This is a genomic window from Pseudarcicella hirudinis (assembly GCF_900115665.1).
Taxonomy (GTDB): Bacteria; Bacteroidota; Bacteroidia; order Cytophagales; family Spirosomataceae; genus Pseudarcicella; species Pseudarcicella hirudinis.
On the sequence record NZ_FOXH01000007.1, the window covers coordinates 1 to 57,671 of the forward strand.

Annotated in this window: 40 protein-coding genes and 1 tRNA gene (1 of these 41 running past the window's edge); 26 read left to right on the forward strand and 15 right to left on the reverse strand. The window is 37.1% G+C overall.

The window, feature by feature from the left end; genetic code table 11:
* The 4 genes from BM179_RS13305 to BM179_RS13320 form a co-directional block, all read right to left on the reverse strand.
* Nucleotides 1–4,913, reverse strand: a 4,913-nt coding sequence (locus BM179_RS13305; protein ID WP_143095223.1) for an Ig-like domain-containing protein, incomplete at its 3' end; no start/stop codon positions are given.
* Nucleotides 4,914–5,101: 188 nt separating this feature from the next.
* A complete protein-coding gene (locus BM179_RS13310; protein WP_143095224.1) occupies nucleotides 5,102–5,413 on the reverse strand; it encodes a hypothetical protein in 312 nt (103 codons plus the stop codon).
* 337 nt (nucleotides 5,414–5,750) lie between these two features.
* Nucleotides 5,751–6,248: a phage tail-like protein gene (locus BM179_RS13315; RefSeq protein WP_092017628.1), complete on the reverse strand. Its 498-nt coding sequence runs from the start codon at nucleotides 6,246–6,248 to the stop codon at nucleotides 5,751–5,753.
* A 1,921-nt stretch (nucleotides 6,249–8,169) separates the two neighbouring features.
* Nucleotides 8,170–8,673, reverse strand: a complete 504-nt coding sequence (locus BM179_RS13320; protein WP_092017630.1) for a hypothetical protein — start codon at nucleotides 8,671–8,673, stop codon at nucleotides 8,170–8,172.
* Nucleotides 8,674–9,161: 488 nt separating this feature from the next.
* Between BM179_RS13320 and BM179_RS25080 the strand changes: the two genes are divergently transcribed.
* On the forward strand, nucleotides 9,162–9,350 hold the full coding sequence (locus BM179_RS25080; protein WP_143095225.1) for a hypothetical protein: 189 nt from the start codon (nucleotides 9,162–9,164) through the stop codon (nucleotides 9,348–9,350).
* Nucleotides 9,351–9,594: 244 nt separating this feature from the next.
* On the opposite strand, the gene BM179_RS25345 is transcribed toward BM179_RS25080, so the two are convergent.
* Nucleotides 9,595–10,110, reverse strand: coding sequence for a helix-turn-helix domain-containing protein (locus tag BM179_RS25345; RefSeq protein ID WP_177219400.1), 516 nt, complete (start codon nucleotides 10,108–10,110; stop codon nucleotides 9,595–9,597).
* A gap of 478 nt (nucleotides 10,111–10,588) precedes the next feature.
* Here BM179_RS25345 and BM179_RS13335 point away from each other — a divergent pair, with 478 nt between their 5' ends.
* Both BM179_RS13335 and BM179_RS13340 read left to right on the forward strand, forming a co-directional pair.
* The gene (locus BM179_RS13335) at nucleotides 10,589–11,278 is read left to right on the forward strand and encodes a LytR/AlgR family response regulator transcription factor (protein ID WP_092017636.1); all 690 of its coding nucleotides are present in this window, start codon (nucleotides 10,589–10,591) and stop codon (nucleotides 11,276–11,278) included.
* 102 nt (nucleotides 11,279–11,380) lie between these two features.
* Nucleotides 11,381–13,303, forward strand: a complete 1,923-nt coding sequence (locus BM179_RS13340) for a tetratricopeptide repeat-containing sensor histidine kinase (RefSeq protein ID WP_092017638.1) — start codon at nucleotides 11,381–11,383, stop codon at nucleotides 13,301–13,303.
* A gap of 85 nt (nucleotides 13,304–13,388) precedes the next feature.
* Here BM179_RS13340 and BM179_RS13345 read toward each other — a convergent pair whose 3' ends face one another.
* Both BM179_RS13345 and BM179_RS13350 read right to left on the reverse strand, forming a co-directional pair.
* Entirely contained in the window at nucleotides 13,389–14,285 is an 897-nt protein-coding gene (locus BM179_RS13345; RefSeq protein ID WP_092017640.1) for a hypothetical protein, read from the reverse strand.
* 175 nt (nucleotides 14,286–14,460) lie between these two features.
* Complete coding sequence (locus tag BM179_RS13350; protein ID WP_092017642.1) at nucleotides 14,461–14,928, reverse strand: hypothetical protein; 468 nt, start codon at nucleotides 14,926–14,928, stop codon at nucleotides 14,461–14,463.
* A 1,076-nt stretch (nucleotides 14,929–16,004) separates the two neighbouring features.
* On the opposite strand from BM179_RS13350, the gene BM179_RS13360 reads away from it, so the two are divergent.
* Complete coding sequence (locus BM179_RS13360) at nucleotides 16,005–17,213, forward strand: site-specific integrase (protein ID WP_092017646.1); 1,209 nt, start codon at nucleotides 16,005–16,007, stop codon at nucleotides 17,211–17,213.
* Nucleotides 17,214–17,435: 222 nt separating this feature from the next.
* On the opposite strand, the gene BM179_RS13365 is transcribed toward BM179_RS13360, so the two are convergent.
* Nucleotides 17,436–18,884 (reverse strand): sigma 54-interacting transcriptional regulator, encoded by a 1,449-nt coding sequence (locus BM179_RS13365; protein WP_092017647.1) that lies wholly within the window; start codon nucleotides 18,882–18,884, stop codon nucleotides 17,436–17,438.
* A gap of 129 nt (nucleotides 18,885–19,013) precedes the next feature.
* Here BM179_RS13365 and BM179_RS13370 point away from each other — a divergent pair, with 129 nt between their 5' ends.
* The 11 genes from BM179_RS13370 (at nucleotide 19,014) to BM179_RS13425 (ending at nucleotide 32,066) form a co-directional block, all read left to right on the forward strand.
* The gene (locus BM179_RS13370) at nucleotides 19,014–20,228 is read left to right on the forward strand and encodes a DUF2130 domain-containing protein (protein ID WP_092017648.1); all 1,215 of its coding nucleotides are present in this window, start codon (nucleotides 19,014–19,016) and stop codon (nucleotides 20,226–20,228) included.
* Between the two features lie 95 nt (nucleotides 20,229–20,323).
* Nucleotides 20,324–21,451 (forward strand): restriction endonuclease subunit S, encoded by a 1,128-nt coding sequence (locus BM179_RS13375; RefSeq protein ID WP_092017649.1) that lies wholly within the window; start codon nucleotides 20,324–20,326, stop codon nucleotides 21,449–21,451.
* 29 nt (nucleotides 21,452–21,480) lie between these two features.
* Entirely contained in the window at nucleotides 21,481–22,827 is a 1,347-nt protein-coding gene (locus tag BM179_RS13380) for an ATP-binding protein (RefSeq protein ID WP_092017650.1), read from the forward strand.
* A 37-nt stretch (nucleotides 22,828–22,864) separates the two neighbouring features.
* Nucleotides 22,865–24,334: a type I restriction-modification system subunit M gene (locus BM179_RS13385; protein ID WP_092017651.1), complete on the forward strand. Its 1,470-nt coding sequence runs from the start codon at nucleotides 22,865–22,867 to the stop codon at nucleotides 24,332–24,334.
* 111 nt (nucleotides 24,335–24,445) lie between these two features.
* Nucleotides 24,446–27,850 (forward strand): DEAD/DEAH box helicase family protein, encoded by a 3,405-nt coding sequence (locus BM179_RS13390; protein ID WP_092017652.1) that lies wholly within the window; start codon nucleotides 24,446–24,448, stop codon nucleotides 27,848–27,850.
* Nucleotides 27,851–27,900: 50 nt separating this feature from the next.
* Complete coding sequence (locus BM179_RS13395) at nucleotides 27,901–29,001, forward strand: hypothetical protein (protein WP_092017653.1); 1,101 nt, start codon at nucleotides 27,901–27,903, stop codon at nucleotides 28,999–29,001.
* A gap of 109 nt (nucleotides 29,002–29,110) precedes the next feature.
* A complete protein-coding gene (locus BM179_RS13400; protein WP_092017654.1) occupies nucleotides 29,111–29,443 on the forward strand; it encodes a helix-turn-helix domain-containing protein in 333 nt (110 codons plus the stop codon).
* Nucleotides 29,440–29,859, forward strand: a complete 420-nt coding sequence (locus tag BM179_RS13405) for a hypothetical protein (RefSeq protein WP_092017655.1) — start codon at nucleotides 29,440–29,442, stop codon at nucleotides 29,857–29,859. Before BM179_RS13400 ends, BM179_RS13405 begins: the two co-directional genes overlap by 4 nt.
* Complete coding sequence (locus BM179_RS13410) at nucleotides 29,849–30,979, forward strand: hypothetical protein (protein ID WP_143095226.1); 1,131 nt, start codon at nucleotides 29,849–29,851, stop codon at nucleotides 30,977–30,979. The genes BM179_RS13405 and BM179_RS13410 overlap by 11 nt, the downstream gene beginning before the upstream one ends.
* A gap of 391 nt (nucleotides 30,980–31,370) precedes the next feature.
* Nucleotides 31,371–31,790, forward strand: coding sequence for a hypothetical protein (locus tag BM179_RS13420; RefSeq protein WP_092017658.1), 420 nt, complete (start codon nucleotides 31,371–31,373; stop codon nucleotides 31,788–31,790).
* A 3-nt stretch (nucleotides 31,791–31,793) separates the two neighbouring features.
* Entirely contained in the window at nucleotides 31,794–32,066 is a 273-nt protein-coding gene (locus BM179_RS13425) for a hypothetical protein (protein WP_092017659.1), read from the forward strand.
* Nucleotides 32,067–32,191: 125 nt separating this feature from the next.
* Here BM179_RS13425 and BM179_RS13430 read toward each other — a convergent pair whose 3' ends face one another.
* Both BM179_RS13430 and BM179_RS13435 read right to left on the reverse strand, forming a co-directional pair.
* Nucleotides 32,192–36,478 carry a S1 domain-containing protein gene (locus BM179_RS13430; protein WP_092017660.1) on the reverse strand — a complete coding sequence of 1,429 codons (4,287 nt, stop codon included), beginning with the start codon at nucleotides 36,476–36,478 and terminating at the stop codon, nucleotides 32,192–32,194.
* A 594-nt stretch (nucleotides 36,479–37,072) separates the two neighbouring features.
* Nucleotides 37,073–37,146 (reverse strand) — tRNA-Asp (locus BM179_RS13435).
* Nucleotides 37,147–37,264: 118 nt separating this feature from the next.
* Between BM179_RS13435 and BM179_RS13440 the strand changes: the two genes are divergently transcribed.
* The 5 genes from BM179_RS13440 to BM179_RS13460 all read left to right on the forward strand — a co-directional run bounded on the left by BM179_RS13440 (nucleotide 37,265) and on the right by BM179_RS13460 (nucleotide 42,850).
* The gene (locus tag BM179_RS13440) at nucleotides 37,265–37,786 is read left to right on the forward strand and encodes a DinB family protein (RefSeq protein WP_092017661.1); all 522 of its coding nucleotides are present in this window, start codon (nucleotides 37,265–37,267) and stop codon (nucleotides 37,784–37,786) included.
* 67 nt (nucleotides 37,787–37,853) lie between these two features.
* Nucleotides 37,854–38,627 (forward strand): diaminopimelate epimerase, encoded by a 774-nt coding sequence (gene dapF / locus BM179_RS13445; protein ID WP_092017662.1) that lies wholly within the window; start codon nucleotides 37,854–37,856, stop codon nucleotides 38,625–38,627.
* A gap of 308 nt (nucleotides 38,628–38,935) precedes the next feature.
* Entirely contained in the window at nucleotides 38,936–39,880 is a 945-nt protein-coding gene (locus BM179_RS13450) for a 3-oxoacyl-ACP synthase III family protein (protein ID WP_092017663.1), read from the forward strand.
* A gap of 470 nt (nucleotides 39,881–40,350) precedes the next feature.
* Nucleotides 40,351–42,105, forward strand: coding sequence for a phospho-sugar mutase (locus tag BM179_RS13455; protein WP_092017664.1), 1,755 nt, complete (start codon nucleotides 40,351–40,353; stop codon nucleotides 42,103–42,105).
* 238 nt (nucleotides 42,106–42,343) lie between these two features.
* Nucleotides 42,344–42,850, forward strand: a complete 507-nt coding sequence (locus tag BM179_RS13460; RefSeq protein ID WP_092017665.1) for a hypothetical protein — start codon at nucleotides 42,344–42,346, stop codon at nucleotides 42,848–42,850.
* A gap of 59 nt (nucleotides 42,851–42,909) precedes the next feature.
* Here the strand turns inward: BM179_RS13460 and BM179_RS13465 are convergent, their stop codons facing one another.
* From BM179_RS13465 to BM179_RS13480, 4 genes are all read right to left on the reverse strand, one after another.
* On the reverse strand, nucleotides 42,910–44,511 hold the full coding sequence (locus BM179_RS13465) for a peptide chain release factor 3 (protein ID WP_092017666.1): 1,602 nt from the start codon (nucleotides 44,509–44,511) through the stop codon (nucleotides 42,910–42,912).
* Between the two features lie 205 nt (nucleotides 44,512–44,716).
* Nucleotides 44,717–46,198 (reverse strand): APC family permease, encoded by a 1,482-nt coding sequence (locus BM179_RS13470; RefSeq protein ID WP_092017667.1) that lies wholly within the window; start codon nucleotides 46,196–46,198, stop codon nucleotides 44,717–44,719.
* A gap of 149 nt (nucleotides 46,199–46,347) precedes the next feature.
* The gene (gene secDF, locus BM179_RS13475) at nucleotides 46,348–49,320 is read right to left on the reverse strand and encodes a protein translocase subunit SecDF (RefSeq protein WP_092017668.1); all 2,973 of its coding nucleotides are present in this window, start codon (nucleotides 49,318–49,320) and stop codon (nucleotides 46,348–46,350) included.
* A gap of 174 nt (nucleotides 49,321–49,494) precedes the next feature.
* Nucleotides 49,495–49,851, reverse strand: coding sequence for a hypothetical protein (locus BM179_RS13480; protein ID WP_092017669.1), 357 nt, complete (start codon nucleotides 49,849–49,851; stop codon nucleotides 49,495–49,497).
* Nucleotides 49,852–50,044: 193 nt separating this feature from the next.
* Here BM179_RS13480 and nadC point away from each other — a divergent pair, with 193 nt between their 5' ends.
* Together nadC and nadA are read left to right on the forward strand one after the other, a co-directional pair.
* Nucleotides 50,045–50,899: a carboxylating nicotinate-nucleotide diphosphorylase gene (nadC, locus tag BM179_RS13485; RefSeq protein WP_092017670.1), complete on the forward strand. Its 855-nt coding sequence runs from the start codon at nucleotides 50,045–50,047 to the stop codon at nucleotides 50,897–50,899.
* A gap of 53 nt (nucleotides 50,900–50,952) precedes the next feature.
* Nucleotides 50,953–51,939 carry a quinolinate synthase NadA gene (gene nadA, locus BM179_RS13490; RefSeq protein WP_092017839.1) on the forward strand — a complete coding sequence of 329 codons (987 nt, stop codon included), beginning with the start codon at nucleotides 50,953–50,955 and terminating at the stop codon, nucleotides 51,937–51,939.
* Nucleotides 51,940–52,011: 72 nt separating this feature from the next.
* Here nadA and BM179_RS13495 read toward each other — a convergent pair whose 3' ends face one another.
* A complete protein-coding gene (locus BM179_RS13495) occupies nucleotides 52,012–54,678 on the reverse strand; it encodes an MGH1-like glycoside hydrolase domain-containing protein (RefSeq protein ID WP_092017671.1) in 2,667 nt (888 codons plus the stop codon).
* Between the two features lie 247 nt (nucleotides 54,679–54,925).
* On the opposite strand from BM179_RS13495, the gene BM179_RS13500 reads away from it, so the two are divergent.
* The 4 genes from BM179_RS13500 to BM179_RS13515 form a co-directional block, all read left to right on the forward strand.
* The gene (locus tag BM179_RS13500; protein ID WP_092017672.1) at nucleotides 54,926–55,900 is read left to right on the forward strand and encodes a GSCFA domain-containing protein; all 975 of its coding nucleotides are present in this window, start codon (nucleotides 54,926–54,928) and stop codon (nucleotides 55,898–55,900) included.
* 115 nt (nucleotides 55,901–56,015) lie between these two features.
* Nucleotides 56,016–57,122 carry an Mrp/NBP35 family ATP-binding protein gene (locus BM179_RS13505; protein ID WP_092017673.1) on the forward strand — a complete coding sequence of 369 codons (1,107 nt, stop codon included), beginning with the start codon at nucleotides 56,016–56,018 and terminating at the stop codon, nucleotides 57,120–57,122.
* Between the two features lie 2 nt (nucleotides 57,123–57,124).
* The gene (locus BM179_RS13510; RefSeq protein WP_092017674.1) at nucleotides 57,125–57,376 is read left to right on the forward strand and encodes a NifU family protein; all 252 of its coding nucleotides are present in this window, start codon (nucleotides 57,125–57,127) and stop codon (nucleotides 57,374–57,376) included.
* A 253-nt stretch (nucleotides 57,377–57,629) separates the two neighbouring features.
* On the forward strand, nucleotides 57,630–57,671 hold the 5' portion of the coding sequence (locus BM179_RS13515) for a D-alanine--D-alanine ligase family protein (protein ID WP_092017675.1). Its footprint extends 1,773 nt past the window's final position; the window shows 42 of its 1,815 coding nt (coding positions 1–42); it begins with the start codon at nucleotides 57,630–57,632; its stop codon lies beyond the right edge, outside the window.

Sequence of the window (57,671 nt, forward strand, 5' to 3'; positions counted from 1 at the left end):
GGACTAAAACCTGTCAAACTCGTTGTCGTTTGAAGCGTATTCGTCGAGGCGTTCGCACAGGCTAAACTTTGATCTGCTCCCGCTACTGGCTTAGGTTTGATTATTACCGAAACTGTATCAGAACAACCATTCAGGGTATAAATAAACTTATACGTTCCGGCTGCACTCATGCCTGATACTGCTCCCGCATTCGTCACTGTCGCTGATGCCGGGTTGCCCGTCTGCGCTGACCATGTTCCGCCTGCAGGACTAAAGCCTGTTAAACTTGCTGTCGTGGCTGGAGCACAAATGCTTTGATCTGCTCCTGCTACTGGTTTAGGTTTGATAATTACCGAAACCGTATCTGAACAACCATTCAAGCTATAAATAAATTTGTATGTACCTACAGCACTCATACCACTTACTGCTCCCGCATTCGTTACTATGGCTGCTGCCGGGTTACCCGTCTGCGCTGACCATGTTCCTCCTGCTGGACTAAAACCTGTCAAACTTGCTGTCGTGGCTGGTGAACAAATATTCTGATCTGTTCCTGCTACTGGTTTAACGCAGGCTACATTGATGTCTTCGTAATCATGATCGTCTTCATCCTGCGTCGGATTATTCTTGTGATCTTCGTTAACTACATCATCTTTTGGCGTACCGTCGTTACTTGGGTTGCTATCAGGCGTTGAGTCGATATCATTAAGATTATTCGTATTATTCGCTCCACTGATCTCCGCAAAGTTTCGGATGTTGCCTGTAAAACCTGCATTCACCGTAAACTTAATCGGAACCATCACGCTATCTCCAGCTACCAGACTCGCTATCGGCGTATTCAACGTAGCATTGCTGCCAGCTGCTGTCCAGCTTGCATCTGCTAAGGTCAAGCCCGCCGGAATGTAATCTACCAGGCTTACGTTTGTAGCATCTACATTTCCTTGATTGTATACTTTGATGTTAAATGTTACTGTTGAACCAGGCAATACCGTCGGATTTTTAGCCCCATTTGGTAGTACCTTACGTAAGGCCAAATCAAAAACCCCTGCACAGGTAAACGTTGTATCTTTACTGGCAGAACATCCGTTTAGGGTAGCAGTAATAGTAGCGGTAGTTCCGGAAGGAATACCTGTTACATTATTTCCACTTACTGTACCGGATGAAGATGTAATGACAGCTCCGGCTGTAGCGGTAACTGAAACAGAATAAGTACGATTGGCAGCACACTGAGGCGTTCCTAATGTGATGGTCGGGCGTGGTTTTACGGTAACAGTCACCACCGCAGAATCTTTACTTACACATCCGGCCTCACCTTTACAATGTACAAAATATGTTGTAGTTGTAGAAGGAGCAACTTTATAACTAGCAAGGGAGTAATCAGTTGACCACTCATAACCGTAGTTTGATCCACAACCGGTAGCGGTAAGTACCACTGAATCTTTGGCACAAATGGTTACTGATGAATTCGCAATCACCGGAGTAGGGGGATTACAAACAGGTTTACAATGCTGATATATCTCTGTTTGATTCATACAACCAGCTGCCGAAGTCACTTTAATAGTTGTCAGCACATCACTGGGAATTCCCGATATTGTATTTCCTGCAACCGTACCCTTTGTACTGCTAAGCGTTGCGCCCGCAGGCATTGTTACTGTTGCAGAATATGTTTGCGTCTGAGCATCACATGTCCCTAAAGCAACTGTAAATTGAGGTAATGGATTAACCGTTATCTTTAGTTTAGATGTTGCACTACTACACTGCGCTGTACTACATATTGCATAAAAAGTAGTATCACTCTGAGGACTTATTTTGGTATTACTAAGTTCTATAGTCAGCGTACTGTCGCTAAACCACTTAAGCGTCCCTGCAGCACAATTGGCTGATAAGGTGGTGCTATCATTAAGACATATAGCAAGTGGTGAATTAACCGTTGGTTTCTGCACGCCGGGTGTTACGGTAATCACGGCGGGTGTACCTGCACTTTTACATTGATTAGTTACACATACTGCATAATAAGTAGTAGTAGCCGCAGGACTTACTGTTGTTGAGGTGACTTCTGTACTTAAACTACTATTACTATACCATTTCAGAGTGCCTGTTTTACACGTAGCCGTCAATGTGGCTGAAGTACCCGCACAAATTGTTGCTCCTGAAGCTACGGGAGCCTCCGGTCCTGCCGGGTCTTTTATGCTGACATTTACTTTATTTGAAGTACATGAACTCTGGGTAACACTTATATCTGTATAGTCCCCAGCTGTTAAATTTGATATTGTGTATGAAGAAGATGTCGGAGTAATACTAACGGCAGGCTGTGCTACACCATTTTTAGCATAATTCAAGGTATAGTTTACTCCTGCAGTAAGTCCGGTAATTATTATTTGTCCGTCTGTACCTGCACAGGTGCTGGTATTTACAGCTCTGGCTTGAATAAGGGTAACTCCCGGACCAAACAAGCTGGCTGTAAGCGCATTAGAAGAACACACTCCCTGTTTTACTACTATACCTGTATATGCTCCTGAGCCAAGAGAATTTATAGTGTAAGTGAAACCAGTGGCGGTAAATGTTCCTCCGGATACTGTCACACCATCTTTTACATAAAACAACTGATATTGCTGTCCGTTGATAAGTCCTTTAATGGTAATAGAACCGTTTGCCTGACCACAACCTGTTGGCTGAACGACAGCCCCCAGCATAATGTTCAGATTCCCCGGATCATCAAGGGTTGCTGAAAGACGGTTAGACTCACAGTTTTGATCTATTATGTGAATATTGGAATATACTCCTGATGTTAACGTACTAATCGTGTAATTACGGTCACTAGTAGCAGTATAAGTAAGTGGTGTTTGCTCTATACCATTCTTGCTATATAAAATAGTATACGTTTTACCTGGCGCCAGACCTGTTATAGTAATCGCTCCTGTGGAATCGCCACAGGCCCCCGGATAACTCAGAGCAAGAATATCAATACGAGGAGCCCCGACATCATACAAGGTCACGGTTGTCTCATTCGAAGAACAGGCCTGAGTATCTTTTAATTTTATGGTGTATGTCCCGGCAGTGAGTCCATCTATCATACGACCCACTGGTGAACCTACCGGGTTGTCGAAGGTGATGGGCGTCTGAGGCACTCCGTCCTTAGAATAATACATGGTATAGGTTTTCGGCGAACCAAGCCCCTGTACATAAATTTTCCCGTCGGTACCCTGACATACAGTAGGGTTATATGGATAAGCAGAAATATTAAAAGGTTGCGGACCATCCCCTAATACAACAGTCATCGTATTAGACACACAAAATCCATTTGTAAGTGTAATCACAAATGAACCTGCACCCGGATCATCCCATCTAAAACCTGTGCTGTCAGCTGAAAAAGAGAAGGGATGTTGGGCTACACCGTCTTTTTTATAACTTACGGTATAAAGACTGCCCGGGGTAAGACCGCTAATATCAATATACCCCGCTTCTCCACACACGGCAGGTGTATGAGCAATAGCCGTAAAAGTAGGTTTTGCTGTATTGAGTACCGTTAGCGATACGCCATAAAGTGGCCCAGAAGAACATCCTGACCCATTATTGGTTACATTGAAATTGTCATATGTAGCCTCTGACAGACCAACAAGTGTTATACAGCCCGAACCATCAGCGGTCAAAGTCTGAGGAGTCTGAGGTCTATTGTTTTTATTGAATTTTACAGTATATGATACATTCTGTATAAGATTACAAATCTTTATCGTTCCGTTTGGAGAAGTACAACTCGTGGCGTCAGTTTTAGTAAAATCAGATTGTGATAAAGATACACCTCCGGCTTTCATAGTAACAACCACTGACGATGTAGGGCTATGACATCCTTTTGAGTCGAAACACCTGGCATAATAGGTAGCGGTGGCTGATGGTTTAATTGTATTGCTGATTCTGGTAGATAAATTACTATCGCTATACCATTCGATACTTGAACCAGCTGAAGAACATGTACCTGGAAGAGTAATGGTTTCTCCCGGGCAGACAGACATAGGAGTGGTAACCGGCGCTGCTGCACGGGGATTGACCACAACCCTAAGACCTATAATATCACTTCCACAACCGTTAGATCCTACACATTGTGCATAATAGGCCGTGTTCGTTACTGTAGGGTTTACTGTAATACTATTTGAAGTACCAATAACGGAACCACCATCTTTCATCCACCGAATAGAACTCCCTGAACAGGATGATGAAAGTGTGACACTTTCGCCTGTACAGATTGTTTTCCATCCAGGATTAGGGGGAGCTGCAGGTTTGGGATTAACTGTAACGGTGACAGGTACCCGCGGAGTCTCACAAGGAACATTTGCATAGGGTGCATAGTAACTTCCAGAAGCCCCAAAAGTAGAATAACAAGTGGCATAATAAGTAGTGGTACTACCAGGAGCCACGGTTGGATTACCGTTTGCGAAGTTACCACCATTTGAATCAAACCAACGTAATGTACCTTTTAAACAACTACCCTGGAGTACAACACTTTGACCTTGACATATGGTCTTATTGGCTAAATTATCGGGGCTGATTACACAAATCCCCATATTCTGACGACCTGCACTACTCCCACACATGTCCACAGTTTCTCCCGCATGACCAGTATTAACATATGCAAGAAATGGACCGTAACAACCGTGATCCCCCCCGCAGTAAGTGGCATTAGCAAAATCATAATAAGAGCCATTGACGTCAGGACGCTTTTTGTGAGCGTCTATACAAAAGCCAATCGCATACTTGGGTATGCCAGTATTCTGCATCCATACAGCCTCATAATCATGTACTAACGGCTGGGGCCAACAACTTTGATTTTCTGCAATCTGACCTGGCCCCAATATGACTTGAAACCGCTGAGCCTGCGTTGTATTTGACAAAATAACTGCCAACACAAGCGTCAACAGCCACAAGTAAAGCTTTCTGTTCATAATAATTATTATTCTCTTTGATTTTGAGTAATGCTTAAAGATATTTCAGCTTGTCACTGCTCTGTCAAAATTGTTGCCTTCCCACTAAACACTCCGGTAGAACAATCGCTGAAACCATTCCTGATATTATAGGAATCATAAGTGCCTTTTGTAAAATCTGTTACCTTCACATCTCCGGCAATATCCGCCTAAGTAACCCATGCCTGCAGCGTTCCGTTAAAGTTATTGCTGATTATATCAGTAGGGTCTGTTACTGTACCAGGATCTCCGCCCATCCATGCTGTGGCTATAGATATTCCATTAGGAATTATACTACCTCTATTCAATATACGTAAACGTATACCTGAATCTACCGGGAAAGTAAAACCCCGATTATCCGTATCAACATAGCGCTTGACGTAGTCGTTTATATGATGGGCATTGTCTGCTCCGGAATAAGTAGAAGTAACTACGGCGCGGAAATACCCCTGCGGTACTGTGCGAGTCGTAGACCAAAGCATGGCCATTCTGAGCGATAAAGTGTCAGGGTTGACGCTTTCACCACTTGTCGGCACTTTATTACCTGTATTTCCAAAACCCAGTATAGATAGCAATAGCCAACATAATACCATGGACAGGCAGGAAACTAAGGTAACTCTATTTTCCTTTGTACTATTTTTGTACATAATTTTATTTATTTATGGATTATGAGGGTTATATCTTTTACTGCCCGAGGTATATATAAGTATTTACAACCATACATATGGCTGTCTATTATCTACAACTGTGCCTGTAAGTTATTGGGGCAGTTCCACTCAGGGTGTGTATATATTATTACCGCCCGTACCTCCGAATGTCTCAAGTACCAGTTTTAAGAACCCCGTTTTTTGCATCTGGCAGATTACCTGTTATGGCAATACTATCTGCCATAGCTTGCGCACTGGCAGATAGGCTGGAAAGAGTTCTCCCTTCTAAAGTGCACCTTCCGTTATAGTCATTCGTGCGGAAAGATTGTTTAAGATCACCGATTACCGGCAATGCTCCGGTTTCTGCATCATCAGTAGAGAATATTCCAACCCATTTACTGCCATCGCTGTAATAAAAGCCTGGAACAATATTTCCGGAATTAGCTGAACTATAAATCCTCATAACCTCTACATGAGAACCAAGCGGATCCGAAAAGATTGTAGAAGTACGATACACACTTGGCACCAAAAGACCATTGTTGGAGGCTTTTATCTCTGATGCATTCAGATTATCAGGATTGGTACCATTTTTCATCTGAGCATTTATAGTTCTAACAGAAATCCAAAACACTGCAAAAAAGCTAATAATATGTAAACTGTATTTTTTCATTGTGTTAGTTGGTATACAATATAAAGTTTACCCCCAAATTAGTTTCGACATAAACTCAATTACCCGATATCTCATACATTATCACTCACCCTTTGGATGCGCTTTTTCTGACTACAGACTATTTATATTCCACTGAGTCATGCAAAACACCGACCGGGAGTTCGACGAAACAAAATCTGACGTTTTACTAAGTACGTGTCTTCCCTTTCTCAAATCTGATAGGATTGAACACATAGAGCTAATACCGGACAAAATTCTTCCAGCAAGTCGCAGATAAACTGAGGCTTGAATTTTGAATTTCAAAAATGAGGTTATCTTAGTTTTGGGATACAAGAGTATAAAAAACTCTTATATAGCAAAATCAACCTGGGGATGTTAAGGTTTTTATCATATTTATTTTCTTTTTATGGATTATTTATAATGTTCCTGCAACCACATAGGCATATAGGACACATAGTTTTTTCATCTCATGCTTCTGCGATGCTGACCAGAGTATTATTTCAGCACATAGAAATCATAGTTTTAGTTATTCCTCTTATTTATACTCTCTCATACGCTGTAAGATTCCGGGTAAAAAAACAGAACCTCATTATGGAGTAGCCTGAATAAGTGATGATTTAAAGGAGAGTCAGAACAATCAGATTTTGTTTTGAAATGATTCGTCCATTTACCCCTAACACAAATCAATAATCCGGCCATAAATAGTACAAAAAAGACTAATTACTTAACAAAAAAGACAACCTTTACTGATATATAAAGGTAACCGTTTAGAAACCTAAAAAATCTCTTTAAAATTTTCATTTTCTGCCACTTTCAAATCAGCGATGATTCAAAAAGAAGGAAAATTTTGTCCTTTTATTGTTAGACAACTTATATACAACTAAATCAATAATCCGGCCACAAATAGTACAAAAAAGCCTAATAATTTAACAAAAAAGACAACATTTGCTTATATACGAAAGTACCCGTTCAGAAATCTAAAAAATCGCCCTAAAACTTTCATTTTCAGCCCTGTACAAATCAGTGATGATTCAAACAAAGGAAAAATTTTACCCTTTTTATTGTTAGGTAAATTATATCCAACACAAATCAATAATTCTGCCACAAACAGTGCAAAAAGGACTAATAATTTAACAAAAAAGACGACATTTGAAATACAATGGATTTAGGTTCTTTTGCTATAAAAATCTTCATCATTAATATTGCATAAGTAGCTAGCTACAATCTATCCAATGAAAATGTAAAAAGGCTATTCTCGTAGTCTTTTTGTTGATTACCGGAAAATATCTGTGATGCGGTAAGCACATAGAACCATTGCAACCTCATAGACGCATAGAAACAACCTGATAGTTAAGTGTAACACAGCCACGTAAATGAGGCTGAACTATCCTAAAAGATGTATTAACAGCAATTTTCCAACACATAAGTATAGATAACACAATAGCATAAAAAAGAGGATCATTTCTATCAAATGATTCATCAGATTCTGTATTTTCCTTCTCATTTTATTTAACTGACTAGATTTATACCTTACACACAATAAATATCATAATGCTCAAGAAGTCATACCCAGCATCGCTGAACAGCATATGAACAATTAAGAGAGTGTGTTAGAATAAATAAGGAAGATGTGGCAGCATCTTCCCGGAAGAATTAGAGCTGATTAAAGCTCTAACAAATAAGCATAACCTTGATCCGGTTATACCTGGCGGGTGTTTTAGTGATAGACTAAAACAAATATGAATAGTTTTTAATTACAAAGTTATGCTACTGGTTGTTTTTAGGCTTTTCTGTTAAAAGATTAGGCTGAATTGCTAACTTTTGCAACCACATAGGAACATAGTTCCTCATTATTCCTTACTTTGAACTCTGCATTGCTACCATATAGGAATATAGGACACATAGGAATCATTATAATGACCTAAATATTCCTGACAGTCTGCAAAACAACCTGCTGGGCTTCGACAAATCCGATACCGTAATGTCGTTTATAATATTCAGTGCTATGCCATCTGTGCTGGTAATCTAAAAAATGTTTGTGCCAGTATTTACCGTTTTGGAAAGATTTAAATTTACTGCTGTAAATCGTTCCCTGGAATAAAGCATGAAAATCATCCATATCAAGACACAATCCTTCCGTCGGAATAATAAAACTTTTAGAAAACATTTTGACTATATTGAAAAAGTCTAAAATACGCACGGCTCCTGTTTCAGTTACCTTTCCGTGTAAATAATAAACTTTTGGCAAGACAAGCAAATGATATTCAGACAATTGTAAAACGATAGCCGAAGAACCCTTTTCATCGTTGCATCTGACAAAATATATCTTTTCCGGATTTAAGTCCATTATTTGTTCTATATATTCCAGCAATTCCGTATTCTCCGGGCTGTTATCTGTAAAATAATTCTCTAATATCTGATACATTGGAGAAGCTTGCAATCTCTCTAATCCAGTTAAAGAATCTTCCTTATTATGTGATAATCTAAAGATCCCTCTAAAAAACTGCCAAATGTTATTTATTGCATCTGACAATGATCTGTTACAAAAACCAATTGTTGCTGATATCATATTTGTCAATATTTGATAAATGTATAATCTGATTTATAAACCCGGGTTAATTGACTCGTATCTACAAAAATGCTTCCCCTTAAAAAGAGGAAGTATTCTGAAACCATGTTAGTTTGAGCATATGATTATGAATAATACTTGAAAACAACAAGCCATTAAAAAACATATATGCTCACAGATAAATAGGACTTATTATTTGTTTTAGCAAAGGATTATAATACAGTTAAAGCTACCTGGTTTCAGCTCTGACTTTTTAAAAAACACCTGGAAACTTTCCTGATTTTCAGGTGTTTTTCACTTTCATAAAAATCAAAATTCTCCATAATCTCTTTAAATATTGTCGGATGACCTCTGGCATTCAGCTGACAGCCATCTTCCAGAAAACAGTTCTGCTTATTACACGAAATGATTTCAAAAGAATCCATTACATTAAAACCTTGTTTGAGACCCTCTTCCTGAGAAAATTACCTGTTCTCTCCCGGATCGGAAATGGAGTAAGCAGCAATACCGTTTTTGTCATTTTAATGGTGTAAAATAATCAACCTTTACCTTCCCGCACTCTTTCATCAGACGATTCACAATTCTTTGGACAATGCCTTGCTCCGCTGCTATGCCATAACCAGAATTTTCATTAATTATCAGGATATATCTCATCTGACATTCATTATTAATATTGTACCTAAGTAAGAAACATAATCTGCTGTTTGAAAAATGTTTTTCTTATACCCTACTAATACCAGTAGAATATTACCATAAAAGCCTTTACTATAATGATCATCATATCAGATCAGAAGGCGAACAATTATATTTTTGCTTAAAAAAGCGTGTAAAAGTTCCGGGATGCCTGAAACCTACTTTATAAGCCACCTCAGTAACAGAATACTGACTTGTTTTTAGCAAATCAATCGCCTTGGTAAGTCTGGCCTTTTGAATGTATTGATATGGACTGTCGCCAGTCACGTTTTTGAATACCGTTTTAAACTTAGTCATACTCATTCCTACTTTATCAGCCATTTGCTGTATTGAATATCGTGACTTGGTTAAGTTGGCAGTAATGAGCAATAACAACTGTTCGATTTTCCTGACATCTTCCGGAAAAATAGTTTCAATAGAAAAAAGCTCTTCTGCAAAATGGAAGAGGAAGGTTTGTCCCCACAGTATAAGAAAGCTTTGTTTCTGCGTTACACATTTATAGTTCACCTCAAAATCATCAATTAGTTTCTGAGCCAAAACAGAATAACGCTCGATATTTATACGTAATTCACTTAAATTGTTTCCCAACTGGGATTCCATATTGTTAGCTAAATAAGATAAGTGCTGGAGGTTTATGTAAAAACCAAAATAACAGAATTTACTATCTGAGGAATTCTGTTTTTTATTACGTACATTAGTGATAATGACAACGATTGCTTTTGGATTATTTAAGCAGGGTGTATTTATCTGAAACGGAAGCATTGCTTTAGTATCAGAAATATACCCAAACCAACAATCATTATTGATGTTGATCATATCACAGAAGATACTATCACGTTTCCATTCATCTGAAGAAAGATCAGTGAATTCAAAATTTAAGGTAATGTTATCGTACATCTATTAGCAGTTATTATATATATTATCATGGGTTACCTTTTATCAACAGGCACTTAGCAATTCAGACAAATTGTTTGACAAAAATGTCTTTTATACTGCTAAGTAAACTACTGAACCAAAATATATTGGTGATTTTTGTCGTTTTTTGGGTGATTTATGAACAATAACTACCTATTAAAATATGTCATATATTATTGTTGAAAATGATTTTCTGTATGCAGAAAGAATTAAGGTAATTCTTGCTGAGGCATTTGGCGCCGATGATATCTACGTATTTGACAATGTGAAAGAGACCCTGGCATTCTGCCAAAACCATACTCCTGAAATTATTATCTGCGATATTTTCCTGGAAGGAAACAAGACAGGTCTTGATTTACTGGACGTCTTGCGTGATCAGCATATTCCGATCGTTATGATGACCTCATCTGTCAGTCCGGAGTTTTATGAGATAGCCAAACAGATAAAGCATGTTAATTACTTAATCAAGCCAATCCAGGCTCTTTCATTAATATCTACCATAGAAAAGCTGCTGAATGAAACCGGTACATCTCCAAAGGAAGACGGGTTATTTGTGAAGGGCAACCATAATAAGCATATTAAAGTACTTTTTGATGAAATATTATGGATAGAAAGTGAAGGGAACTATTCTACCATTGTTACAAAAACAAAAAAATACACCCTTAAACAGCCCTTAAAAAACCTGATAGTAGTTTTAGATGATCGATTTGAAAGATGTCACCAGCGGTACCTCGTTAATTTAAATCTTATCAACTCCCATTCTCAGGATCTGTTACATATTGAAAGTTTTACAATACCTCTTGGCCGGACATTCAGATTAAAAATTCTGGATCGGCTGGCAGCGAAGAAATAAATTTTGTTTTCAGTTACCCCGAGCCTAAGCAAACCCCACAAACACCTCCATAGTCAAGGGATCTGTAAAATTTATTTAAACCGAAACTAAGCTTATCAATGTATGAGAAAATGTAAATCCGCAATCCATGTCCTCATTTTTACCATCGTTTATCTGATCTCTTCTGAGGGAATCTGTCAATACATTCCATTTCAGGATATTACCGTAGTAACCAATGTTGATAGCCTTGAAAGGCTAATGAAGAAGCAGAGTGGTCAGCAAAAACTATTAAGTCAGTTAAGTCTTGAGAAAAGTTATCAGAATTGGTTTCGCGAAAAAAGCAGAGAGCCTTTCGCCCCGGAGAAAAACAGTTTTAATAATTTTCCAGCTTTACGTAGTCATCTTTCCTATTTTCTGGCATTAAATACCCGAAATCAAAATGATTTCAAAAATTCATTCCCATTGGCATTAAAAGCCTATCGTGAATATAAAACACATAAAGATACCACAGGCATGATTCATGCATTATTGCTTATGGGTATTGTCAGCTTTACAAGTGAAATAAAAGGGGCTATCTACCATCCCCCCTATTTCATGGATGCGTATAAACTAAGTTTAGCAACGCATATCCCGGAAGGAAAATTAATGGGAAAATATGCCCGAATCAGACAGTTCGGATCAGATTCACTTCGTTTTCATTTGCCGGAAATTATAAAGCTTTGTCGTGAAGCACTGCTTGATATCCAAAAGAATGGGCATTGTATTTTTCTTAACCCATTGTTCTATAGCACAATCTCTTTTGCATATGGTGAAAACAAGGCATATGGTTTATCCATTCAATATCTTATCAAACAAAATAAATTGCTTGAAAGTAAGGGGATTCCGCCCTCTATTCATCACCTGAATAATTTAGCTTATACCTACTTAAAGCTCAAAAAATATCCTCTTGCCCGTAAATATTATGAAATGGCTTTAAACAGAGTCTATTCTGACAAAAGCTATAATTATTATGAAACTATTTTGTATCTTTTTAATAGCTATCATGCTACATTGGTTGCATTGGGTGAATATAAAGAGGCGAGTAAGTATGCCGACAGCATTTATGTATATTCTCAGAAAAATAAAGTTTTTGAGAACAGCAAAAGCATTAATGAACTGGTAATTAAATATGAGGTAAAAAAAAAGGAAGCGGATGCTCAGCTTCTTCTCAAACAAAAATCAATTGCAGAATATAAGAGTAAGCTATACCTGGTCAGTGTGCTCTTGCTGCTATTGATTTTTCTCGTTGTTATGGTGGCAACAATAAAATTGAATCAGAGTTATAGAAAAATCAAAATCGCTAACCAAGAAATATTACATTTCAATAAGCTAAGAGAGTTCTTCTATAATATTATCGCTCATGATATCAGACAGCCGGTATCTGCTTTTCACGGAGTTTCTGATACAATTATTCATTATTTAAATACAAAAAATTACACTAAGATTTCGACCATTGCACTAGCCGTTGATGAGTCTGCCCAGACGCTTCAGGTTTTATTAGATAATTTATTGCAATGGGGAATTTATGGAAGAGAAAAACCCAACAATCCTGAAAATATTTCACTGGATCTTATTATTAATGAAACCCTGAAAATTTACAGATTTACCATTGACAGGAAGAGTATACATGTCCCTTTACTCTATAATAAAAATCTCATGTTATTTGCTGACAAACATGGCATTTTTGTTGTATTAAGAAACCTGATCGGTAATGCAATAAAAAGTATTAAAAACAACGGAAACCTGATTATTGAAGCTTATGATGATTCTCAAAATCAAATTGTTATTAAAATCTCTGATAATGGGGTCGGGATGGACGAAGATACATTAGCTATCGTCAGACAGGTTTTAAAACAACCTGATTCTGTAAAACCCGGTGAGCGTGGAATGGGCTTAGGACTCTTTCTGATCGGACATTTTGTCAAACAGAATAATGGCGAAATCGAAGTGCGGAGTTCTTTAAACAAGGGGGCTTCTTTTATCCTTCGCTTTCCTTCTCCTCAATAATTACCTGTATAAATGCCTTCGTTTGCTGAAATACAAACGAAGGTGGGATAATTTAACAATGTTGTTTCAGAGATAATCAGCATTTCTACTGGCAAACCTTATAGGAAGCTGTATCATCTTTAAACCATTGACTATTTGGTTGAGAAAGGCTGTTCACACAGATGGTCTGAATATTATTTGAAGTACAGGACATATAACTTAACTGTGTGTTTTGGCTGACATTCATATTCGTTAAACTATTGTGCTCGCATTTTAAAAATTGTAATTCATTATTCTTACTTACATCCAAACTCGTTAATTTGTTGGAGTAACAGTATAATTCCTTTAATGCAGAACTCTTACTTAAATCTATGCTTATCAATCTGTTATAAGCAAAATCCAAGTATGTTAAGGCAATATTTGTACTGAGGTTCAGAGTTGTAAGTTTGTTATTGGAACAGATTAATCGGGTCAAATTGACAAAAGCGCCAATACCTTGCAAATTCGATATACTATTACCACTTACATTTAAGGTAGTTACTTTCAAGGCATTTGCTTTCAACAAGACACCGTTTTGAGCATCATCAATTTTAAGATTGACTAAGGCTCTCTCAAAATTTACATCCGGAATAGCAACATACGAGGAACCAACGCCTGTTGTAATATTAAAGTTAGCTGAGGAGGAAGCCCTCTTGCTGTCAAAAGCAATTACCCGGCCTTCTATCTTAACCTTATTACCTGCATTCTTAATTATATAGGTAGTATCTGTAAGATTTTTCACTAAGGTGTCTTTATACACAACGGTGTAAGTTACGGGATCTCCGTCAGGGTCTTTGGCTTTTGCCCAGTTTAGTATCACACTAACACTATCTGTAGCTACATTCGGTATTACGGTAAATGAGCCCGGTGCTGAATTAGGAGAAGTATCATTATTTTTCTTACAGGAAGCAGCAAATACACTCAATAAAAGAGTGAAAGAAAAGAATGGAACTCTGATTTTCATAAATTTGAGAATTGTAAAAGGTTATTTGCAGTTATTAATTGTGAAATAGATCCTCAATTAAAATTCCGGAGAAAATAGCTGAAGCCCGGCAGTTGAATTACCGGGCATTCACACTGATTTTTCCAAATAAAGTAAGAGGTAAGAGAAATTATAATGGTAAGCTGAGATTGAACATTTAAGGATTCACCAGCAACAATTCAACTGTAGTATTACTTGCCTTAATATAAGGCCCATCAGTTCTTAAGCTTAAAGTTGTTTCTGTCGGTTTAGTAAGAATATTAAATTTCAAAGTGCCTCCTGTTCCGGTAGGAGCGCCGTCAGTACTGGTCAATGCACTTAATGTTAAAACAGATCCATCTGTTGAAACAGCGTATGTTCCTGTAAACTTCTTTCCATCAAAATCAGTCAAACTTGCTGCAGGAGGTACACTCAGATCCAGTTTATATTGCGCATATCCCTGCTTTTCGTTTGTCGATTTTGTTTTATCATATTTTACGCCGCCATCCCATTTAACGATGCTGGCGGTCCAGACTCTTTTAACTAAATCAGAAACGGAAGGATCTACAGATTTTGACCCGCATCCCGAAAGGATTACCGCCGCACAGAAAGCAAAAACACTCAAAAATAAATCTGATTTTTTCATAGATAAACCTTAATTAAGTAATCAATAGTATAAGGGCGATACTGTCTTAAAATTATACAACCTGTAAATTTTGTTTTTCCAATAGATACTTAACGGGAAACCGTCAAAAAATATTAACCCATCATGTTCAATATGTCCGTTTTGCTAAAAAAAATGTCCTTTATGTTAAGAACTTCTTTCCCCTAAAAGAAAAAGCCTGATCCCAAAAGGAAAAGGCTTTCCGCTTAATATTAACACACTAATACATAAATCTATGTCGAGCATATTGCTGATATAGATTTTAACCACTCATCAATCGAAAATCCGATACAATATACTCTGTCCGCCATTAAGGCCTTTAATAAATTGAAGGTCTGAGATAAAAGCTATTCATATTCATTAAAAATATGTCGAAGCATAACAACGGATCTCATTTATTCAGAGAAAAGAGGGCAAGAGAGGAGTCATCACTCTGCCCTCTGTAAACACCAAAATGAAACCTCCTACAGAAACATCTTGCATTCCGGGCAAAAGTACCCGGCTTTGCAGTAATTTTACAAATCCGGATCCATAATAAGTCTTTTGTGTTATAAGAAAAGACTTTTCGGCTAATAATGATCTCCAAAACAATATCCTGGATCAATTTTACAATAAATCTGCGTAAGAATTTATAGTCTCCGATTGGCAACTTCCGTAAGGCTACAGGAGAGATTATGGAATGAAAAAGAAAGTCTTTAGACTCGATGAATTGAGCAATATGCTGATCTTAAAACGGGAAGTTGATACTGCAACTCTTGTCTGCAAAAGTTAAGATACGGCTAGGAAGGGAGCCATAAAACATGACTAAAACAAAAAAGCCCGACAATCTGCAAAGATTATCAGGCTTTTTTGTTTTCAGCGGTCCGGACGGGACTCGAACCAGCGACCCCATGCGTGACAGGCATGTATTGTTTGTTTTTATTTATATTGTTATATTTTTAAATATCTGATTTTTAAACATTTATATTTGTTTATTATTTTAGCTATTTGTATTTAATTGTATTTTTTTGCTACATTTGTTTAAACTATGTTTAAACCATATAAATCAAAAATTGTAAATGGCTTCTATTGATGTGCTTTTGTACACCTCCAAAGTATTAAAAAATGGGGAACATCCTATTATGGTTCGATTGATTAAAGACCGAAAACCTAAATATATCTCTGTGGGTATGAGTTGCTCCAAAGCAATGTGGGATGATAAGAAAAATTTACCTGCTAAAAAACATCCTCTTGCCACTGAAATGATTATTAAAATTGAGAAAACAAAAACTGATGCAAGGCGACTTTTGATGCAGTTAGAGGATGAAAAGGCAAGTTTTACTGCTGAAGAATTCACCAAGAAACTTAAAAACCAAAGTAAACGTATAACAGTACTTCAGTTTCTCGATGAGGTAATAACTGACCTGATGAAAGCAGATAAGGTAGGCAATGCAAACGTTCATAAAAATTTAAAGAAAGTACTTGAGCGTTTTAGAAATCAAAAAGACTTCACTTTTTCCGAATTAGATGGTTCTTTTTTGCGAAGGTTTGAGCAAGATTTCAGAGAAAGAGGTGTTTCTGAGGTTTCTATGAGTGTACACTTTCGTACTTTGAGAGCCTTGTACAATAGAGCAGTAGTAGTAGATTTTGCCAAGAAGGAAGCAGACCCTTTTGTTGATTACAAAATCTCTAAATTCAACACTAAAACGCAGAAAAGAGCTATCAAAAAAGAGGATATTGTCAAAATAGCTTCTCTCAAAATTGAAAAAGGAACGAGACTTTATGATTCTCAAAACACTTTTCTTTTTAGCTATTATTGTTCTGGAATCAACATTAGTGACATTATCGAGCTTGAGTGGACGAATATATCCCCAGATGGTTTGATGGAGTACGAGCGAAACAAAACTCACCAACGTCAAGTGGTGCAACTCTTACCACCCGCTAAAGAAATACTCGCATACTATCAAAAATATAACGTAGGAGACTATATATTCCCGTATCTTGATAAGTCGAAACATAAAACTATTCCTCAAATTACCAATCGTATTAAGAAAGTAACAAAGCAGATAAACCAAGATTTGAAAGTGCTAGCAGAAATGGCAGGAATTGAAGCTAACTTAACAACCTACGTAGCGAGACACACGTTCGCAACGGTTTTGAAGAGAAGCGGGGTCGAAATTAGTAAGATTAGTGAACTGATGGGGCATGAATCAGAGAAGGTGACAAAGGTTTACCTCGATTCATTCGAAAATGATGAACTGTATGAGGCTACTTTAAATTTATTGTAAGAAATATCGGACGAACAAGCAAATATAAAACTTAGGTCTATGTTCTTGTAGATTGTTTAATTAGATATTTCTTTCAATTGTCCAGACAGTGTCTGAACAATTGAAAGAAATGCAATCTTACTATTCAAAAACCCTACTTTTACGCTTGAGTTTTTATCATTTTATGATACTAATTCAATTTAAAAACTCATGGTCAATTGTAGCAATATAAATTTACGGTAATTAACCAATCTCTATTTCATACTCCTTTATTTTACTTTTAAAAGTATTTATTGAACGATAGCCGATAGCTTCACAAGCCTTTGCTTGATTTCCTTTATAAAAAGTTAAAGCTTTGATAATAAGGTCTTTTTCTGTCTCTTTAAGGCTAAAAGACGAGCGATTATTTCCAGATTTATGTAATATTTTTCTTGGTAAATCTTGTAGTTGAACTTCTTTATCACAAAAAACATATAGATTGGTCATAACGTTTTCTAATTCTCTGACATTTCCTTTGAAAGGATAATCTATCAATTTCTGATATACTTCATTGCTTAATTTTAGGCGTTTGGGCTTTTTCATTTCTTTCTGTATTTTTTCCAGAAAGAAGTCTATAAAATTCCTTTTTTCTGTAATCCCTCTTTCTTGAAGCATTGGTAAAGAAAGTTCTACAACCGACAAACGATAGTATAAATCCCAGCGAAAAGTGCCTGCTTCACACATGGCTTCTAAATCTTTATGTGTTGCAGCAACAATTCTAACATCTACTTTTCTGACTTTGGTTGCTCCTAATGGCAAAATCTCGCTACTCTGTAAGACTCTTAGTAGTGATTGCTGCATAAATGCCGAAATATCTCCTATTTCATCCAAGAATATTGTTCCTCCATTCGCTTCGTCAAACAAGCCCTTTTTATCTTCTTTGGCATCGGTAAATGCCCCTTTTACGTAGCCAAATAACCGTGACTCCAAAATGCTATCGCCTAAAGCAGAACAATTTACAGACACAAATGCCTTTGTGCATCTATTACTAACCTTATGAATATACTGAGCCAAATGTTCCTTACCTGTACCGCTCTCTCCTCGTATCAAACAAGTTACTTTATCTGTTTGGGCAATTAACCTTGCTTTTTCATAAATGGGTTTAATGCTTTCAGAAACTAAATAATCTGTACTAAAGGTATCTTTCTGCTGAATTTGCTCCGAAATAATAGCAGACATTGGTACACTCGATTGGTCTATGGTTAATTCTAATAAATCTGGAGCTTTTTTACCACTAAATTTACCTTCTCGTGTTTGGAATAGCCTTGTCTTTAGTCCAAGCGATTGATGACAAACAAACCATGATAACTGCATGGATGAAGTGCCAGGCGAAAAGAAAATATCTATTTCATCGTTGGCATATTCCAACAAAAAGGTTTCCACTTTAGTCTTGATTTCTTGAAAATCAATCACGTCAGCGATATTCATATATCGTTTATTGACTTTTCTCTCCTTGTACTTCTTAGCAATCACTCTCACTAATTTATCTAAAAAAGGGTCTCCGTCATTAGCGTCTCGGGTAGTTAATAAAATATGTTCATCATAATTTTCAAAGAAGTAATCGTGAAATGCCATTGTAGGGCCATCGAGCTTTACTTCTTTGTCTTTGTCAAAATCATTATTTTTTGCGTACCAAGAAATGAGTATTTTCATGTCAATATTTGATATTATAAATTAATTATTGATATAAAATTAATGAAAATATCGCCAAAACAAAGGTTTTTAGCATTGGCATAAGCTTTGAAGATGTATTGACATCATTAAAATTTAAACAACCGTATCATGAAAAATCAAATACATTGCCCAAAGTGTAACCACGAAATCAATATTGAAGCTGTCTTGGCTGAACGCATTGAAAATGAACAAACCGCTAAGTTTGCAGCACGAGCGAAAGAGCTTGAACAGCGAGAACTATCGCTTATCAACGATAAACAGAACTTGCAAAATCAGGTGCAAGCTTTACTAACGCAGGAAAAGGCTAAACTTACTCAGCAATTAAAGGCCGAAATAAATGCTCAGAATGCTTCTGCTTTAACTGATTTGCAAAAGGAACTCAGCGAAAAAAGTAAACAAGTAAGCGAGCTTAAAAAACAAGAAGGTGATTTGCTCAGACAAAAACGTTTGTTGGAAGAAGCTCAGGCTGGTGTGGAGTCAGAGATTGAAAAAAGACTGGCAAAGGAACGTGAATCGCTAATTGCTCAACTTCAAGAAAAAGTACTTAATGACAATGCAATGGCTATCAAGCAAAAAGACATTGTAATTGAGCAAATGAAAAAGCAAGTGGAAGACATGAAGCGTAAAATGGAACAAGGTTCTACTCAATTGCAAGGGGAAGCTCAAGAATTGGTTATTGAAGAACTATTGAAAGCTACTCACCCTTTTGATACCATCGAAGAAATCAAAAAAGGTGAAAACGGGGCGGATATTTTACAAAAAGTACGTAATCGTTTAGGACAAACCTGTGGGAGTATTCTTTATGAAAGTAAAAGTACAAAGGTGTTTTCTGACACTTGGGTAACGAAACTAAAAGAGGATATACTTTTGAAAAAGGCGGATTTAGGTGTGATTGTTACCAAAGCATTGCCCAAAGGTGTTAGTAGTTTTGAGATGCGAGAAGAAAACTTATGGATATGCTCGTTTGACGCTCTCAAAGCACTTACTTTTGTACTAAGAGCATCCTTGCTTAGGGTTGACGATGTTCGGATTGTACAGGCAAATCAAGGCGAAAAGTCTAAAATGTTGTACGAGTATTTGATGAGTAACGAGTTTAAAAGCCAACTCAAAGCTGTACACGATACTTTTGCCAACATGCACGCCTCCTTGATTAAAGAGAAAAATGCTTCTATCAAGAACTTTAAAAAACGTGAAAAAGAAATTGACCGTATTATGCTGAACCTCTCGGGAATAGTAGGCAGTATCAACGGAATTTCAGGGCAAACCGTGGCAGAATTTGCCGAATTTGAAATTATGCCAGAGGATATGGCTTTATTAGAATAAGCTCTTTTTCTACCTTTGTCTTTCGGTATAAGACAAAGGTAGAATTACTCATTTGTAAAAAGGCTAAAAACACAAAACACCATTAGACAAATTTTATGAATTGGAAGAAAGTTAAGTTAGGAGAGATTATTAATGTAAAAACTGGGAAACTGGATGCCAATGCTCAAATTATTGGAGGGAAATATCCATTTTTTACTTGTTCACAAGAGTCTTTACAAATTGATACATATAGTTATGATTGTGAATGTGTTTTAATTGCTGGAAATGGAGATTTGAATGTTAAGTATTTTAATGGAAAGTTTGACGCATACCAAAGAACATATATTGTAGAAAGCCGTGATAAGATTATTCTTGATGTAAGGTTTTTATACCATTTCATGTCAAAGTATGTAGAGAAACTACGATTAGATTCTATTGGTGGAGTTATTAAATATATTAAAATAGGAAATATTACTGATGTTTTAATCCCTCTCCCCGACCTTGCCACCCAACAACACATAGCCCAAGTATTAGACCAAGCCGATGCTTTACGCCAACAAAACCGTCAGCTTTTGGGCTATTACGATGAGCTTTTGCAAAGTACTTTTATTGAGTTGTTTGGTAAAAATGCCAAAGACTATGATTCATGGACATTGGAGAAAATTGAAAATATTGTTGAAAATAAGAAAGGAAGCATGAGAAGTGGTCCTTTTGGAAGTGACTTACTCCATAGTGAATTTGTTGATAGTGGTGTTTTCGTGCTTGGAATTGATAATGTGGTTCATAATCGTTTTGAGTGGGCAAGGATGAGGTATATTACAGAAGAAAAATACCAGAAATTAAAAAGATACACGGTTTTTCCTGGTGATTTACTAATTTCAATCATGGCTACTGTGGGAAGAGTTGCTATTGTTCCGCAAGATATGCCCCTTGCAATTAATTCAAAACATTTAGCTGCAATAACATTAGATAAAAGTAAAGTTAATCCAATGTTTATAGCATATAATCTTCACTCAAACCCAGAGGTGACAAGACAAATTGCGGCAAGAGGAAGAGGGGCAATTATGGAAGGGCTTAATTTAGGATTAATTAAAGAAATGAAAATCAAAATCCCTTCCCTTCCCCTCCAGCAACATTTTGCTAAGATAGTGGAGGAGATAGAGGCACAGAAAAGTTTGGTACAGCAATCGTTGGCGGAGAGTGAGGCATTGTTTGAGGGGCTTTTGGCAGAGTATTTTGGGTAGGTTTTGTATCTTTTTGTAAATTTTATCTTATGGAAGAAAGTCAAAATATCGAATGGAAAGAATCGTGGCGAGACGAATACATTAAATGGATTGGTGGTTTTGCCAACGCCTCTGGAGGTCAACTTTTTATCGGTATCAACGACAAAGGCGTGATTGTTGGTTTACCCGATGCCAAAAAACTATTAGAAGAAATACCTAATAAAGTACGTGATATTTTGGGCATTATCGTGGACGTTGACCTAAAAACAAGTCCTCAAGGCGACTATATTGTAATCAGTGTAGATGCTTATCCATATCCAATCAGTTATAAAGGGCAATATCATTATCGTAGTGGTAGTACCAAACAAGAATTAAAAGGAGCAGCTTTAGATAAATTTTTATTACAAAAACAAGGCAAACGTTGGGATGCCGTACCAGTACCTCATGTTTCGGTGAAGGATTTAAGCCTCGGTGCTTTTGATTATTTCCGAAACAAAGCCATTAAGTCGAATCGACTTACCGAAGAAATTTTGCAGGAAAGCAACGAAACCCTACTCGAAAAACTCCATCTGACCGAAGGACAGTATTTAAAACGAGCGGCAATTTTGTTGTTTCATCCCGACCCCGAAAAATACGTAACGGGTGCTTTTGTAAAAATTGGCTATTTCCGTACCGATGATGACTTATTGTTTCAAGACGAAATACACGGGCATTTGTTTGAGCAAGTTGAAAAAACACTCGATTTGCTGTTGACCAAGTACCTCAAGGCTTTCATCAGTTACGAGGGCATTCAACGAGTAGAAAGATTCCAATTTCCCGAAGCCGCTCTTCGTGAAGCCCTACTCAACGCCATTGCCCACAAAGATTATAGCAGTGGCATTCCTATACAAATCAGTGTGTATGCCGATAAAATCATTTTTTGGAATGAAGGCACATTGCCCGAAAACTGGACGGTTGAAAATCTTAAGCAGAAACACGCTTCACGACCATTCAATCCAAGTATTTCAACGGCATTTTTCCGAACAGGTTATATCGAACAATGGGGACGGGGTACAATTAGGATTATTAATGAATGTATCAATTACGGTCTTTCAGCCCCTACATTCAACTATGACTTTGCCAGTGTAATGCTTGAAATCAGACAAAAAGAAATAGCGATGTCGGAGAAAAATGTCGGAGAAAACGCCAAAAAAATGTCGGAAAAGGTGTCGGAAAAGGTGTCGGAAAAGGTTTTAAGTTTGATTGTGGTAAATGCTGACATAACAACAGCCGAATTAGCAAAAAAATTAGGTATAAGTACAAAAACTATTGAGAGAGCTTTAACAAAACTCAAAAAAGAGAATAGGATAAAACGGATAGGCGGTAGAAAAGAAGGTATTTGGCAAGTAATAGTATAAATTTAAAATTTAACACTCAAAACTCATCATTATAAAGATGCTTACAGGCGAAAAACGCTCACAAATAGATAAAATCTGGAATGCCTTTTGGACAGGCGGAGTTTCTAACCCTCTTACCGTAATTGAACAGATTACGTATTTATTATTCATCAAAAGGCTCGACGAACTTCAAGCCGCCAAAGAGCTAAAAGCTAATCGTTTGAATAAAGCCATAGAAGCACCTATTTTTGACGAAACACAACAAGAATTGCGTTGGAGCTATTTCAAAGACCGTGAAGCCGACGATTTGTACCGACTCTTTACCAAAGAAGAAGGTGTATTCGATTTTATGAAAAATATGGGGCAGGAAAACTCATTCAGTCGCTTTATGAAAGGTGCAACCTTTATGATACCTACATCCAGACTATTAACTCAAGTAGCGGATTTACTCAGTGATGTATCGATGACTTCACGAGATGCCAAAGGGGATATTTACGAGTACTTGTTGTCTAAAATTGCCACGGCAGGCACAAATGGGCAGTTTCGGACACCACGCCATATTATCAAGATGATGGTGGACATGATGCAACCAACACCGCAAGATACCATTTGTGACCCCTCAGCAGGTACTTGTGGCTTTTTGGTAGCCTCAGCCGAGTACATTCAAGAGCATTACGAAGAACGCTTTATTACAGATTCAGATTTCAGAAAGCATTTCAACGAAGATATGTTTATCGGAACTGAATTTGATGCAACCATGATTCGGATTGGTTCAATGAATATGTTGATGCACGGTATCGAAAAGCCTAATTTGGTAGATGTTGATGCACTTTCGGAAGGGAATAGCGGTTTTGTGAACAAAGCCAGTTTGGTTTTAGCCAATCCACCTTTTAAAGGAAGCCTCGACCACGATGCCGTAGAGAAAAATATCATTTCGATTGTTAGCTCCAAAAAAACGGAATTGTTGTTTTTGGGTCTGATTCTTAGAGGCTTAAAAATTGGCGGACGTGCGGCGGTAATTGTACCCGACGGCGTATTGTTTGGTTCGTCGAAAGCGCACGTACAAATCAGGAAAGCCATCATAGAAGAGCATCAACTAAAAGCTGTAATTTCGATGCCTTCGGGCGTATTTAAACCTTATGCAGGGGTGAGTACCGCCATTTTAATTTTCTCAAAAACCAATTCGGGCGGTACAGATAACGTTTGGTTTTATGATATGCAAGCAGATGGCTACAGCCTAGACGACAAACGTCAAGAAACACCTGAGAATAATGATATTGCAGACATTGTAGCTCGCTACCATAATTTAGCCCAAGAGCAAGACCGCAAACGCACGGATAAATCTTTTTTTGTACCATTAAATGAAATTCAGGTAAATAATTACGACCTTAGTATCAACCGTTATAAAGAAGTAATTCACGAAGAAAAACACTATGAAAAGCCCGCAGTTATTCTTGAAAAAATACATCTTTTAGACATCGAACGCCAAAAAGGTTTATCAGCTTTAGAGGCTTTATTAAAGATTTGAAAATGAGAGAATTTGAAAATTTGAAGATGAGTTTAACTTGAAAATGAGGATATTAAATCTATTTTCAAATTATCAAATCTTCAAATTTTCAAATTATAAAATTACCTACACATGAACACCTCTAACTTTGCTTTCCTCATCAACGATTGGTTAGAAATCTACAAGACTGCCCAAAAAGCTGAAAGTAACGTTTATAACGAACCCATATATGCTGCTTTATTGAGTAGAAAAGCCCTAGAAGAAATGCTGACATGGCTCTACGACCATGATAGTACCTTGGCATTGCCCAACAAAAGTCCAATCAACCTGAATGATTTGATTTGGGAGCAAAGTTTTCAAAAAACTTGGGGAAAACACTATGGTAAAGAGTTGAGTTTTATCAAAAGTAGAGGCAACGATGCCGCACATAAAAGTATCGGTATTCCAAGTAATGAAGCCCTCGCTTGTGTAAAATACTTGTTTCGGTTTTGTTTTGCCGTAGCTAGAACCTTTTCCGAAAAACAACCTGCCTATCAGGCATTCGATGAAGAGCTAATTAGCCAAACATCTTTAGCTCTCACAGAAAAAGAGATTGAAAAAATACGCAAAGAGGTATCAGAGCAAAGAAGTATAGAACTGGAGCGAAGAACAGCAGAACTCAATCAAACACAAGAAGAATTAGAGAAAATTCGCTTGCAGTTGGCTCATTATCAGAGAATAAGCCAGCAGAACGGTGAGGTAACATCCCCATTGGTGCTTTCGGAGAAAGAAACCCGAAAGCTGTATGTTGACGTAATGCTACGCCAGTCGGGTTGGGATATTGAAGCTCAAAACGTACAGGAGTTTCCAATACAAACTACCGACGAAGCCAGTAAAAAGACCACAACACTAAAGGCTGATTATGTACTCTGGGGCAATGATGGTAAACCTTTGGCTGTAATAGAAGCCAAACGCACCAGTGTAGCCGTAGAAAGAGGAAGAAACCAAGCCAAGTATTATGCCGATGCCCTTGAACAAACGTATGGTCAGCGTCCAATTATTTTTTATACCAATGGTTATGATACTTATTTGTGGGATGATGCCCAATATCCACCACGCAAAGTATTTGGCTTTTTAAATGCAGAAGAACTACAAAGAGTTTTTGTACGAAAAGCGCAACGCAATGTACTGAAAGAGCAAAAGGTAAATCAAAGTATTGCCAACCGATACTATCAAGAAAGAGCCATTAGAAGAGTAGCTGAGCGATTTGAGCAAGAAAAACAACGTAGGGCTTTGTTGGTCATGGCAACAGGTACAGGCAAAACGAGGGTTTCAGCCGCCATTGTAGATATGCTTACCAAGGCACGATGGGCAAAAAAAATCCTATTTTTAGCAGACCGCAACGCATTGGTAACACAAGCCAAAAATAACTTCAATCAATATTTGCCGAATCTCACAGGTATCGACCTCACCAAAGAAGAGGACGACGGTAAAGCACGGATTGTGTTTTCTACGTATCAGACCATTATTAACCGCATAGATAGCGATTATCGTAATGAAAAGCGGTATTATGGAGTCGGGCATTTTGATTTAGTAATTATCGACGAAGCACACCGTTCTATTTATGACAAATACGGTTCGGTGTTCGAATACTTCGATGCCCTTTATTTAGGTTTGACAGCTACCCCCAAAAACGAAACAGATAGAGATACTTATGCCCTCTTTCATCATTTGCAAGAAGAGCCAACCGACGCTTACGAGTACGAGACCGCCATTGCTGATGCGTTTTTAGTACCCGTAAAGAAAATTAAATTACCACTCAAATTTCCAACGCAGGGCATACGCTATGCCGATTTATCAGAAGAAGAAAAGATAGAATGGGAAAGGAAATTTTATGACCCTGCTACGGGAGAAGTCATCGACGAAATAGATTCTGGTGCGATTAATCAATGGCTATTCAATCAAGATACGGTTGATAAAGTGCTTCAATCGTTAATGGAGTATGGGTATAAAGTAGAAGGAGGCGACAAATTAGGTAAAACCATCATCTTTGCTCGCAATCATAAACACGCAGAATTTATATTTGAGCGGTTCTATCAGCTATATCCACATCAGGATACTGCTTTTGCAAAAGTAATTGACAATTACGATAAAAATGCCGAACGAAGTATTGATGATTTCAAAATCAAACAAAAGTATCCTCAAATTGCTATTTCTGTTGATATGCTTGATACGGGTATTGATGTTCCCGAAATTCTTAATTTAGTATTTTTCAAACCTGTATTTTCAGCAGCAAAGTTTTGGCAAATGTTGGGAAGAGGTACAAGGCTTTGTAAGGATTTATTTGCCCCAGATGAAGATAAACAAAACTTTTTTGTGTTTGATGTTTGTGGTACATTCGATTTTTTTGGACTTAATCCCGCTGGTATCATTCCAAGTAACTCAATGTCTGTCACAGCTAATACCTTTGTTTCAAGATGCGAATTAGTGTTTTTGTTACAAACACAAGGTAACGCTCATCCTGATAGTGAAGACTTCGCTTTAGCAAAAGCATTGGTCGAAACCCTTCAAAGCCAAGTAAGCAACCTCGAGGCCAATAGCGGTTTTGAAGTTCGATTACATCTCAGACAGGTAGAACACTATAGTAAAATCAGTAGTTGGAGTTCTCTAAAAAACAACGACTTACAAGATTTACGAGAACATATTGCCCCTTTAATCCAAAACGAAGAGACAAATGAATTAGTCAAACGTTTTGATTTAATGATGGTAAAAATGCAATTAGCCATTCTAAGAAACGAGCGGTCGCAAAGAGGCTACGTTGAAAAGCTCAAAGTCATGGCTGGCGAATTGCTGAGAAAAGCAGACACAGTACCTTCTATTGCTCAAAAAAAGCCTATTTTAGGAATGTTAGTGCAACAAGAATATTGGGAAACGATGTCTATCCCAAGCCTTGAGAACGTGCGTGTTGAAATACGAGATTTAAGTAAATTGATAGAGGTCAGTTCGGGTAAAGGTATCTTTTACACGAATTTTCAAGATGAAATTACTGCTCCTTTAGTGGTCGAAGACTTCGCTGGTAGCTATGGGAATTTTGAAAGCCATTATGCAAAATTGAAAAAAATCGTTTTAGAAAATGCTAATAATCTAACCATTCATAGGCTTCACACCAATCAAGCCATTACAAGCTTTGAATTAGATGCCCTTGATAAAATGCTATTCGAGCAGTCGGGTGTAGCAACGCATGAAGAGTTCAAGAAAATCATAGGAGACAAGCCACTTGGTGAATTTGTTCGTTCAATATTGGGTCTGGATCCTCATTCTGTAAGAGAAGCTTTTTCATCTTTCCTTTCTAATGGCCCATTAACATCAGAACAGATAACGTTTATCGAATTTATCATCAAGCAATTCACAGCTAACGGTAAAATAGACCCCGAAATGCTTTTTGAGCCGCCTTTTACTCGATTCCATGAAAGCGGTGTAAGTGGTGTTTTTCCGACTCATGACCAAAAAATTATCCAAATCATTGAGGAAACCAATCGTAAGGCAATGGTTGGGTAGATTACAGATAAAAAAAGACTTTAGCCATTTTCTATTAACTCAATGTAACGATGGAACAATATAAAATTCCTAAACCTGAATTTAATTTGAATTATCAATTCAAAAAAGTAGAAGATTTTGCCAATCTCAGAGTTATAGATGTTCTTTGGATTCTAACAATGAATTCTTATAATTTAGCTTTAACAGGAATAAGACTACAACATGAAAAGTATAATCATGCGACTAAAATAAGTGCAATTGAAGCACAAAAAACAAAAGAAGAAATAGAGGAATGGATAAATTATTACCTAAAAAAAAATAGTCCATTTTGGCTTATTTTAAAGAAAAATTATGGTCAAAGCATTAAGGTATGTTTAAATGAGATTGCATTGTTGTTTGAAATGGCTGAACAAAATCCATCACTTTTTAAAGACCTGACTCCTGATGCCAATTACTTCTTAAAAAAAATAGTTTATTCGGGTTTTTATAAATCAATTAGGAAAGGAAAATTTCCAACCATTTTTCAACGTATATATTTTCTATTTTTTGTTGATATAACGTCCAAACCCAAAGGCTATGAAAAATACTTTTATCCGTACTTCACAAGAGATTTTTTGAGTTTAGTGATTACAATTATAAAAAGAGACCAGCAAGAGTTTACACCAAAATTAAGTGTATTAATTAATTCAATGTTTGGTAAAGAGGCTTTTGAAATCTATACTCATTATGCAATAAATTATATGAGTCAGGAAGGAGAACTTGGTATTTTGTTTCAAACTAATAATGATAAGTTGGAAATTGAAGAAATACAGCCTCCCATTCCTATAAGTTTAGAGCCACCCTTTATATCAAAAGTAAAAATGACCCAGTCACAGATAGTTTTACTATATTATTACTTTTTTAAATACCATGGATTAGAACCAAGAGTAAATATAGACATTTCGCCATTGGCTCGTTTTATTCACTTAACAACAGAGACAACTTTTACAAAAATTCAAAATTCTGATATTTACAGTAAATTACAGAAAGCTCCTAACTTTAAAACCGATAAAGAGTTAATAAAAGACCTAAATGTAATAAAAGAATATTTCAGAGAACATGAATTTCACGATATCGTTAAACTAATTGATACTGAGATACATATGTCGGAAAAGTTAATTGGTAAGAAATAATTACAACAAAATAGGGTGTTCCTATAGGGTACCCCTACACTTAAAAAACCAATAAAACTTTGTGTCATCGAAAGGGACAACGAACTATTCCCCTGAGTAGACGACACAAATGGAAATATCCTCCAAATTAATCTTAGTAACTCCAGAAGAATTAGTATCTCTAATTCAGCATTCCGTTCGCCAAGTCATTGCTGAGCAAACACCAAAATCTTTAGGAACAGCCGACAAGCCTTTGTCGATAGATGAAGCTTCTTCATTTTTAAATATTCCTAAATCAACACTGTATCAATTTACTTCCTCTAGGAAAATTCCTTTTCAGAAAATTGGAAAGAAGATTCTTTTCTTCAAAGCAGACCTTATCCAGTGGGTCGAATCTGGTAAAAAGAAAACTCGAAAGGAAATAGAAGAAGAGGGTTTTGGTAAGAAAGGAGGCTTACGATGAATAATCCTCATAAGCAAGCAGATACTAAAGCTTTTGTTTTGTATTGGGAGGAAGCATTTGCTCAAAGCTTTTTTCATGTAGAAAAACTACTTGATGCTAAATGTAAATATCTGGAAAAGCTGAGAAAAATGCTTTTTGATGAAATGAAGGAAGATGTCTCTATGAGAATTAAAAATTTAGAGACAGAAATCAATCAAATCATTGGTCTATTGGATATGGTACAACTTCTAAAGAGGGCATATCTTGAAGAAACGGCACAAATCGCGTCACTTTTGTCGAGCTTAACGTGTGAAAAACAAGTGCTACTACTTCAAAATCAGGAATTAAGGGAGCGTAATGATTTACAAGATAATGTCATTAATCTACTTCTAAGTCGATGTTTTACAACCCTAAATGAAGAAAATAATGAATACTGATAAATATAAGCAATACCTCAATCCTGAACAGATTAGCGGAGTAGTTCATGAAAAGAATAACCTTGCAAAGATACTAGCAACTCAGGAAAAGATACAATCTAATAGCTGTAAAACGATTGCATTTAGTTCTCCCATCATTACGTATAATAAAACAGGTATTATTTTTCCTAACACGATAAATATTATTCAAGGTAAAAAGGGTGTACACAAATCAAGGTTAACGGAGATTTTTTGTGGATTGATGTTGCAAAGAGATATTACCCAATCAAGCCATCGGTTTTTAGGCATGAAACGAAATGCTATGCAGAAACCAGTTGTGCTTTATGTCGATACAGAACGTAATATCAATGACCAATTTCCTTATGCTATTCAAAAAATCAAGCTACTTTCAGGCTATTCGATAGAAGATAAACCCGAAAATTTAGATTATATATCGTTAATTGATATTCCTCGAAGTGAGAGGTTTGATACGTTAAATGAGTATATCAAAAGGTTTAGAACTCGATATGAGATATATAATCTCTTCATTGTGTTCGATGTTGTGACTGACTGCGTTGAGAACTTTAATGATGTAAGAGAAAGCCTTAGACTTGTTGGCATGCTCAATGAAACCATTAATACTTATAATGTTACTTTTCTTTGTGTAATTCATGAAAATCCCTCAGCAGGTAACGACAAAGGTCGTGGACACCTAGGTACGGAATTGAATAATAAGGCTTCACAAGTTATACAAATAGGCTTTGAAAAAGATAATCAAGGAAACGATACAGACTTGATACGTTTAAAGTTCTTACACTCAAGAAATACCAAGAGATTAGACCCAATTTATGTACAGTACTCTGAAGAATCGAAGGGGTTAGTCCTTGCTAGTAATGACTTTATTAATGAAAAGCTAGCCATGAAGAAAAATAAAGCACAGATAGCAGATATTCAAAATTGGCTTACAGATAACTTGAAAGAACCCAAAAGTAAAAAAGAGTTGATTGTGATGATTACGGAGGCTTTTGATTGTGGTTCGAGGATAGTTGAGGATAGACTCAAGGAACTAGATGACAAGGGATTTATTGAACGATTTACGGTGGAGAAGAGTGCACATTACAAATTAATTATTCCATTTTAACATGTTCGCACTCGCAAAGTCATGTATATGGGTCTGCGAATGTGAGCGTATAAAAGCTCTTAATATTATGTCTGATACAAATAAGTTTCCTCCAATGAATAGAACGGAGTTAGCTCGAAAATATAAGGTAAGCCTACCTACTTTTAATAAATGGCTTGGATTAATCTCGAATCTTGTTCTGATTGAAAATCAAAGGATATTTACCCCTAAGCAAGTGGAGTTAATCATAAACCATCTAGGGGAGCCCCCGGACTGACTGGTGTAAACATCATGAATTAACTTTAATTAATTCGAATTAACACATATTAACCCTCGTTAACCCAAAGTCGGTTTTCGAGGGTTAATTATTTTTAAACCAGTAAGTTAATAACGATTAATCTAACAATAAGCAATGAACGAAATTAGAACAGGGAGAGCATTACAGTTGGAAGGACTCCAATATGCTACCAACAAAGTAACCTTAGGCTTCAAGTGCGAAGCTCGAACTAAAATAGAATTGGCACAAGAGGCTCAGCTAATGGGAATGACTTTGAGCGAGTATGTAGATACTATCATATCAACCCGAAAGCAGCATACAAAATCAAACAACAACTCTGAGTTGCAGACATTGTTATCTCAACAAAAAGCCCACCTTCATCATTTTAAAAGGAAAGTCGATTTTTATGAAAATGAGTTATTGCAAAACGCATTTCAACTGCGTAAAGGCCAGACTCTCGAATACAGAAATATCTATGGAGAGACCGTAAGTAAAACGATTACCCAGATTGAGGATATTTACACCATCTTATTAGACACCATTAAACTCTCGTAAATCATGTTTGAAATAATTTCTAATCCATTTGAAAAAGCAGGCGAAAGTCTATCAGGTTTAGCAATTGAGAAAGCTATTGATGTGGTCATACCATCTACCAGTAAAGGTTTTAGTTGGTGGGGGTTTCTATTTTTCTTCCTACTAATTGTTTTTGGCGCTGGCCTTTATCTTGTTTATTTCTATTTTCCTAAGAAGAAAAAAGAGGAAGGGAAGAAGAGGTTAGAAGCGGCAGAGAAGGTCAAGGGACAAATATTATTGAATCCCAATATGGTTTAAGCTAATTGTTAATCATTTCTCTTTAACCGTTATGATAATTATTAAATCATAACGGTTAAAGAGAGATTTATTTTGAATAACTGTACAAGTTTAAATAATTCACTAGCAATTTTAATAACTAAATTCTACTTAATAAGATTTAACCTGACTTCGGATGCCTTATAATTTCCATATATATCAGTAGAAGGAATACCATTCTCAAAATAGACTTTAAATTGAACAGAATCCCCATTTGATAATCCATCTAAGTCTAAGTCTTTTAATCTATTCTCATTGAAAATAGTATCCTTATCTAGTGAACTTACGATGAAACCAAAACCTTTATTTTTTTTAATTGATTTTAATGTACCTTGATATTCTGTATTTGGTGTAGGTATGTAGTTTTCTTCTTTATAAACTATTTCATTGTTTTTTTGGGGGGGCTTGGTTACGTGTTTTCTACTGTCTGGTAAATCTATCTTTCCTATAATAGTCAAGCCTTTTAGCTGTTCTGTATCTTTTTTTTCTAAATTCTCTGTACTGAGCTCATTGTTTACAGAGGTAGAGGTTAGAGGCTCTTCATTATCTAAAGTTTCTTCTATTTCAATATATTCATTTTTAATCTGTTCTTTAACCCTTTCTTTTTCAATTGGAATCACAGACCACGCTTGGATTTGGTCGTAGCGAAAACCAACGTAGAATTTTACTCTATCAGTTTTATTTCTTTCCGTAAAAGCTCCATGACTAGGAACAAAAAAAGCTTCTAATCCACAATCTAAAGTTATAGTACCTGTTTGTGGACTTATAATATCTTTTATTCTTCCTGTTGTTTCTGCTAGAAGGTGTTTATTTGAATCAATAAAACCTGGTTTAAAATCTACAAATGACTTATGACTGACTATTTGTTGAATACCTACACCTTTACCGAACCATTCAAAACAAAATTTTTCATTCTTTTGAATTGGTAATTGTTTGATTTTTTCCTTCATATCCTTTACTAATTGAACACTTGAAGGGTCAAAATTTCCGCTTTGTATGGCCTTTATAGCATTCATTACGTATAAGTAATAATATGCCTCCAACTGAGATAGGATACTTTGCTGTGTATTTTGTGACCAAGCACTTATCTCTACAAGACATTGCTCAATACTTGGTGGATTTTTAAAAAAACGATTTGCTTGAAGCCACCATTTAATATTCTGAATATTTGCTGCGTCGTCTATAAAATTTGCTCTTAGAAAACTTATACACTCCTCTAACTCATTTTGTGACACTTTTTCCCAAGCTATTGATATATCTGACCGGTTTCTATAGCTTTGGTGTGATAATTTTGAATAAAGCAAGTGTGTAACATACATTCTTCTGTAAAGTGGACGCATAAACTGATAGCCAGATGGGGTGTTTTTTACTAAATTTTCATATTTACTTTTTGCTTTAAAATGGTCGCCTGAAATCGAAAATACCTTTTCTTCACATTTATAAATAAATTCGGCGGATTTAATAAATCTAGCTTTCTCTTCTAAAGTCTTTGATTGCTCAATGACAAATAAAGCATTTTCAAGAAATAACTGAGCTTTATCATATCTTTCAAGATACCATTGATTTTTAACGCTGTTTAGAAAATCATCTTTCGAAGTAGCTTTATTGATTTTGAACCCAAAATCGAGAGCATTAAGGATAACTCTCATTGCAGATTCATACCCATAAATATTTTTTCCATCATGCATAATGGAATCTTCAAAAGTTTCAACTGCTTGGTCTGTTAATGCTTGAATTTCGTACTCAGCCTCTTCCGAGGATAGTCCCATTTTTTCGAAGTCACGAATATAATTTTCCGCCTTTTTTCGGTAACACATACCTAGTGTATGTATAAGAGTTGAATTATTTTGAATTTCGAGTGATAATTTGGCCTCATTTATTGCTTTATCATAATTTTTTATTCCAATCTTATCGTCATACAGATAACGAGCATAATGAGCATGGAACGCCTCTTCATTAAGATAGGTCTTAGTTAAAGCTTCAAAAATAGCTTCTCCATCAGAAGTATTTGATAAAGACGTGATTGCCTTCGTAAAACTTTCATTATTTCCTCCCTCTCCATCTTCTCCATTTCTGGTAATGAATAATGTCAATAAAATCTGTTTAGTTTCTTCATCAAGGTGAGGAATAGCTGTACCAATATACTTTATGAGGTCTAAAAGCCATCGAGCTAAACCACTTTCCCAGTTTTGCTCAGAATCAGTTCCTCCTAAAATGATTTTCATTGCCCGTTCACCTAATATAACATATCTTGGTCTCCAAATATTTAGATTTTCATCTCCTTCCCATTCTTCATGCAATAAGTCTAAAATAGGACTAGCTTTTAATATTTTTTGTAAGTAGCAATTATGCCTATCGACACCTAAAAGAGACGTGAATAGTTCAATTGGGGTAGATTTTTGCGTGAAATGGTGTATCAGACAAATAAAACCAACTAATTTTTTTTGCTCGGTGCTGGCCTCGTGAAGACATTGTGTAATATATCCTTTAATATCATAATTTCTACCATAGGCGGTTAGTGCATATAATACTGCAGAAATATAATTAGGAGAAGTATGATAATTTATTTTTATATTTTGAATATGTTCCTTGCGAGGTGGTACTAATAAACTAAACTCTCTTTCAAACATAGGAACTTCATTTACCTCCAATTGAGACTTTAAAGTAAACTTTCTATCCTTCGCTGAAGCTATTATTCCTCGTTTTACTTGTAAGATTACTGCTTTTTTATGGTCGTTTGATAAGTCACCATAAAGTTTTTGATAATCTCTAACCTCAAAGGTTTCTAAAACAATCAATAGTGGTAGACTACCCCGTGTATATGTATCAATTAAAATCCTTAACCCATCAATTGTTTTTTTATGTTCATATTTGCGTAAAATAACGACAGGAAAATCCGATGATAACTCAAAAGCCATACGACGGGCGAGAGTTGTTCCTCCTGCACCGGCTTCATGTATAAGTTCTAAAGATTCCAGTGTGTTTCCATCTAACTTCTCTCGAAGTTTTTTCAAGAGACTTTGCGTTGCATTACGAGACTTATCTTTTTGTTCATATAAATCCCTCCAAGATATAGTAGCTCCCTTGAAAAAAGCTTCAGGCTCTTGATTTGTATTTGGCAAATTTTCAATTCCCTTAAAAATTACATCAATTCCCAAAGTATGTAGATAATCGAAATGGTCTTGTGTTAATGTGATGAAAGTTCTTGTTTTGTCTTCTTTACGTATGGGTACTAAAATTTTGTTTTCAGAATGCTGATTGTCAGATTTTTGAAAACTAATACTTTTATTTATACCCTCCGCAATTTCTTCCGCCGATATATTTATAATTTCAACATTATCATCAAGAATGTCATAAGACTCAGAACCTATTGGGCAAATAATAAATTTTAGGTTTTCTTCATCCTTTCTATTAAACTCATTAATTATGAAGTTTGTATATCTAGGTGAAATCCCAAGCATTACCACAAATCTGGTTCGAGGCCTTGAACCTTTGTTAAATTCTGTATATAATGTATCTGATAAATATGTCTTATAATCTTTTTTCCAATCTTTGAAATCATTAATAGGCTGAACAATATTACAATCTCCATTTGCAAAAAACCAGTAATGTGGAAATTCAGCATCAAAGTCAGGTTTAGTTGATTTCAAAGTAAATGATTTTTGATATCCAGAACCTTTTAATTTATTAAAATGATAAAGCAAGCCCATTTCATTTAAATCAGATTTCGGATTAAAGTCAAGTACCAAGCGCCAAGGTAACTCAGTAAAAGCCGCGATGGTATCTGGATTTTCTGAAATCGATTCTGGTGATACAAGAATATACTGATACCTTCTGTTAAAATCGTGACAAGCAATAAAAAACTCACGCCATTTCTCGTGCGACTCAGAAAGATACTCCAAATCAGGTTTTCCATCTAGAGCATTCTGTATTTCTTTCGAAATAGGTTGATTAGTTACGTTATAATACCATTCTATTAGTGGTTTAATATTATTATGACAAGTTTCTAATTCTTGTTCTGTAACAATCTTTTTTACACTATTTACTGAGTGAGATGAAGGATTAGTAATATTCCTTAATATATCAAACTGATTTTTAGTAATGGGATTATTCTTAAAAAAATCTAAATCCCAAAGGCATTGAATCAAATCGATAAACTTTAGTGTTTCTTCGTTAGAAGTTGTTTTCTTTTTACTAGCCGAAGGAATATTCATGCTCCGATTTTGAATAATTTTCATTCCTTCAGCTTCTCCTTTATTGTACATTATACAAGCTTTACAGATGTACTCCCCTGTAATACGTGCGTCATTACTGTTCAATACTTTGCGATTGTAGTTATCAGTCCAATATGAGAAGTGCTTTTCAATTTCTTTGTTTATTTGAGCTAAAGTCATAGTTAATTAAATTTGTTTAGAACTTGTTTTTTTATAATCTACCACTCAATGCAAAATGTCTACGAAGTAAGTATGATAGTAAAATCAGTAGAATCTTTAATTAGACTGGGCATGAGTATGTTTAAAATTAAATAAGTTTTCTTAAACCTTCTAAACTGCTATGTATATTTTGATGAATTAGCGATATATATAGTCTAACAATAATTAGTTTATTACACTCATCGAAGTTTGATGAAAATCAAAAAATAATAGAGATTATATGTGAAAATCTAGGTTTAACTACAAGCTCAAGGTGTAATAAGGTGATGTTTGAAATAGAACATACCAATTATATTCCACTAGTTTTGATATATTTCTTAAGAAAATAATTTTTGTGACTCAAATTGTAACAAGGGCTGTTAACGAGTCATAAAAAACTTTTGATACAGTAAAATATAGTGATTAGTTGTGATAACTCAAATTGTAGCTTTTATGAAAGTACTAAGATAATTAATACAATGCAAAGTTTAAACTATGTTTAAACCGAAAAATATGGTTTAAACCAATATAAACAAAAAAGTCTCACAATCTATTGATTATGAGACTTTTACTCAGCGGTCCGGACGGGACTCGAACCCGCGACCCCATGCGTGACAGGCATGTATTCTAACCAGCTGAACTACCGGACCATTTTAATTTTCAACTTTTAGTATCTCATTCGCTACTTCGTTGCTGAATTGTGATGCAAAATTAGGCGAATTATCCGACAATGCAATACCTTTGTCAAAAAAAAATTGAAAAAAAATTATGAAAAAGCCTCAAATCAGCGAGTATCAGCAGAATAAATACTTCTCTTACTACATTGAATTAGTTGACTCTGAGAACGTTATTGACACACTTACAAGTCAGTTTGAGAGGGTAAAAAATTTGTATAAAAATTTACCTGAAGAGAAATATTTTTTCAAATACGCAGAAGGAAAGTGGAATTTGAAGGAAGTTTTAGGGCATATTACCGATACAGAACGCATTTTTGCTTATCGTTCTTTATGTATTGCCCGCGGAGAAAAGCAGGCTCTTCCTGGTTTTGATGAAAATGAATACATGACTTTTTCCAATTTTAACGAACAAACCATGGAATCATTGATTGAGCAGTATTGTTCTGTCAGAGAAAGTTCCCTGGCACTTTTTAAATCTTTTTCCGAAGAAATCAGTGCAAGAATGGGTACAGCCAATGGCAATGGCGTCTCGGCAAGAGCTTTAGTCTGGATGATTGCCGGACATGAAAAACATCATTTGGAAATTTTGAAAGAACGATATTCGATTTCCTGATGTTATTACCGATATAAGCATTTTAGGGTACGCTTTGTATCCGGGTCTGATAAATATTAAAGTCAAAATGAAATTTTATAAATATCAGGGAGCTGGAAATGATTTTGTAGTGATCGATGACAGATCCTCTGCTTTTCCGGTTTCTCAGGAATTAATTGCCAGTTTATGCCATCGTCGTTTCGGAATAGGAGCTGACGGAGTGATGCTTTTACAGAATGCCTCCGGATATGATTTCCGTATGGTTTATTTCAATGCCGACGGCACAGAAGGAACAATGTGCGGAAACGGTGGCCGCTGCCTCGTACGCTTTGCCCATGATTTAGGTGTAATCGGCCATAAAACTACATTTATTGCTATTGACGGGGAACATGAGGCTTTAGTTTCTCCTCAAAGTATTTCGCTTAAAATGATCGATGTCTCTTCTGTTGATCAGACGGCAGCATATGATTTTATGAACACCGGTTCTCCTCATTATGTTGCTTATGTGGAAAACCTTGAAAAATATGACGTTGTTAAGGAAGGTAAAGCCATTCGCTATGGAGAGCCTTTCGTAAGTCGCGGAGGAACAAATGTCAATTTTGTGGAAGTTCTGGGAGATCACAGTCTTGCCGTACGCACCTATGAAAGAGGCGTGGAAGACGAAACTTACGCCTGCGGAACAGGAGTTACTGCCTGCGCTTTGTCTGCGAATTTACGATACGGATTTGAAGATTTTGTAGATGTTAAAGTTTTGGGAGGAGATCTCAGGATTGAATTTAACAGAACTGACGACAATACTTATGAAAATGTCTGGCTTATCGGACCTGCTGAAAAGGTCTTTTCAGGTGAAATTAATGTTTAGTAGAATCGATGAATGAATTAAATAAAAGTACATGGATTTCCGGAAAAACCAGAAAGCCATTCGCTTTTGTCAATTTAATACAAAAAATATCAATATAGTACAAAATAGTACTGGACTTTGATAAGAAAAAATTGTATATTTTTAATTTTTCATTGTACTATCCCAAAACATTACTTTCCTTTGTATCGAATTTACAGAAAGTTTTAATACGTAATGGTTAAACTGATGATAGCACACCAAGATTTTGATGTCCTACATAGTAAAGTTACGAAAGACATATAACCAAAAACTAACCGAAAACATATTCCATGTTTATCAACACTGTTGCCAGTTACCTTCCGGAGCAAGTTATCACAAACGCTTATTTTGAACAACTCAACGGTTTAACTGACGAGTGGATTATCGAACGTACGGGAATCCGTCAGCGTAGAAAAGCCTCATCTGAAGAGAACACCAATACAATGGCTGTAATGGCCTCATTAAAAGGACTTGAAAGTTTACCTTATGATAAAAACGAGATTGACCTTATTGTCGGAGCAACCTACACACCTTATGATGTAATTGCGACAGTTGCACACGCTGTTCAGCATGCCATTAATGTTCCCGAAATTCCTGTTGTCAGTATCTCTTCAGCTTGTTCTTCTTTACTGAATGCCATAGAAATTGTTCAGGGTTATTTTGCCATGAATAAAGCCAAAAGAGCATTGGTAGTAGTTTCCGAACATAATACTGCTTATAACAATGAAGATGATACCAAAGCAGGTCACCTCTGGGGTGATGGTGCAGCAGCATTATTCATTTCTAAAGAAAGGCTTTCCGACAGTGACTGGGAAATTAAGGATGTTATTACCGGAGGAGCCGGAACCATTGGCAAGGCAATGGAAGGTGTTACCCTTAAACCACTCGAAAGAGGGCTGATTATGCCTTACGGAAAAGACGTTTTTATCAATGCTTGTACGTATATGCCAAAAGTGAGCAGACAGGTCCTTGAAAGAAACAGTCTGGATATCAGCGACATAAGCTATATAATTCCTCATCAGGCAAACCTGAGAATCACTAAAAACGTGGCTGGAACCTTACAGGTACCCGAAGAAAAGATGATTTCAAATATTCAGTATCTTGGTAACACCGGCTGCGCAGGATGTGCCATTGCTCTTGATGAAAATAAAACTAAATTTCAAAAAGGTGAGAAAGTTGTTATCACCGTTTTTGGCGGAGGTTATTCTTACGGAGCTATGCTCCTTGAAGTTTAGTTTAAAATAAAAAATACAGAAAAGAAACGGTCAGGAATAGAAAGTATTCTATCCCTGACCGTTTCTTTTCATCCACTCAGATATTAACCTGAGAACAAATATTTAACGATTTCCTGTCGCAATACTCAGAACCCAACTCCCCGAAACTTTTCTTCCCGAAACTCTTTTTCTGCGTTAAAACTCTCTTTTGAAATTAAGTATTTTCTCAAAAAAATTCTTATTATTGTTAATTGTTTCCTCCTGTTCGGGAAGGATTTTATCTTTCATGCTCAGATTTTCTAAACAATTTCAAACAGATTTGCCTATGAATAGAACCTCATCGTACCGCAATTATTTGCATCAAATTCGCTATTGACTCAGGTGAAATGCAAAATTGTTAAATTAATCGCGGGTCAGTTTAAAAGAAATAATAATTTCTATATTTGTTTTCAATTTCCAGTTTTAATCAAAATTTATTTAACCGAAAAGCTATGTCCACAGGCTTAGATGCTCTTACTCAAAAAAACATTAATGCTTGGTTATCAGGCAACTACGACAATGAAACAAAGGCAAAAATTCAGAGCCTTTTAGATGAAGGGAAGGAAACAGAGCTTACTGATTCTTTTTACAAAGACCTGGAATTTGGTACCGGAGGAATGAGGGGCGAAATGGGAGTTGGAAGCAACAGAATGAATAAATATACGGTTGGTGCTGCCACTCAGGGTTTTGCTAATTATCTGAAATCTAATTTCCCGGATCAGGAAATTAAAGTAGCCATTGCACATGATTCCCGGAACAATTCCTCATTTTTTGCCAGAATCTCAGCTGACATTTTCTCTGCCAGTGGTATTAAAGTTTTCTTATTTAAAGAATTAAGACCCACTCCGGAACTTTCTTTCGCTGTCCGCCATCTGGGCTGCCAGGCTGGTATCGTGATAACTGCTTCACATAACCCACGCGAATACAACGGTTATAAAGCTTATTGGGCTGATGGCTCGCAGGTAGTTGCTCCGCATGATAAAAACATCGTAGCGGAAGTAAATAAAATTCAGTCGGTTGATGAAATTAATTTTACCGGAAATGAAGATCTGATTACGCTAATCGGTGAAGAAATTGATGATGAATACCTGAAAACCATTCAGGCAAACAGCATCAATCCAAAAGTAATCGCACGCCAGGAAGGACTCAAAATTGTTTACTCTTCTATTCACGGAACGGGTATTACACTTGTACCAAAAGCCTTACAGCTGCTTGGTTTTGAACAGGTTACCGTAGTTCAGGAACAAGCTGAACCAAATGGTGATTTCCCTACAGTAATCTATCCGAATCCGGAAGAAACTGAGGCAATGACTTTGGCGATGAACCTTGCAAAGCAGATTGATGCCGATTTAGTAATCGCAACGGACCCGGATGCTGACCGTGTCGGAGCTGCCGTAAAAAACCCGAAAGGAGAATGGGTTTTGCTTAATGGTAATCAAATGGCAAGTTTGATTATTTATTACCTTCTGAAAGCATGGAAAGACGCAAACAAGCTTACAGGTAAGGAATTTGTTGCCAAAACGATTGTTACGACTGAAATTATTGATAAAATGTGTGCACTTCAGGGTGTGAAGTGTTACAATACCCTCACAGGCTTTAAATACATCGCAGCAGTTATCCGTGAACTGGAAGGTAAGGAGAAATTTATCGGAGGCGGTGAAGAATCATACGGCTATCTGATTGGTGATGCGGTACGTGACAAAGATGCTGTTGCTTCCTGTGCAATGATCGCCGAGCTGGCTGCCTACGCCAAAGATAATGGCAAGTCGCTATTCGACTTCCTTACTGAAATGTACATGGAGAATAATTTCTATTATGAGGGACTTATTTCTCTTACCAAAAAAGGAAAGGCCGGTGCGGAAGAAATTCAGCAAATGATGTCCAGTTTAAGAGCAAATCTCCCGGCTTCTGTGGCAGGATCTGAACCTGTGACTGTATTGGATTATAAGAACTTAACATCGACAGATCTGAAGACCGGAGTGGTTTCGGGTATTCCGGAAGGGCTGGGGATCGAGTCGTCAAATGTAATTCAGCTGATCCTTGCAGACGGTTCAAAAGTATCTGCTCGTCCGTCAGGAACGGAGCCAAAAATCAAGTTTTATGTTTCAGTAAATGCTCCGCTTACCAAGCCGGAAGATTTTGACAGTACATTATCAAGTCTGAAAGCTAAGGTATCTGCTATACAGGAAGATCTGGGTTTAAAGTAAACATAACATCTTTTTTCACATCTCTGAAAACAAGGCCTTAGAGCCTTGTTTTTTTTTGCCCTGATAGCGTATTTCTACTGTATTTTGAGGGAAAGATACGGGTATTGCTACCGTTTACTAATTTATAGATTTAGAAGTCATTAAAATAACATTACTTTGTGAGGTCATGCTACAACACTAATAGACTAACAAAAAGCATGCTTCTAAATCAATTTTTAACCTTTTAATTTTTCCACTCATGAAAAAATTACTTACTCTTACGTTTATCATCGCCGCGGTTCTCATTTCCAGCAAAGGGTATTCTCAAGCTTACAAAAATGGCGATAAATTATTAAATCTTGGTATTGGTTTAGGAACTTATGGCTATGGCGGCTTAGGCTTTGGTGGCTCTTTTGAAGTAGGCGTAACTGATGACATCAGTGTTGGTCCATTAGTTGGCTATTCCGGAACAACTTCTTTCGGTGCAAATTTCTCCGTTTTTACAATTGGAGGCCGTGGTTCTTATCACCTTAACAATTTAATCAAATTGGACAACGATAAAGTTGATCTATATGCAGGTTTAGGACTTGGTTATAGAAATATAAAATGGGATTATAATGGCCTTGGAGGAGACAACTACGGAAGTGGTGTTCTTTTGTTAGCTCATGTTGGTGGTCGTTATTACTTCACCGATAAAGTTGCGGGTTTTGCTGAACTTGGATCAGGTTTCGGTACCCTTCAGCTGGGTGTGGCATTCAAGTTTTAATTCATAAAACTTGTAGAAATGAAAAAGGAGAACTTTTAAAAAGTTCTCCTTTTTCATTTCTATGCTTCTACTGCTCTCTTAAACTCAGAAGTAAAATGGAATTGTATTTCCGGGTTATTCTGGATATTCATTCTTAGAATCCATTCAGATTCTGCTAAAAACACAAAATTGCCATCTTTATCCTGCGCAATCTGCTGGCCTTTCAGTCTGACAAACTCATTCAGTTTCTTCTGATCTTCGGACGTTAACCAACAGGCTTTAGAAATACTCTGCCCGTCGAATCTACATTTTGCTCCGTATTCATGTTCTAACCGATACTGAATTACCTCATACTGAAGTTCTCCGACCGTACCTACAATTTTACGATTTCCTAACTGAGGCTGAACAAACAACTGGGCAACACCTTCATCTGTAAGTTGCTGAATTCCCTTCTCAAGCTGTTTAGACTTCATCGGGTCAAGGTTTATCAACTCTTTAAATATTTCAGGTGAGAAGCTTGGAATACCCTGGAAATTTAAATCTTCTCCTTCTGTCATTGTATCACCGATTTTAAAATTTCCAGTATCATACAAACCAATTACATCTCCCGGGAATCCTTCATCTACCACCTCTTTATCCTGAGCCATAAAATTATACGGGTTATTAAACCTCAGGTTTTTATCAAGACGAACATGATGATAGAACTTATTTCTTTCAAATGTCCCTGAACAGATTCTCAAAAAAGCAATCCTGTCTCTATGCTTAGGATCAAGGTTTGCATGTATTTTGAAAATAAACCCACTGAATTTTTTCTCCTCCGGCTCCACTACTCTCACATCAGTCTGACGCTTCTGAGTACTTGGCGCTATTTCAGTAAAAGTATCCAGTAATTCCTGTACCCCGAAATTGTTTACCGCTGAACCGAAGAATACCGGAGCTACACTACCGGAAAGATATGTTTCACGGTCAAATTCATCATAAACCCCTTCAATTAACTCAACATCCTCTCTCAACTGGCGGGTATCTCTCTCTCCTACTCTTTTCAGCAATTCATCTGAATGAATATCCACAGAAACGACTTCTTTTTCAATCTTCGTTTTATTGGCATTGAAGAGATTCAGTGATTTTTCATATAAATTGTAAACCCCTTTGAAATTTGCACCAATATTAATCGGCCAGGTAAGCGGGCGAACATTGATGTTTAATTTCTGCTCTAATTCATCTAAAAGGTCAAAAGGATTCTGCCCCTCTCTATCCATTTTGTTGATAAAGATAATCACCGGAGTATTCCTCATCCGGCAAACCTCCATAAGTCTTTCAGTTTGTTCCTCCACACCTTTTACACAGTCAATTACCAGTATTACCGAGTCAACAGCTGTAAGTGTTCTGTAAGTATCCTCCGCAAAGTCTTTGTGACCCGGCGTATCCAGAATATTAATTTTTAAATTATTATACTCGAAAGTCATAACCGAAGTCGCCACAGAAATACCTCTTTGACGCTCAATCTCCATAAAATCGGAAGTTGCCCCTTTCTTAATCTTATTTGACTTTACCGCACCTGCCGTTTGGATTGCTCCCCCAAAAAGTAAAAGCTTCTCTGTAAGAGTCGTTTTTCCTGCATCGGGGTGAGAAATGATTCCAAAGGTTCTTCTTTTATGTATTTCGTCCTGAATATTTGCCATTTGGTTATATTAATGCATCCCTGTCCGGATGTATTCTGATAAAATTCTTCTATAATGTTTCACAAAATTACGCTAAAAAAAATAAACTGCCACAGGTTTTAAGATTGATGAATTACTGAAAAAGTAAGTTTGTCTGTTTCTCAACAAAAAGTCCCCTCAGAAATACATCTGAGAGGACTTTGGATATTGTTATGCCATGCAGAAATTACTCTTCTTTTTTGTTCAGATTACTGTTATGGCGGCTATAGGCAAAATATACAACAACTCCTAAAGTACCCCAGATCAGGAATGAAATTTTAGTTTCAGTACGCAATCCCCACATCAGATAAAGGTTACACAAGATTCCGCAGGTAGCTACAACTGGTAAGAATGGTGCTTTATAAGGACGTTCGATATTTGGTTCACGCACTCTTAACAACCAAACAGCGCCGCAAATCATTGCAAATGCCAGCAAAGTACCGGAGCTGCACATTTCAGAAACCTTATCAATTGGTGTTAAAGCAGCAACAACCGAAACAATAGCGCCTACAAAGATTGTACTCTTCCATGGCGTTTTGAACTTTGGATGAATTGTTCCGAACAAACCTTTTGGCAGCAAACCGTCTTTTGCCATACCTAAGAAGATACGGGTTTGAGCCAGCATCATTACCAGCATTACAGAGGTCAAACCTGCTGTAGCTGCAATCGTAACAATATACATAGCAATCGGTAAACCAGCTCCGTCAAATGCAGAAGCAACCGGTGCTTTCAGATCCAGCGTGTCGTAACGAACCATCCCTGTTAATACCAATGAAACAAGAATATACAACAAAGTACAAATCAACAAAGAAGCAATGATTGCAAAAGGAATATCTTTCGTCGGGTTGATAGCTTCCCCGGCTTGTGTAGATACAGCATCAAAACCGATGTATGCAAAGAAAATAATACTGGCAGCAGTTACCACACCATTGAATCCGTAATGGATTGTTCCTGTTTTATCTGCTACAGGTTCAGGGATAAAAGGACTCCAGTTTGCGGTATCGATATAAAATGCTCCTACAACAATCACAAAAATTACCGCAGCAACTTTCAGAATTACAATCAGGTTATTAGTGCTGGCTGCTTCTTTGATACCTTTTACAAGTACGTAAGTAACAATCCATACAATCAAAAATGCCGGTAAATTAAAAGCAAAGCTAAAGTCCGGAACTACCTGACCGGCAGCTCTGAGTTTTTCTGCTTTTTCAGCAGCAGTTATCGGATCATTCGTTAAATACAGAGGCAGATTAATACTAAATAAATGAAGAAGTTTCTCGAAATATCCTGACCAGGCTACAGCTACGGTGGTAGCTCCCATCATATATTCCAGAATAAGGTTCCAGCCGATGAACCATGCAAAAAATTCGCCGACGGTGCCATAAGAATATGCATAAGCAGAGCCCTCAACAGGTAAAATTGAGGCAAATTCTGCATAGCAAAGTGCTGCAAAAGTACATGCTACTCCTGCCATTACAAACGCTAATGCCAAAGCCGGACCAGCCCAGTCATGGGCAGCTATCCCGGTGAGGGTAAAGATCCCGCCACCGATTACAGCTCCGATACCAAGTGAGGTCAGGGCCCATTTGCCCAGCACACGTTTCAGCTGGTTGTTTTTCACGTCAGCAGCATAGGCCTCTAGTGGTTTTTTTCGCCAAATACTATTACTCATAAAGAAAAGGTTTTTAGTTTTTTATAATGTAGTTGAAGGTAATTTCAATAGTTTATTTTGTAAAATCTGTTTCAAGATAGTGAATATTGTACCTAAAAACAAAAAAGACCTGTAAGGGATTATTCCTTACAGGTCTGCATTAAATTTAACTAGGCCTTTTTCGCCGGTTCTGCGGCTGGCACCGCTTTCTTCTTATTTCCGCCGAGGTCAATGACAATCGGAGCAGCTACGAAAATTGAAGAATACGCTCCGAATACAACACCGATGAACATCGCAAAAGAGAACCCTCTCAAGATATCTCCACCGAAGAATAACAATACTGTTACTACTAAGAATACTGTCGTGGCAGTCATTACAGTACGACTCATCGTATGGTTAATAGACTGGTTAATTGTCTTAATCATCAGTTCTTTATCACTCAAATCAGCATCAATACCGATTTCTTCACGAATACGGTCAAATACAACCACAGTATCGTTAATAGAGTAACCCATTACCGTCAGAACGGCTGCGATAAAGATCTGATCTACTTCTAACTCAAATCCGAAAAGACGGGTAATACCAACCATTCCCAACACGACTAAAGCATCGTGCAAAAGAGCGATGATACTTCCCAGTGAATACTGCCATTTACGGAAACGAATCAGGATATAAAGGAAGATTGCAATTAGAGCATATAAAATTGACAGGAACGACTGCGTCATAATATCATCCGCAATAGTTGATCCTACTTTTGATTCCGAAAGGATTACCGGTTTCGCATCAGCGAATTGCTTCAAACCTGTTTCCAGCGCAGTTCTTACCGTCTGGTTAGCTTTTAAAGATTCATCCTCTACCAGATAAGCAGTAGTAATCTTCAATTTAGTCGGTCCGTTGAATGTTTTTACTTCAACACCTTTTTCTTTGAAATCATCTCTTAAAGCCTCTTTAATTAAACCTGCTTCTACCGGCTTAGATAATTCAACTACATAAGAACGGCCACCTTTAAAGTCCACACCAAGGTTGAAACCACCCTGTATAATCAGAACAACAATACCTGTTGCGATCAGACCCCATGAAAACCAGTATGAATATTTTCTTTTTCCGATAAAATCGAAATTGAATCCTTTGAAAATATCCTTTGAAATAAAGGTTTCGAAAGTCATTTCTTTTTCACGACCTGCTTTGATAGCACGTTTTGCCATCCACTCGATTAATACATGAGAAACAAAAACAGCAGTAAATACTGAAGTTGCCAAACCAATCAATAGTGTGATTGCAAAACCTTTCACAGAACCTGAACCTAAAATAGCGAGAATTACACCAATTAATGCTGTAGTAATGTTACCATCCAGGATGGCAGAAAGTGCTTTTTCGTACCCTAAACCAATCGCTTCCAGTAAACCTTTTCCTTTGTGTAATTCTTCTCTGATACGCTCGTTAATCAATACGTTAGCATCAACTGCCATACCCAAGGTCAAAACGATACCCGCAATACCAGGCAATGTCAAAGCAGCCTGAATCTGTACCAGAATACCCGCAATAAAGAATACGTTAAATAATACGGCAGCATTAGCCATCCAGCCCGGACTTCCGTAGTATCCGATCATGAACACAATTACAAGGAATAAACCCGCAAGCATTGAGAAATATCCCTGATTGATGGCTTCCTGACCTAATGAAGGCCCTACAAATGCATCTTCTACAATACGTGTCGGAGCTGGTAATTTACCTGCTTTCAATACGTTTGCCAAATCTTTCGCTTCTTCTACTGTAAAACTTCCTGAGATAGAAGAACGACCTCCTGAGATTTCACCATTGATAGTCGGAGCTGAGTATACATAGTTATCTAAAACAATTGCGATTCTTTTACCGATGTTAGCAGCTGTAAGGTTTTTCCAGATTCTTGCACCTGTTCCGTTCATCGACATCGTTACTTCCGGGCGACCAGACTGATCATAATCCTGAGCAGCATCTGTGATAACATCTCCTTCAAGTGGTGCAGCTTGTCCCTCACCTTTTTTAAGTGCTTCCAGTTGCAGAATTTCATCACCGTTGATTGCAGGAATTCCTTTGGCATACCAGGCAAAAGTAAGCTCAGCCGGGAACATTGCACGAACTTCCGGACGACGGAATAATTCATTTACTCTTGCAGTATCCTTTCTGTAAACACCAAGTGTGTTGTTGATCGGGATAAATAATTTCGTCAAAGCACTACCTGCAGTAGTATCCTGTTTAGCACCGGCGGAATCTTTCTTGGCCGGAGTCTTTGTCAACTGACCAGCCAAACTTCCGCCTGTTTTAGAAGAATCCGATTTAAGGGCTGAAGATGGAGTGTTTAAAGTCGAAGCAATTTTGTTTGCTGCTTCTTCTTTTGCCAGATAGTCTCCCAATGCATTGATTCCTGCACCAAAATCATTCAATTCATAACATTCGATAAATTCAAGTTTGGCAGCACCTGATAATAATTTTCTGGCACGCTCAGGGTTATCAACGCCAGGAAGCTCAACCTGAATACGGTTTGTTCCAGGTAAACGCTGGATGTTCGGGTTAGCAACACCAAATTTATCAATACGAGCCTGGATAATTTTGTAAACACGGTCAACAGCACCATCAATTTCAGCGTTAATTACACGCTTAACTTCTGAGTCAGATGAATTTGAATTGATTTTGCCTCTGTTGATTGAATTAGCGAAAATAGTAGCCAGTTTCTGATTCGGCGCAACTTTCGCAAAAGCATCGTAGAACAATTCATTGAAAGGCTTCGTAGAAGTTGCCTGAGCTTTACTTGCTACGTCAATTGCCTCTTCAAATTTCGGATCATTGCTTTTTCCTGAAAGAGCACGTAAAATCTCTACCGGAGAAACTTCAAGTACTGCATGCAGACCACCTTCAAGGTCAAGACCTTTATGAAGTGCATAGTTTGTAACCTCTTGCAGGGTAAATCCCAGATAAACAGGCTTTTTCCAAAGGGAATCAATATAATGAGTTCTTTTTGCAGGGTCTAATTTACCGTCTTTTGAAGAAGCATATTGGTTTGCTTCTTCACGAATAGCACCAGCTTTCCAGGTAAAAGACAAAAAGAATAAACACAAGGCTGAAATAATACCAGTCAGCCAAAGTACGACACTTTTGTAGCGCATTTGATTTGTAAAAATTAAAATGTAATAATTCTATTTATGATAAACTAAGAAGATGAAGACAGGGAAAATAAAAATCAGGCGATTGCAGGACGCAGTCAAAACAGAATCAATAAAATGCTGATTCATTGCTTTTAATCCTTTAAAAGTAGATTTTAAAAATTCCGTGAAAAAATACTAGGGAGCGTTGGTAACTATAAAGTGCTCAAAAAGCACTTCAAAATAAGAAAGTCTGTAAGTAAGATTGGCAATTTTGGCAACTTGTTTATTGAAATCGCCAAAAATACAGGTGTTTAAAAGGAAGATAAAATCCTGGGAAAAATCCAGAATAATCGGAGATGAGACTGTCACAGCGGACAATTCACTCACTGTGCATACTTCTTTCTGAGGTTTTTCAGACTTGGAAGTTTTCTCAAATTTAACCGTTTTTATAACAGGAATGGCTGATAAGCCCTTTCCGAACACATTCAGAAAAAGCATCAGGCAAACCAGTATTGTACTGGTTAAACGGAATATTTGAGTAGTTTTTTGCATTTTGATTTGCAAAAGTAGCATGAATTTATTGGCTCTACCAAATTTTATGTTCTTTTTCTGTTTGTTAAGTCTGGAAAGTATCTTAAAAAACGAATAATTTCTTCAAAAACTGCTTCCTGTGCTTTTGGATAATTTTCTTACTTTTACCGTCCAAAACCATTTATGAATCATCCATTGATTAGCCCAAACTGAAATGTTCAATTACTTAGCGCCTGAATACATTAAAAATTTCATAAGAACTGCTCTTACAGAAGATGTCGGAGACGGAGATCATACTTCTCTTTCTACTATCCCTGATACCGCAATCGGAAGAGCTCGTTTATTGGTAAAGGATAGCGGCATTCTGGCGGGTGTTGATCTGGCAAAAATGATTTTCGCTGAGGTTGATAAGGATCTTTCTGTAGAAATTCTGTTACAGGACGGAGCAGCTATTGAAATGGGAAATATCGTACTGACAGTGGAAGGAAAGTCTCAATCTATTCTTACCGCAGAAAGACTGGTTTTAAACTGTATGCAAAGAATGTCCGGAATTGCCACTTACACGCATTCTATGGCAAAATTACTGGAAGGTACGAAAACAAAATTACTGGATACCCGCAAAACCACACCAAATTTTCGTCTGTGCGAAAAATGGGCCTGCAAAATCGGAGGAGCAGAAAATCACAGATATGCTTTGTACGACATGATTCTGATTAAAGATAATCATGTCGATTATGCCGGAGGAATCCATAACGCCATTACAAAAGCAAATACTTATTTAAAAGAAAAAGGGAAAAACCTGCAAATTGAAATAGAAGTACGAAACCTTGATGAATTGAATCAGGTACTGGAAACAGGGCATATCCATAGAATCATGCTGGATAACTTCTCTTTTGAAAACATAAGAAAGGCCGTAAAATTAGTTGACGGGAGATATACTACTGAAGCCTCAGGAGGAATTAATGAAACTACCATTCGTGAATATGCTGAATGCGGTGTGGATTATATTTCCGTAGGCGCTCTGACGCATCATATCGCCAGTCTGGATTTGAGTTTAAAAGCGTTTTAAGTCAGGTTTCATTTTCGGACAAAATCCGAAAAGTTGCCTTAAATATGATAACCATGAATTTATTAGAAGAAGCTAACCGGGTTGGTTACGTGAGTCGTTCCACCCCTAAAGGAATTGATTTAAAAGAAGAAATCCTGAAGCTGAAGAAGGAGAAAAATGCCGTAATTCTGGCACATTATTATGTTGATGGCGAAATTCAGGAAATTGCTGATTATGTCGGCGATAGTTTAGGCCTCGCACAAGCCGCAGAAAGTACCACAGCAGATATGATTGTTTTCTGCGGGGTTCATTTTATGGGAGAAACTGCAAAGATCCTTAATCCACATAAAAAGGTTGTTATTCCTGATTTTAATGCAGGTTGTTCACTCGCTGACTCTGCCCCAAAAGAAGAGTTCGCAGCTTTTAAAGCACAGCATCCTGATGCCGTTGTGGTTAGTTATATTAACTGTACTGCCGATATTAAGGCCATGACAGATATTATCTGCACTTCATCCAATGCGGTAAAGATTGTAGAATCGATTCCGGCAGAAAAGGAAATCATATTCGCTCCTGACGCTAACCTGGGGAGATATGTTGCCAAAAAAACCGGAAGAGATTTAATTCTTTGGGATGGGGCCTGTATTGTACATATCGATATTTCTCTTGAAAAATTGAAAAAGGTAAGAGAGGAAAATCCCAATGCATTATTGGTTGCTCATCCGGAATGTAAGGAAATTATTCTTTCTCAGGCTGATTTCATCGGTTCAACAACTGCCCTGCTGAAATTTGTGGAAGAATCCGACAATCAGGAATTTATTGTTGCGACAGAAGCAGGTATTCTTCATAAAATGAAGATGGCTGTACCTCACAAGAAACTGATTCCTGCGCCGGCCAATGAACAAAATTCCTGTGCCTGCTCTGAATGTCCGTACATGAAAATGAACACATTGGAAAAACTATATAATTCAATGTTTTATGAATTACCTGAGATTAATGTTCCCGAGGAAGTCCGTATTCCGGCTCTGAAGGCTGTAAAAGCCATGCTTGAAATCTCTAAATAGTTTTGTTTCCCATAAAGTATAAGAGTTCCGCTGAAATTCAGCGGAACTCTTATACTTTATAGGAATTTGTATCTAAACCAGCTCTTTTACTTCCGACTTATTAATCATACTTACGCTTAGGATAAGTTCCGCAACAAGGCCTGTCCAGCCTGTCTGGTGTGATGCTCCCAGCCCTTTTCCGGTATCTCCGTCAAAATATTCATAGAACAGCATCAAATCCTTGAAATGCGGGTCATTCTGCTGTTTCTTATACTTTTCGTAAACAGGGCGTTCCCCTTCTGCGTTTGTCGTAAACAACCTGATTAATCTCTCAGAAATACTCATTGCCGCATCTCTGATACTCACCATTTGTCCTGAATTTGTAGGGTATTCAACTTCATATTCAGTGCCGTAATATTGAGAAAATTTCAATAATGAGTCAATCAAAAGGTAGTTCATCGGCATCCAGATAGGACCTCTCCAGTTAGAGTTTCCGCCAAACATACTTCCGGTTGATTCGGCTGGTGTATAATCAACCCTTAAAACACCCCCGTCCAGCTTAAATTCGTAAGGGTTATCTTTATGAAATTTCGACAGAGAACGGATTCCGAAATCAGATAAAAATTCTGTCTCGTCAAACATTCGTTTCATAATCATCTTCATACGATGTCCGCGAAGAATTGAAAGTAAACGACTTTCACCTTTCCCTGCTTCATACCATCTCGAAATCAGGCCGGCAAGATCAGGCCGGTTATTTAACACCCATTCAACCCTTCTTTTGAAATCAGGTAGTTTTTCAAGCATTTCCGGGGTTAAAACTTCTACGGCAAAAATTGGAATCAAACCAACCATCGATCTGATTTTCAGCAACATCGTAGAGCCATCGGTTTTATGAAGCATATCATAATAAAACTGATCTTCTTCATCCCAAAGGTTTATTTTATCTCCTCCAAGCGACTGCATGGCTCCTGCAATATGCAGGAAGTGTTCGAAGAACTTAGAAGCCATGTCCTGATACACAGGGCGTTCTGTGGCAATTTCACAGGCAATTCTCAACATATTCAGACTGTACATAGCCATCCAGCCGGTTCCGTCAGCCTGTTCAAGTCTCCCTCCCGTTGGTAAAGTTGCAGACCGGTCAAAAACCCCGATATTATCCATTCCCAGGAAACCGCCGCCGAAGATATTATTACCACCTTCATCTTTCAGGTTTACCCACCAGGTAAAATTGAGCAATAATTTGTGGAAAATTCTTTCCAGGAAAGAGACATCTCCTTTTCCGTTGATTTCTTTATCAATTTCATAAACCTTCCAGGTTGCCCAGGCATGTACTGGTGGGTTTACATCCGAGAAACTCCATTCATAAGCAGGAATTTGTCCGTTCGGATGCATATAATATTCACGGAGAATAACAGCCAGCTGTCTTTTGGCAAAATCCGGATCCAGACGGGCTAAAGGCAGGGTATGAAAAGCAAGATCCCAGGCAGCAAACCAGGGATATTCCCATTTATCCGGCATGGAAATAATGTTTGCCGCATACATATGCCTCCAACCTGAATTCCTGCCATATTTACGGTTGTCATTCGGTTTAGGCATAGAAGGATCTCCGACAATCCATTCATTGACATTATAATAGTACCATTGTTTCGTCCAGAGCATTCCGGCATAAGCCTGACGCTGAATAGATTTCAATTCCGGATCAACAACATCTTTTTGTAACTCTTCATAAAAATGATTGGCTTCTCTGATTCTCTTGTCGAAATTATCTTCAAATCCTCCGAAAGGTTCTGTAATAGAATGGTCAGAAAAACGAAGACGGATACTTACACTTTCCCCGGCTTTTACCATTTTAGAGTAACGGGCTGAAGCCTTGGTTCCAAACATATTCGGGTTTACGCCTGCTTTATCCCCGTCTACTATATAATTATTGATACCATCTTTACAAAAAGGAGTCGGGTTGGCCACACCGTATAACCTCTGATAATTGGTTTCATTATCACAGAAAAGCAATTCATCTGCATTTTCACAATATAATTTGAAATGCCCGACTACATTATGGTCAATTTCAATCAGGCTGTTGGAAACCCCTGAAAGCATTGGTTTATACTGAAATTTCTCATAACCCCAACACCAGGTATTTCTAAACCAAACCGTAGGTAAAAGCGTCAGCGGAGCATCTTTGTCACTTCTGTTATGGGCAGTAATTTTTATCAGAATATCCTGTTCATCAACTTTAGAATACTCCATTGAAATGTCAAAATATTCATCCTCATCAAAAACCCCCGTATCCAGCAACTCATATTCCGGCTCCAGCCTTGATCTCATACGGCTTTCCTGAATAAGCTTCTCATAAGGAAAAACGTCCTGAGGATACTTATAAAGCATCTTCATGTATGAGTGCGTAGGCGTGGAATCCTGATAATAATAGAGTTCTTTTACATCCTCTCCATGATTTGATTCATTTCCGGTCAGACCAAAAAGGCGTTCTTTCAGAATATGATCTTTATGGTTCCAGAATGCAAGAGCAAAACATATATATTGCTTATTATCAGAAATCCCTCCGATTCCTTCTTCCCCCCATCGATAGGCTTTTGCACGAGCCATATCATGAGAGATAGTGTTCCAGGCATCCCCACCGGAAGAATAATCCTCCCTTACCGTCCCCCATTGCCTTTCGGTAAGATAGGGACCCCATTTTTTCCAGCCTTTATTATCGTTACGAGTTTTTAATCTCCATTTCTCAGCGCAAACGTTACTCATATTTATGTAAAATTAACGGTAAACAATACCCAATTAATGCTTGATAACAACCTATTTAAATTAAGGAGTAAATGCAAAGATACCCAATAACTACAAAAAAGAATTGCCATTTTATTTAACTTAAAAAGAAAAAATTGTACAAATTAAAGAATTTTACAAATTTGCCTGAGATACCCATAACAGAATTATCCTGAGCAAAGCCGGGTATATAATTTTGTTTAAAATTTTTGAAATAATTCAAACACAGATGGATTTACGAACCGAACTAAAAATCCCGGAATCAAAATATAAAATCCTGTTAAGTTCATCTTCATTAACAGCCGGCTCCTGCTTTGCAGAGGTGGTCGGCAGTAAATTAAAGGAAAACAAACTCCGCGCCAATACCAATCCTTTCGGTACATTATTTAATCCGCTTTCAATATTTAAGTTACTTAATCAGTCTCTCAAAAACCAGCCAATCGACGAGACTCTTCTCATCAGCAATCAGGATTCCTGGTTTCATTATGACTGGCACTCTCAGCATTTTGCCACATCAAAAGAACAATTAATTGACATTCTGAATAAAAAAATTACGGAAACAGGCGAAGCATTACAAAAGACGGACTTCCTAATACTGACTTTCGGGAGCGCTTTCATTTATAAATTACTTTCCGGGGACACTTATGTAAGCAATTGTCATAAAATGCCCGGAAAGCTTTTTACCAAAGAACTCCTGAGTGTAAAACATATTTGTCAGAGTTTTGCCCTTTTTTATAAGGCACTTAAATCCTGCAATCCATCTGTAAAAATTATTATTACCGTTTCTCCGGTCAGACATATAAAAGACGGTATTCCTGAAAATCAGGTTTCAAAGTCTATCCTCCGGGCAGCTTGCCATTATCTGGAAACTGATTATGAAGAAGTAAGCTATTTTCCGGCTTATGAACTGATGATGGATGATCTGAGAGATTATCGTTTTTACAAATCAGATCTTATCCATCCGAATGAAATTGCGGAAGACTACATTTTTGAAAAATTCTCAAAATCTTATTTTTCCGAAGATTTACAGGCTTTTGTACAAACCTGGCAAAAGCTGAGAAGTTCTATTAATCACAGGCCTTTTAATCCCGGCTCATCAAACCATCAGCAGTTTCTGAATAACCTTTTATCAGCTTTGGAGAACATTTCTTCTAAAGTTGATGTTTTCAGAGAGATACAGGAAATTAAAGACCGGCTTATCTGATCTTATTTAACCTTCTGCAGACAGGTTAATGCCGGAGATCGAAAAATACTTCGGATCATATTCTTATCTGCCTTTTTACTCCTTATCTTTGCATTTCAAATTGAATTTTAGCTAAATGGGCGATTTAAAAATTAAAAAAGAGGATATTCTTAAAGCATTAAGTACTGTTGAGGAACCTGATCTTAAAAAAGACCTGGTAACCCTTAACATGATTAAAGATATTGAGCTGGGAATCGGAGAGGTACGTTTCACTGTGGTTTTAACTACTCCGGCCTGTCCGCTGAAGGAAAAAATCCGCAAAGATTGTGAAAACGCAATTCATACACATGTTGATAATACCCTGAAGGTGGTAATCAGCATGACTGCCGATGTAACCAGCTCTCGTATGGGAACAGCAGCCCTCCTTCCAAAAGTTAAAAATATTATTGCAATTGCATCAGGGAAAGGTGGCGTTGGAAAATCAACCATTACAGCCAACATTGCCGTTGCCTTGAAACAGGCAGGTGCAAAAGTAGGAATCATTGATGCGGATATTTCGGGCCCTTCTATTCCTGTAATGTTCGGAGCTGAGGGAATGCAGCCACTGGTTCAGGAGATCGACGGGAAAAACATGATTCAGCCGATTATGCAGTTTGGCATAAAAATGATTTCAATGGGTTTTCTGGCACCTCAGGAAAGTCCTGTGCCCTGGAGAGGCCCTATGATGACTCAGGCCCTGCGCCAGTTTTTCGGAGATACAAATTGGGGAGAATTAGATTATTTGCTTATTGACTTACCTCCGGGGACTTCAGATATACATTTGTCATTGGTGCAGCTGGTTCCTGTTACAGGGGCAGTTATCGTAACAACACCACAAAAAGTAGCCCTTTCGGATGCTCAAAAAGGGTTAATGTTTTTCCGCCAGCCACAAATCAATGTTCCAATTTTGGGAATTATCGAAAATATGGCGTACTTTACACCGGAAGAATTACCTGACAACAAGTATTTTATCTTTGGAAAAGATGGTGGTAAAAACCTGGCAGCCAAATATGAAACACAGGTTTTAGGTGAAATTCCATTAGTGCAAAGTATTCGTGAAGCAGGGGATGAAGGACAGCCAGCAGTAATGTCAAACTCAATTATTGCGACAGCCTTTAAAGAAACTGCTGAAAAGCTTGCCAGACAAATTGCTTTAAGAAATGCTAATCAGGAAAAAACGATTAGAGTTGAAATGAAAGTGTAAATATGGAAACAATCATAGAAAATACATTATTGGTCAAAGTTGAACACGCTCTTAACAGCATAAGACCATATCTTGAAGCTGATGGCGGCAATGTGAAGGTCGTTGAAATTACAGACGATCATATTCTTCATCTGGAGCTTGTAGGTGCATGCAGTTCATGCAGTATGTCTGCCATGACCTTTAAAGCCGGAATTGAAGAGGCTATCCGCAGGGAAGTTCCGGAGATTGTGAAAGTTGTTGCGACTAATTTGTAAAAAATACTGTCGCTTATATTGATCAAACCTCATAGGCTTTTCTGAAACCTATGAGGTTTTTTCTTAAATTGCATTCCGGATTTTACGTGGTAATCACACCCAATCGTAATAAAGGAAACATAGAACAAATATAGTTTGTCAGGCATCGTTTAGATAGTGTTAATCATTCAGGCACTGAAATCCTTTGGTATGATTGAACAAAAAATAATATTCTTTTCATTCAACAATTCTGCTATTCAAAAATTACTCTAGTATGAAAATCGGCATCTTTTTTGGCGGGCCTGCTCGTGAGCGT

Bases quoted from the DNA above. Each gene is read 5' to 3' on its own strand.
- BM179_RS13500 (WP_092017672.1), top strand. From the start codon at position 54,926: ATGGATTTACGAACCGAACTAAAAATCCCGGAATCAAAATATAAAATC.
- BM179_RS13510 (WP_092017674.1), top strand. From the start codon at position 57,125: ATGGAAACAATCATAGAAAATACATTATTGGTCAAAGTTGAACACGCT.
- BM179_RS13430 (WP_092017660.1), bottom strand. From the start codon at position 36,478: ATGACTTTAGCTCAAATAAACAAAGAAATTGAAAAGCACTTCTCATAT.
- BM179_RS13410 (WP_143095226.1), top strand. From the start codon at position 29,849: ATGAATACTGATAAATATAAGCAATACCTCAATCCTGAACAGATTAGC.
- BM179_RS13440 (WP_092017661.1), top strand. From the start codon at position 37,265: ATGAAAAAGCCTCAAATCAGCGAGTATCAGCAGAATAAATACTTCTCT.
- BM179_RS13405 (WP_092017655.1), top strand. From the start codon at position 29,440: ATGAATAATCCTCATAAGCAAGCAGATACTAAAGCTTTTGTTTTGTAT.
- BM179_RS13495 (WP_092017671.1), bottom strand. From the start codon at position 54,678: ATGAGTAACGTTTGCGCTGAGAAATGGAGATTAAAAACTCGTAACGAT.
- BM179_RS13365 (WP_092017647.1), bottom strand. From the start codon at position 18,884: ATGAAAATACTCATTTCTTGGTACGCAAAAAATAATGATTTTGACAAA.
- dapF (WP_092017662.1), top strand. From the start codon at position 37,854: ATGAAATTTTATAAATATCAGGGAGCTGGAAATGATTTTGTAGTGATC.
- secDF (WP_092017668.1), bottom strand. From the start codon at position 49,320: ATGCGCTACAAAAGTGTCGTACTTTGGCTGACTGGTATTATTTCAGCC.
- BM179_RS13470 (WP_092017667.1), bottom strand. From the start codon at position 46,198: ATGAGTAATAGTATTTGGCGAAAAAAACCACTAGAGGCCTATGCTGCT.
- BM179_RS13340 (WP_092017638.1), top strand. From the start codon at position 11,381: ATGAGAAAATGTAAATCCGCAATCCATGTCCTCATTTTTACCATCGTT.
- BM179_RS13370 (WP_092017648.1), top strand. From the start codon at position 19,014: ATGAAAAATCAAATACATTGCCCAAAGTGTAACCACGAAATCAATATT.
- BM179_RS25345 (WP_177219400.1), bottom strand. From the start codon at position 10,110: ATGGAATCCCAGTTGGGAAACAATTTAAGTGAATTACGTATAAATATC.
- BM179_RS13450 (WP_092017663.1), top strand. From the start codon at position 38,936: ATGTTTATCAACACTGTTGCCAGTTACCTTCCGGAGCAAGTTATCACA.
- BM179_RS13425 (WP_092017659.1), top strand. From the start codon at position 31,794: ATGTTTGAAATAATTTCTAATCCATTTGAAAAAGCAGGCGAAAGTCTA.
- BM179_RS13345 (WP_092017640.1), bottom strand. From the start codon at position 14,285: ATGAAAATCAGAGTTCCATTCTTTTCTTTCACTCTTTTATTGAGTGTA.
- BM179_RS13360 (WP_092017646.1), top strand. From the start codon at position 16,005: ATGGCTTCTATTGATGTGCTTTTGTACACCTCCAAAGTATTAAAAAAT.
- BM179_RS13390 (WP_092017652.1), top strand. From the start codon at position 24,446: ATGAACACCTCTAACTTTGCTTTCCTCATCAACGATTGGTTAGAAATC.
- BM179_RS13320 (WP_092017630.1), bottom strand. From the start codon at position 8,673: ATGTATCAGATATTAGAGAATTATTTTACAGATAACAGCCCGGAGAAT.
- nadC (WP_092017670.1), top strand. From the start codon at position 50,045: ATGTTCAATTACTTAGCGCCTGAATACATTAAAAATTTCATAAGAACT.
- BM179_RS13465 (WP_092017666.1), bottom strand. From the start codon at position 44,511: ATGGCAAATATTCAGGACGAAATACATAAAAGAAGAACCTTTGGAATC.
- BM179_RS13480 (WP_092017669.1), bottom strand. From the start codon at position 49,851: ATGCAAAAAACTACTCAAATATTCCGTTTAACCAGTACAATACTGGTT.
- BM179_RS13310 (WP_143095224.1), bottom strand. From the start codon at position 5,413: ATGCTTTGGTCTACGACTCGCACAGTACCGCAGGGGTATTTCCGCGCC.
- BM179_RS13315 (WP_092017628.1), bottom strand. From the start codon at position 6,248: ATGAAAAAATACAGTTTACATATTATTAGCTTTTTTGCAGTGTTTTGG.
- nadA (WP_092017839.1), top strand. From the start codon at position 50,953: ATGAATTTATTAGAAGAAGCTAACCGGGTTGGTTACGTGAGTCGTTCC.
- BM179_RS13335 (WP_092017636.1), top strand. From the start codon at position 10,589: ATGTCATATATTATTGTTGAAAATGATTTTCTGTATGCAGAAAGAATT.
- BM179_RS13505 (WP_092017673.1), top strand. From the start codon at position 56,016: ATGGGCGATTTAAAAATTAAAAAAGAGGATATTCTTAAAGCATTAAGT.
- BM179_RS13395 (WP_092017653.1), top strand. From the start codon at position 27,901: ATGGAACAATATAAAATTCCTAAACCTGAATTTAATTTGAATTATCAA.
- BM179_RS13380 (WP_092017650.1), top strand. From the start codon at position 21,481: ATGGAAGAAAGTCAAAATATCGAATGGAAAGAATCGTGGCGAGACGAA.
- BM179_RS25080 (WP_143095225.1), top strand. From the start codon at position 9,162: ATGACCTCTGGCATTCAGCTGACAGCCATCTTCCAGAAAACAGTTCTG.
- BM179_RS13455 (WP_092017664.1), top strand. From the start codon at position 40,351: ATGTCCACAGGCTTAGATGCTCTTACTCAAAAAAACATTAATGCTTGG.
- BM179_RS13385 (WP_092017651.1), top strand. From the start codon at position 22,865: ATGCTTACAGGCGAAAAACGCTCACAAATAGATAAAATCTGGAATGCC.
- BM179_RS13350 (WP_092017642.1), bottom strand. From the start codon at position 14,928: ATGAAAAAATCAGATTTATTTTTGAGTGTTTTTGCTTTCTGTGCGGCG.
- BM179_RS13460 (WP_092017665.1), top strand. From the start codon at position 42,344: ATGAAAAAATTACTTACTCTTACGTTTATCATCGCCGCGGTTCTCATT.
- BM179_RS13375 (WP_092017649.1), top strand. From the start codon at position 20,324: ATGAATTGGAAGAAAGTTAAGTTAGGAGAGATTATTAATGTAAAAACT.
- BM179_RS13420 (WP_092017658.1), top strand. From the start codon at position 31,371: ATGAACGAAATTAGAACAGGGAGAGCATTACAGTTGGAAGGACTCCAA.
- BM179_RS13400 (WP_092017654.1), top strand. From the start codon at position 29,111: ATGGAAATATCCTCCAAATTAATCTTAGTAACTCCAGAAGAATTAGTA.